Here is a 57,191-nt window from a genome sequence, read left to right as displayed (position 1 = left end):
GGCCGCCCTGCTGGCCGAGGAGAAGGTCGTCGGCCTGCTGCAGGGTCGGATGGAGTTCGGGCCGCGCGCTCTCGGCGGGCGCAGCATCCTGGGCGACCCGCGCTCTCCGAAGATGCAGTCCGTGATGAACCTGAAGATCAAGTTCCGCGAGTCGTTCCGGCCCTTCGCCCCTTCGGTCCTTCGCGAAGACGTGTCCGAGTGGTTCGAGCTCGACGGCGACTCCCCCTACATGCTCCTGACGGCCGACGTGAGGAAGGAGCTGCGGCGCGAGATGACCCCGGCCGAGCGGGCGCTCTGGGGGATCGAGAAGCTGAACGTGCCGCGCTCGGGCATCCCCGCGGTGACGCACGTCGATTACTCGGCGCGGCTCCAGACGGTGCGGCGCGAGGCGAACCCGCTCTACCACGCGATCCTCTCCGCCTTCAAGGCGAGGACGGGCTGCCCGGTCGTGGTCAACACGTCGTTCAACGTGCGCGGCGAGCCGATCGTCTGCACGCCGGAAGACGCCTGGCGCTGCTTCATGCGTACGGCGATGGACGCCCTCGTCCTGGAGAACCACGTTCTCCTCCGCGAGGAGCAGCCCGAGTTCGTCGAGACGGAGGAGTGGCGGGCCTCCTTCACGCTCGACTGAGCGAGGCCCCGGGGCCGTACCCCGGATCGCGCCGGGTTATCGTCGGAGACTGCGGAGGGACCGGATGAAGGTCGTCTACGTCGTCGAGAGCCTCGAGATGTCGGGAGGCGTCAAGGTCATCGTCGAGCACGCGGAAGAGCTCTCGCGCCGCGGGCACGACGTCTCCATCGTCACCCGTCACGCGGCCGACGACTGGATGCCCGTCGGCGTCCCGGTGAGCCTCGTTCCCTCGTTCTCGGCAGAGACGCTCCCGGAGGCGGACGTCCACGTTGCGACCTGGTTCGAAACGGTGGTCCCGACGCTCCGGGCCGGCCGCGCCCGGACCGTCGTCCACTTCAGCCAGGGCTACGAAGCGATCTACCCCTGGATCGCGCACCGGAAGGCTGAGATCGACGAGGCCTACGCGCAGCCGGTGCCGAAGCTCCTCATCTCGGCCCACCTCGTCGGGCTCTTCGAGGGGCGATTCCCCGGGCCGTTCCACGTCCTGCCGCAGGCGATCCGCGCGGCGGACTACGCCCCGGGAGACCCCGAACGCGACCGCCCGCGGCAGCCCCCGGCGATCGGCATCGTCGGCCCCTTCGAGGCGCTCAACAAGGGGATCCGGGTCGGCCTCGAGGCCGTCTCCCGGCTGCGGGATGGGGGCCGGCCCCTGCGGCTGCACCGCGCGAGCCAGATGCCGCTCACCGACGAGGAGCGGGCGCTCCTGCCCTGCGACGTCTACGCCTTCCGCGCGTCCGTCGCGGAGATGGTCGCGTGGTACCACTCCTCGGACGTCCTCGTCCACCCCTCGTTCGAGGCGGAGGGCTTCCCGCTTCCGCCTCTCGAGGCGATGGCCGCGGGCGTGCCCGTCGTCCTGACGGACATCCCGTCCTACGCGCCCATACCGGCCGACGCGGCGCCCCGCGTCCCTCCGGGCGACGCCGCTGCGATCACGCGCGAGGTGGGCCTGCTCCTTCACGAACCGGGTCTCTGGGTGGCCCGCAGGCGGCGCGGGATCGAGGTCGCCGCGACGTTCTCGCTCGCCCGCGCGATCGACGCGCTCGAGTCGGCGCTCTCGGCGATCGTGAAGGGGTGAGCGCGCCGGGTCCCCGGGGGACTCAGGGCTCGACGGTCCACCTCGACTCGACGCTCATCAGGCCGCTGCGCCACACCGGGGACTCCACGCGGAAGCGCAGGTCGCTGCGGGCGTCGTAGAGCGCGAGCGAGGTCTCGTCCCCGACGTAGGCGAAGACGACGAACTCGCCCTTGCCGAGCGGGAGCGACGGAACGGAGACGCGGACGCGCTGCCGGTCCCGGCCCGAGAACGGGCCTGCGCCGTCGAGGCGCGAGTCGGCCGTGAAGCAGACGATGTTGTCGGGCGTGGAGACGGCCACGTGGAGCTGGACGGGGCGGGCGGGGTCGTCGACGGCGAAGTCGACCTCGGCGGCCCAGGCGTCGCCCGGCGCGAACTCGTGCCGCTCGAGGCCGTCGCGGTCGAGGAGCCGCACGGAGAGGATCTTCGCGTGGGTCCCGGCGCCGTCGGGGACGGCGCTCGTGCTCTCTCGCACGCCGTCCTTGGCGGCCAGGAACCGCTCGTACTCGAGGACGACCTTCTGCGCCTCGCCCTCGGCCGCGACGAGGCCGTCGCGCAGCCAGACCGCGTGGTCGCAGAACGTGGAGATGTAGTAGAGCGCGTGGCTGCAGAAGAAGATCGTCCGGCCCGAGCTCTTCAGGTCGAAGATCCGGTCGATGCACTTCTTCTGGAACCGCGCGTCGCCCACGGCGAGGGCCTCGTCCAGGATCACGACGTCGGGGAGGACCGCCGTGGCGACGGCGAAGGCGAGGCGCATCGACATCCCCGAGGAGTAGGTCTTCACCGTCCGGTCGAAGAACTCGCCCAGCTCGGCGAACGCCTCGATCTCGGGAAGGGCGGCGTCGATCTCGGACCGCGACAGGCCCGTCAGGGCCGCCTGCAGCACCGCGTTCTGCCGTCCCGTCACCTCCGGGTGGAACGATGCGCCCAGCTCCAGGATCGACGCGATGCGGCCCGGCACGGTGAACTCCCCGGTCGTGGGGGGAGTCGTCCCGGCGAGGATCTTCAGGAGCGTGCTCTTGCCCGAGCCGTTCTCCCCGATGAGACCCATCACCTCCCCGCGCTCGAGCCGGCCCGAGACGCTGCGGAGGGCATAGACCTCCTCGTGCCGCTGCCGGCCGGTGATGGCTTCGATCAGCCGGTCGGCGGGGCGGGTGTAGACGCGGTAGACCTTCGAGATTCCCTGGAAGGCGAGTGCGGGGGTGCTCATCGTGGGCAAACCGGATCTTAGGGGACGCCTGCTCTCAGCGGGCCGGCCAGGCCATGACGTCCGCGAGGGTGAGGCACGGGAGATCGAGGCCGGGCGGGAGGAGGGACGTGAAGGCGTCGGAGGAGAAGAGCTCCTCGTCGCCCGGGTAGGTCGGGACGATCGCCGGACGGAACCGCTCGAAGATCGCGCGCGTCGGGACGGTGCGAAGGCGCTCGTTCTCCCGCCGCTTCTCCTCGAGCCGGGGGAGGTCGACGGCGATCCGGTGGAGGGCCCTGAGACTCGACAGCGCGTGCTCGCCGGCGAGGTCCGGGCCGCTCTCGGGCACGGCGACCCCCAGGAGGCGCGCGACGGCGTGGACGGCCCGGCGCCGGAGGCCCCGGGGCGCAACGGCGCGCCCGCCGGGCCCTGCCGTCCCGGTAAGGGTCGATCGTGAGGGCGCCGCCGCCGGGGGCCGTCTCGCGGAGGATCCGCTCGGTCCGGTGGAGGAACGTCAGGAGGACGGCCGGGAGGAGCGCGGTCCGCAGCTCGTCGTCGACGTTCTTGAAGAACGTCGCGAAGGCGTTCTTCTCGATCAGGAAGCCGCGGTTGAAGATGCCGAGGGCCTCGCCGGTGGCGCCCGACCGGTGGCGGACGACGGCGCGGGGCTCGTAGGCCGTCCCGAGGCCGCGGGACGCGAGGCGCAGGCCGAGGTCGACGTCCTCGAGGTAGGCGAAGAAGTCGTCGTCGAAGCCCCCGTGCGCGAGGAACGTCTCCTTCCTCATCGCCATGTTCCCGCCGCACGGGGCGAGGCGCGGCGCGCCCGGCGGGTCGTCGCGCACGTCCGCGACCGGCCGGCCGAAGTCCTTCTGGAACGCGTGACCGTCGAAGGTGAGGAGCGTGTCGCGGTAGTCGACCTTCGTGCCGTCCCAGCTGACGATCCGCCCGGTGACGGCGGCCACGTCGGCCGGGGCGCCGTCGAGCGCCGAGACGAGCGCCGAGAGCCACCCCTTCTCGACTTTCGTGTCGTTGTTGAGGAGGACGAGGGTCTCGCCGCGGCACTCCTGGGCACCGAAGCGGACACCGGGGGCGAAGCCGAGGTTGCGTCCCGCCGGCAGCAGCCGGACGGCCGGGAAGTCCGTCCTCACGAGCGCGGCGGTTCCGTCGGTCGAGCCGTTGTCGACGACGACGACCTCGACGTCGCCGGACGGCCAGCCGTCCTGGGCGAGAGAGGCGAGGCAGGTCGCGAGGTGGTCGCGCCCGTCGTGGGTCAGGACGACGATCGAGACGGCGGGGACGCTCACCGGCCGCGCCTCGTGGAGAGGGCGTCGGCGAGCCGCTCCCTCAGGCTGCGCGAGGCGCCTGCCGCGCCGGGGCGAGCGGCCGGGCGGTGCGGGTCGAACGCGGGGGCGGCGGCGAAGTCGAGGACAGGCGCGAGGGTCCGTTCCCAGCGGTACGCCGCGGCCGCGGCCCGGCCGCGCGCCGAGAGGTCGGCCCGGACCGCCGGATCGGTGAGGACCTTCACGAGGGCGGCGGCGAGACCCTCGGCGTCGTCGGTGTCGACGAGGAGCCCCGCGCCCGAATCGGCGAGGAGCTGCCCCATCGCGCCTCCCCGGTTCGAGACGATCGGGAGGCCCGCCCAGAGGAAGTCGAGGCCGCGCGTGCGCAGCGACAGGTCGGTCTCGAGCCCGGGGCGGTGCGTCAGGACCGCGGCCGTCGCCTCGAGGTAGACGGCGCCACGGGCGTCGTACGGGAACCACGGGACGAACAGGACCTGGCGGCCGTGCCAGCCGCGCGCGCGCGCCGTCTCCGCCGCCCGCGCGTAGGCGCCCTGCGGTGTCGTGTCGGGATTGGGGCTCGCCACGAAGACGAGGCGGCACGCGGGGACGCTCTCGAGCACGCGGTCGAAGACGGCGAGAAGGGCCGCGGGGTCGTACCAGTCGTAGACGCCGCCGAAGAAGAGGACGGGGTCGTCCGGGCCGATGCCGTTGCCGGCCGTCCGCAGAAGAGCCGGCCCCGGGACCGGCGGCTCGGCGGGGACACCGAAGGGCGCGACGGAAAGGAGCCGCTCGAGCGAGGGGTCGTCGGCCCAGACTCCCGGGTTCACCCGGCCGATTGCCAGGAGGAAGCCGGCGAAGAACGCGCGCTGCAGCGGCGAGGAGACGAGGAAGCGGTCGCCTCGCTCGAGCTGCAGGGAGAGCGTGGCGTGATCGTGCCGGAAGACCCCGGGGCCGAGGCGTGAGGCGTAGGCGAGGTTCTCGACGAGGAACGGGTCGTAGAGGTCGACGAGAGTCGGGAGCGGTGCTGCGACCCGGAACAGCTCGTTCGAGACGTGGCCGGAGACGACGGCGCCGTCGTGTCGCGCCGCGAGCGGGGCGAGCGTGGCGGCATCGAGCCGCTCGAGCGCGACGCCCGAGGAGCCCAGCCACTCCGGAGCTTCGGCGGGGTCGCCGGGAGCGGCGAGCGTCGTGGAGTGGCCGGCGGCCGCGAGATGCCGCGCGATCTCGCACGCCCGGATCCCCATGCCGGCCATCCGGGAGCGCGCGGGTTCCGGCGAGAGGACGAGGATCCGCGACATCAGAAGACGTCGTTGTCGCCCCAGCGTGCGTCGAAGTTCGCGGGGCTCACGTCGACCGTCACCGCGGGCGAGGTGGGGAGGATCCCGAAGGGGTTCTGGTCCTCGGTGACGGTGAAGCCGAAGAGGGTCGTCAGGTGCGGCAGGAGGGGCGAGAAGCGTGTCAGGCCGACCCGCAGCTCGGTGATCCCCCGCGGCGCCAGGTCGCGGGCGACGGCGGAGAAGAGCGCGTCGAGCCCCTCTCCCGTGCCGGGCTGCCCCGACTGCAGGTCGACGAGGACCGCGACGGGCCCCGCCGTCGAGGCGACGGCGTACGCCTTCGCCTCTCCCCCGGCGAGCACCGTGTAGACGCGGTAGTAACGCTGGGGGCGTGCGTGGTAGCGCCAGTTGAGGACGGCGCGCGACCGCTCCACGCGGAAGCCGGGGAGGGCGTGGAGCCGGCCGGCGAGCGCGTCGATCTCCTCCGGGAACGTGTCGGAGATCGCCACGTCGAAGCCGTCCGGGGCCGGACGGTGAGCGTGGGCAGGGGCGCCGAGCAGGCGGCCATCCACTCGTAGCGGTACCCGAGGAACCGGCTTCCGAAGCGAGCGGCGCCCCGGTTCGGGAACCCGCAGAAATAAGGGATGCCGGCCGCAGAAGCGAGCCCCATCGCGGCCTCGTGCAGCGGGATGAGCGGCGGGAGGCGCCCGGCCATACGTGCCGAGGGGTCGGTCATGATGTCGCAGAAGACGAGAGCGTCGCGCCGCTCGCCGGCGCCGTGGAGGCGCCACCGCCACCCGCCGTAGTACGCGACGACCTCGCCCTGCCGCTCGCCGACGACGCCGAAGTGCTCGAACGGGCTCCGCCCGTACTTCCACTCCCACTCCTCGGCCCTGAGCTCGGACCCGTAGGCGCGCTGGAAGAGCCTCTGGATGCCCGGAAGGTCTCCCGGCGCGAACGCCCTCACCTCGAGGCGGGTCAACCTGCTGCCGTCCGGGTCCGCGTGCCGGTCCGTCTCGGTCGGGCGTCCACGGGTTGCATTCGTCCGCGACGTTACCAAAGAATGCGGTCGCTGGTGCGCCTCCTCTCCGCCGTCATCGTCAACTACCGCTCCGCGGCCCTCGCCGCCGGCTGCGTCGCGAGTCTTCGACGCGAGGCGGCCGGTGCAGGCGTCCCCCTCGAGGTCGTCGTCGTCGACAACAGCGCCGAGCCGGATGAACGCGCGTTCCTGGGGACGCTCGACCAGGTCCGTTACGTGCCGCTCGCGACGAACGCCGGCTACGCCGGCGGGCTGAACGCCGGGGTCGGGGCGGCGACCGGCGACGTTCTCCTCCTCGCGAACCCGGACCTCGTCTTTCCGAGCGGCTCGCTCCCTCCGCTGATCAGGGCCCTGGAGACGCCGAACGCCGGCGCGGCCGGGCCCCGCTTCACGTGGGACGAGGAGGGACGCTGGCTCCTTCCGCCTCTCTGGCTCCCTTCCCCGGGTGAGGAGGTCGCGAAGATCCTCGCCCGCTCGCGGCTGGCATGGGGCGCTCCTCTCCGGAGAGCCTGGCACGCCGTCGCGCTGCCGCAGTGGGAGGCGTCCTCCCCGATCGCGGTCCCCGGCCTCGTCGGCGCCCTCGTCGCCGTCCCGCGCGACGTCTGGACGAGGGTCGGGCCCTTCGACGACCGGTATCCGCTCTTCTACGAGGACACCGACTGGGCCGTCCGGCTGGCTCACGAGGGGCTCTCGGCGATCCTCGTTCCCGCCTCGCGCGTCGTCCACCTCCACGGGCAGAGCACCGCGCGCTCGGCAGAGGGTTCTCTCGCCGCCTTCCTGGTGTCCGAGCAGCGCTACTTCGACCTTCACTTCTCCGGGGCGGCCCGCGCGCTCCGCGGTGCGGCGGGAGCGCTCCTGCCGGCCGCCGCCGCCCGCGACGTCCCGGTGGTCCGAACGCCGCCCCGCCTCGAGTGGAGCTTCCGGGGGCGGGTTCTCGTCGAGATCACCACGGTCCCCGAGCTGGCTCCGGCGGCGGGACGATTCGTCGAGGAGGGCTTCCTCGATCTGGCGGGGGCCGATTGGGAGCGGGTCCCCGCGGGGCCGGTCTATCTCCGGGTCACGGAGCGGGCCTCGGGAGACGTCCTCGTCTCGACGGCCTTCCGCAAGGACGAGCCGCTCAGCCCCGGCCCAGGAGGCGGGAGAGCCTGAGCGCGAGCCGGACGCTCCTTCGCGAGAGGACCGCCTGGAGCTGGCCGTGCGCCGCCCCGGTCGCGTGCCTCTCGGCGTCGAGATCCTGCACCGCATGCGCGAGCCGTTCGCCGAGGGAGGAGACCTCGGCGCGCAGCGCGACCTCGGTGTCGTAGAGACGCGTGAGCTCGACGTCCCGCGCCTCGACGGCCGACGTCGCCTGGGCCTGCAGGCGGTCGAGCCCCGCTCTCGCCGCGAGGGCCTCGTCCAGGCGGCGGGAGGCCCTCCGCTGGAGTGCCAGCAGCCGTTCCTGCGCCGCGGGGAGTGCCGGAAGGCTGCGCGCTCCGGCCTGGCACGCTGCCCGGTAGACCGCGTCCAGCCGGGAGAGGTGCTCCGGGAACGGGATCGGCGGTTCGGAAGGGCAGGCGGCGCGCAGCTGCGCGCGGAGGCCGGGTTCCTCCGCAAGGCGCCGGAGCGCGTCCGCGAGGCCTTCTGCGTCGCCGGAGCGCACGACGAGGCCGCGAGGTCCGACCCGTTCGGGAAGGGCTCCCGCGTCGGAAACGACCAGGGGCAGGCCGAGGGAGAAGGCCTCGTCGAGCGTGAACGAGTGCGACTCGTGCGCCAGCGAAGGAAACGCGGCGGCGTCGAGCGGGAAGCGTGGGAGATCGGAGGGGACGTAGGGACCGTGGAAGACGACGCGGCCCGGTGGTGCGGAGGACCGCAGCGCGCTCTCGAATGCCGCGTCCGGCGCCGTTCCGAAGAGGTGGACGACGACGCCGAGCGACTCGGGGAGGGAGGCCGCCGCCGCAACGAGGAGGTGCGTTCCCTTCGCCGGGAGGAGGTTTCCCCAGTGGCCGACGTCGAGACCTGGCGTGGCGCGCGCGGCAGCGGCCGCAGGGAAGGGAAGCTCCGGCAGGGCGACCGGAAGGACCGCGAGCGCTCCCCCGGGAAAGGCCCCGACCTCCTCGAGGAGCCTTCGCTGCGCCTCGGACGGCACGAGCACGGCCGCGAGGAGAGACCGCTCCCTTTCGAGGAAGGACGCCCTCAGCGACAGCTCGTCTTCGACCTCGGAATCCGTCTCCCACGGGTCGCGCCTCACGCAAGGGGTACAGAGCCCGGGGGACTCGGGAGCCCGGCAGAACGAAAGGTCGGCCTTCAGGCGGTGGACGCGGGGGCAGGAGAGGGCGACGTCGTGGAGCGTCGCGACCGTGGGGGTCCCTGCCGCGGCGGCCACGGCCGCGAGGTTCGGGACGAGGCGCAGCCAGGAGTGGACGTGGAGGACGTCGGGGCCCAGGCGCCCGAGGAGGCCGCGGACGATCGCTTCGCCGTCGGGGCGGTCGCGCAGGCGTTCGGTGTGCGGGCCGAGCCCTTCGAGCCGGAAGACGGGAACGCCGGCGACGAACTCTTCCGTCAAGCGGGCCGAGCTGCCGCGGCGATCGGAGCCCGAAAGGACGAAGGCGTCGTCTCCGCGGGCCTTCTGCGCCGACGCCACGGACTCCACGTACGCCTCCACGCCACCCCGGAACTCGGGCGCGAACCCGTGGACGGCGTGCAGGACGCGCATCTCGGGCATCATAGCGGTCCCGATGTCGTCCCCTCCCGTCTACGAGGAGTGCCTTCTCGTCCCCTACGGCGCCGCCGAGGTTCGGCGCGAGACGCTCCTCGTCCTGGCGCCCCATCCTGACGACGAGGTCTTCGGGTGCGGCGGGCTCTCGGCTCTCGTGGCATCCGCCGGGGGGCGCGTCGTTCCCGTTCTCCTGACCGACGGTGGTGGGGGAGACTTCTCGGGAAGCTCGGACGCCGCCGCGTACGTCGCCACCCGCCTGGCGGAATCGACGCGCGCCGCCGAGATCCTCGGCACCGAGCCGCCGCGGGCCCTCGGGTTCCAGGACCGCTCGCTCGCGGCGCGGGGCGAGGACCTCGTCGCGGCTCTCCTGGCGCTCTTCTCGGAGGTCAGGCCGGACTCCGTCCTCGTGCCGTCACCCGCCGAGACGCACCCGGACCACCGTGCCGCCGCGCGCGCGGCGCACACGGCGTTCCTGCGTGCCTGGCCCGACGCGCCGGCGAGACTCGTCTTCTACGAGGTGAGCGCACCGCTCGCCCCGAACCGGCTCGTCGCCGTCGACGCGGTCGCGGCGCGAAAGTCCGCCGCGGTGGCCGCGTTCGCGAGCCAGCTGAACGAGAGGCCCTTCGACGCGCTCGTCGCAGGGATCAGCTCCTACCGGGCGATGACCCTCCCGGCAGGGGCGACGAAGGCCGAGGCCTTCCTCGAGCTGTCGTGCGCGGAGGCCGTCGCCCTCCCGTGGCCCGCCCTCTGCCGCCGCGCCGGGCCCGAGCGGCCCGACGCCTTCGTTCCCGCCATTCGGGTTTCCGTCGTCATCCCGACGTTCGACCGTCTCGCGGAGCTGAAGCGGACCCTCGCCGCCCTCGAGTTGCAGCGCGCGCGCCTGCCGTTCGGCGTCGAGGTCGTCGTCGTCGACGACGGGTCGCGGGACGGAACGAACGCGTTCCTCAGGGAATGGGCCACGCGAACGCCCGGAGCGAAGGCGCTCTCACAGGAGAACTCGGGACCGGCGCGTGCGCGCAATCGGGGGGCCGCGGCCGCGGAGGGCGAGATCGTCCTCTTCCTCGGGGACGACACCGTTCCGGAGCCTGGTTTTCTCTCGGCGCACGAGAAGGCCCACCGTCTCGGCGGATCCGGTCCCCTCGCGGTCCTCGGCTACACGACCTGGGACGAGGAACGGATGCGCGTCACGCCGTTCCTCACGCACCTCAACGAGAACGGTACGCAGTTCGGCTACGCGATCATTCCGGACCCGGACGACGTCCCGTTCAACTTCTTCTACACGTCGAACGTGTCGCTTCCCCGCGGGACGTTCCTGGTGCTCGGGGGCTTCGACGAGGAGTTCCCGCACGCGGCGTGGGAGGACGTCGAGTTCGCCTATCGCGCCACACGGGCAGACCCCGCCCTCCGGATGGTCTACCGGCCGACCGCGCGGACACGCCACAACCACCCGACGGATATGGCTTCCTTCCGTCGCCGGCAGAAAAAGGCCGGCGAGGCGGCAGCGACGTTCGCCAGGAAGCACCCGGAGCTGGCCGGCTGGCTTGGCATGGAGGAGGCAAAGGCCCGGGCCGGAAGCCGCCCGCTTCGGCTGGCCCTTCAGGAGCTCGCCGTCCGGCTGCTGGACCCGTTCGGTATCCCGCTGCCCGGCGGGGTCTACGATCGCGTACTCCGCTGGGACTACCTGCGAGGCATCCGATCCGCCGTGAGCGCCAGCGACTGACCCGTCCCACCCCGAGGACGGCCGAACGGCGGCAGGAAAATTGCTGGATGGCAGGGTGAGTTGGCCCCCGAGTCCCTCCCAAGGGACGATACGGGGCGAGCGGAGGCTGCCATGACTGCAACGCCCGACATCCCCATCCCGGTTGGCCGAACCACACGTCAGAGGGTTTTCGTCTCGTCGGCGGCGTTTTTCGCCTCGGTCCTTCTGGTCCTGTCGTTCCCGATCGACGCGGGCGGGCCGAGGGGGGGCGGGGGCGCCTCATCGCGGGGCGGCTCGGGATCTTCTTATTCGGGCGGCGGCAGAAGCTCGTCGGGAGGCAGCCGGTCGAGCTCGGCCGCGCCACGGAGCTCGTCGGGCGGAAGCCGGTCGTACTCGGCTCCGTCGCGCGGTTCCTCGGGCGGAAGCCGGTCGTACTCGGCCCCGTCGCGCGGCTCGTCGGGCGGAAGCCGGTCGTACTCGGCCCCGTCGCGCGGCTCGTCGGGCGGAAGCCGGTCGTACTCGGCCCCGTCGCGCAGCTCGTCGGGCGGCGGCCGGACGTATTCGACCGCTCCGCGCTCCACGTCGACCGGCGCGCGAAACAGGACCGCATTGTCGAACCCTGGTTCTTATCCGTCCCGAAGCGTCTACGGCGATCGTTCCTCCTCCTCGCCGGGTGCCCTGTCCGGTTCCGGATCCCGCACCGTTTCCGCCACGGGAACGCGAGGTGCCATGGGGGGCCCTCCCACCGGCGGCAATCCCGGAGGCGGTGGCCACCCCGGCGCCGGTCCCGGTGAAGGCGGCTCCGGCGGCGGGCATCCGGGCGGCGGGCACCATGGCGGCGGGCACCGGGGCTGGTATTGCCCGCCCACCTACTACGCCGGATCGTCGTGGCTGTGGGGCGGTCCGTGGGACTGGTGGTGGGGCTGGGGAACCGGCTGGGGCCCCGGCTGGGGCTGGGGCGGAGGCTGGGGCTGGGGCGGCGGGGTCTACGTCATCAACGAGAGCACGCCCGCCGGAAACCAGTACGCGCGCATCGACACCGACGTCAGCCCCGAGGCGGCCGAGGTCTACCTGGACGGAACCCTCATCGGACAGGCCGACGACTTCGACGGCTTTCCCGACTACCTCTATCTCGAAACCGGAAAGTACCGCCTCGAGTTCCGTCACCCTTCCTACGAGACAGTCGTGAAGGAGATCGACGTCCAGGCCGGACAGGCGATCGCGGTGAACGACGAGATGAAGCTCCTTCCCGGCGTGAAGAAGCTGCAGGTCGTCGACCCGGAGGACAAGGGGACCCCGCTCGGCCGCGTCTTCGGCAAGCCCGAAGCGAACGTCGACGGGAACGGCGCGAGCCGCACCGGGCGGTTCGAGGTGCAGGGCGGACCCGATACCGGGATCGACGGGGTGCCCGTCGAGATCGATCTGGACGATCCGGACGAGGACGCCCGTCCGCCCCTGACCCCCATGCCGCCCGCGCCGCCGGCGGACGCCGAGACGTGGCGCGCCCCCGGGGCGACGGGAGGAGACGTCGCTCCGTCCTCGCAGGGACGTCTCCGATTCGAGATCGAGCCGGACGATGCGGCGGTCTACGTCGACGACCGCTACGTCGGCACCGCCGAGGAGCTGTCCGGGCTGAGCCGAGGGCTCCGCGTGAACCCCGGCAAGCACGTGGTGACGGTGGTGCGACCGGGCTACGGAACGAAGACGGTGGACGTCGAGTCGAAGCCCGGGGCGGCCGTCGACGTCGTCGTCGAGCTGGAAAAGTAACCTCCCGCCAGAACTGGCGCCGGGCGGGTCGCGTCTCTCTCCACGCGACCCGCCCCTTTTTCGTCCTGCGGTTTCAGAGGGCGAGGAGCGAGAGGGCGTAGGACTCCGCTGCGAGGCGGGGATTCCGGCGCGAATCGGGCAGGTCGGCGGCTTCGAGGAGAGCCCGGCTCGCGGCCTCGAGGAGAACGCCGGTGCCGGCTTCCGAGAGCCGCACGAGGTCCCGGTACCGCTCGGCGTGGAGGACCGTCCGTCCGGCGGGGTCCGTTCCCGCCGCCACCGCGTCCCGGAGGATCCGCGCGAGGAGGCCGAAGCGATCGGCGGTGGAGGCCGCGTCATCGGCGGCGAGCCGCCCGGCCAGGACCAGCGCCCAGCCGGTCGAGCCCGACAGGAGTAGGCCCGAGACCGCCTCCAGGAGCGCATCCCGGCTGGCGCGTTCGCCGGCGAGATCGAGATCGACGGCCTCCTCTTCGCCGGTGGGGCGGAAGGCGGCCCGGGCGGCCGCCTCCTCGCTGGAGAGCCCTCGCGCGACGAGGGCGGCCACGAGCGTGTCGTGCGAAGGGGATGGGAGTCGCCGAAGGACGAGGCGGGAGAGGATCGTCGGCGGGAGGAGACGGGGGCGTGCCGCGGTGAGGACGAACCGGGCGCGGGACGGGGGTTCCTCGAGGACTTTCAGGAGTGCGCTGAAGGCCGCCGCCTCCGTCCTGTCGACGTCGAGGAGGACGAGGACCCGCCGGTCGGCTTCGTAGGGGAGCCGGAAGGCGTCCGAGGCGAGGGCCCTCACGAGCGCCGTGGGGATCGTGGTCTCCTTGGAGGTCGACGACTCGTCGAAGGCCGGGGTGTTCGCGCGCCGGCTCGCCTCGGGGGCTGCGACGAGCAGGTCGGGGTGCTCGCGCCGCGCGACCCGGCGGCAATCATTGCAGGCCCCGGTCCGGTCGCCGCTGCGACAGAGCAGCCCGGCCGCGACGTCGAGCGCTTCGGCCTCGAGACGCCGGGACCCGCGGCCGGTCAGGAGCAGGACGGGAACGTCGGTCATCGGGAAAGCAGGAACGCGTCGAAGTCGGCGGCCAGGAGCGCGGCCAGCTCTTCCGGCTTTTTCGTCCCATCGAAGACGCGGAAACGCGCCGGCTCGCGGGAGGCCCGATCGAGATACGCCTTCCGGACCCGACGGTGGAACGCGAGCGCCTCGCGCTCGATGCGGTCCTTCCCGCTTCGAGAGGCCGTCACCCGGGCCAGGCCCGTCTCGGGGGGGCAGTCGAAAAGGTAAGTGCGGTCGGGCTCGCGCCCGCAGAAGCGCTCGTGAAGGAGGTCGACGAGCTCCTCGCCGATCCGGCGCCCCGCTCCCTGGTAGGCGCGGGACGCGTCCGTGTACCGGTCGCAGAGAACGACCATTCCGGCGGAAAGCGCGGGCTCGATCGTCTCCGTCAGGTGCTGCCTCCGGTCGGCGAACATCAGGAGGAGCTCGGTGCGCGGGTCGAGCTCCCCGGCGTGGAGGAGGAGGCGCCGGAGCCGCACGCCCGTCGGTGTGCCGCCGGGCTGACGGGTCACGAGGAGGGGGACGCCGCGGCGGCGCAGCCGCCTCGCGAGGTGCCTGAGCTGGGTCGTCTTGCCGGAGCCCTCGATCCCCTCGAAGGTGACGAAGGGGCCTTTGAGCCTGCGGATCTTCACGAGGCGCGATTCTCGCATGCAGGGCGGCGGGCCGGCCGAACCGGCCGGCCGGGCCTCCGTATACTCTTGCAGCTTCCGCCACCGCCGCAGAACGAGAGAAACAGGACGTGACCTCCGCACCGCCCGTAGCCCGCCGGAGGGCCATCGTCCTTTTCGGCGTTCTCGGTGCGCTCATCGCGCTCATGTCGGTGGCCGACATGTTCCTGCCGAAGGCGTGGGACGGGGTCGTGCCCGATCCTTATGCCGCCGGAGGCATCCACGTGCGCGCCGTCGTTCCCGGGGGGCCTGCCGCGGTGGCCGGGATCCGGCCCGGCGACGTCGTCCTCGGCATCGGGCGGCGGATGCTGAACACGCCCGCCGAGGCGGCCTCGGAGCTCGGGCGGCACGCAGCGACCGACGCCGTCTCCTACCTCGTCAAACGGGGAGAGCAGGTCCTGGAGCTGCAGGTGGTCCTCTCGCCCTACCGGCTCGGCTCGGCGGCGTACGTCTACTACGCGCTTCTCGGCGGCCTGTTCTTCGGGCTCGGTCTTTTCGTCTACTCCCGGAGCGCGGGGGACGCCGCGGCGGAGGTCTTCTTCCTCCTCTGCGTCCTCTTCATGCTCTTTTTCGTCTGCCGGCTGCGGCCTTCGAGCTACTACTGGATCGACTACTTCGTCCAGGTGGCCGGCACGCTCGCGCTCTTCCTCCTCGGGGCGGTCTTCCTCCACTTCTTTCTCCTCTTCCCGCACAGGAAGGTCTTCCGCTTCGCGGACCCGCGTCCCGGCGAGGAAGCCCCCGCGCCGCCGCTCGTCTTCATCCAGCGCTTCCTCAACGGGTCTCCCGCTCTCTTCGTCCTTCTCTACACGCTCCCGCCGGCTTTCTACGCGCTGCAGATGGCGGCCCTGCAGCGGACCGGGGACCGCTCCGGGCTCGTTTACGGGGCCCCCCGGGCGAACTGGATCCTCCTCGCCGACTACCTCGTCCTGGGTCTCCTCGCGCTCGCGCACTCCTGGTGGACGGCACGCGAGAAGACGACGCGCCGTCCGATCCTGGTCCTGCTGCTCGGCGTGCTCGGCGGCATCGTCCCGTTCGTCCTCTTCGCGGTCTACTTCCCGTCGCTCTTCCGCGACGAGCGGTACCTGGCGTGGGGCGTCGTCCCGATGGCGCTCGTACCGCTCACGTTCGCCTACGCGATCGTGCGGTTCCGGCTCTTCGACGTGCAGCTCATCGTCGGCAAGTCGATCGTCTACGCGATCCTGACGGCCATCGTCACCGGCCTCTACGCGCTGGCCGTCGTCACCGGGAACGCCCTCGTCTCCTCGCAGGCGCTCTTCTCGTCGCCGCTGTTCGCCTTCGCGTTCGGCCTCGCGGTCGTCCTCCTCTTCGACCCGCTCCGGAGGCGGATGCAGGCGATCGTCGACCGGGTCTTCTTCCGCGACAGGGCCGACTTCCAGACCGCGTTCCTGGACATGAGCCGGCAGGTCGTCGCCCAGCTCGACCGCGGCAAGATGCAGCAGCTCCTGACGGAGCGAACCGCGGACCTCCTCCGCCTGACCCGCCTCGACCTCCTGACGCCGCGGCCCGAGGACGGCGCGCTGTCCGACCCGCGCCGGGGCGACGAGGCCCTCCCGGTAGGGGCGGCGCTCGGCCGGATGCTCGCCGAGCGGGACTCTCCGATCGTCCTTCGGGACCTCGAGCCGGCGAGCCTCGACCCGGTGTCGAGGAGCTTTCTGAAGACGCAGCTCGGCAGGGGCGTGCGGCTCCTCGTGCCGGTCGCCACCCGTGGCCGGCTTCTGGGGGTCCTCGCGGCAGGGGCGAAGAAGTCGGAGGAGGAGTTCCACCGGGAGGACCTCGACCACCTCGCGACGATCGCCAACCAGGGCGCCCTCGGCCTCGAGGTGGCGGCGCTCCACGAGCAGCTGACGCGCCGGGCGGAGGTCGAGCGCGACCTCGAGATCGCCCGCGACATCCAGATGAGCCTCTTTCCCCGCGAGCTGCCGAAGATCGCGGGAATCGAGCTCTACGGCGTCAGCATCCCGGCGAAGGTGGTCGGCGGCGACTTCTACGACTTCCTGCCGGTCGACGGCGGGTTCGACGGGCGCGTCGCCCTCGTCGTCGGCGACGTCTCGGGCAAGTCGATCCCGGCGTCGCTCCTGATGGTCGCCGCCAAGGAGATCGTCTACGCCCGGGCCATGCAGGACCCCGAGCCGTCGACGGTCTTCCGCGAGTCGAACCGGCGGATCTACGAGATCAAGCGGAGGATGTTCGTCTCGCTCGGTTACTTCCTCTTCGACCCGGTGCAGCTGACGCTCCACTATTCCGTCGGCGGGCAGCCGTCGCCCCTGGTCGTCCGCGGCGGGGAGGTGACCGAGCTGCCTCACCCCGTCAGCCGCCTGCCTCTCGGCGCGCTCAAGGACACGACCTACGACGCGAAGACGTTCTGGCTCAGGAGGGGCGACCTCCTCCTCTTCTACACCGACGGCCTGAACGAGGCGATGTCGGTCGAAAGCGCCTTTTTCGGGGACGAAAGGCTCAAGGCCTCGCTCGTGCGCCATTCCGCCGCGCCCCTCTCCGAGATGGCCGAGGAGATCCTCGAGGACATCCGGCAGTTCACGTTCGGAGCAGAGCAGTCGGACGACGCGACGTTCGTCCTGATGCGGGTCACGGGGGCGAAACCCGCCGTGACCGGAGTCGTATAGTTTTCTGGGCCCCTTAGGCCCGGGAAGGCGCTTGTCCGTGACGAAGCCACGCCTGAAGAAGACCGTCCTGACCGCCGTCGCCCTCGTGGTGGTGGGTGCAGGTGCCGCCGCGACCGTTCTCGCCCGGAGCGGACGCGACGTGACGACGACCTCGGCGGAGGCCTACGAGTTCTACCGGAAAGGGCTCGAGGACGAGCGGCGCATGTACCACAAGGACGCCCTCGCCTCTTACGCGAAGGCGCTCGAGCTCGACCCCCACTTCTCGATGGCCACGCTCCGCCTCGCCGGCAATCTCGCCGGCCGGGACTGGGAGCGGGCCCGGTCGCTCGTCCAGACCGTGTCCCGCAACCCCGGCAATCTCAACGAGAGGGAGAGGCTCTTTCTCGCCGTCTTCGAGGCCGAGCTCGTCGGAAAGGACCCGAAGAAGGCGGGAGAGCTGATCCGCGAGTACGTCCGTCGCTTCCCGGACGATCCGGAAGGCTACTTCCGTCTGGCGGGCGTCCTCGTGCGCGAAGGAAAGACCGAGGAGGCTCTCGCGACCTACGAGCGTCTCCTCTCCCTGGATCCGAACCAGGCGACGGCCTACAACGCGCTGGGCTATCACTTCATCGGCCGCCGCGACTTCGTGAAGGGGGAGGACTACCTCAAGAGGTATCGGTTCCTCGCCCCCGACCAGGCGAATCCTTACGACTCCCTCGGCGAGCTCTACGCCAACACGGGCCGCTACGCAGAGGCCGAGGAGCACCTGAAGCGGGCGCTCGAGATCCGGCCCGACTTCATTCCGGCCGTCGGGCACCTCGGCACCCTGGAGGTCGGCAGGGGGAACCCGGAAGCCGCCGTCAGCCACTTCCGACGGGCGGCGGAGATGTCGGAGGGGTGGAAGGACCGGCAGATGTTCGTCGGCGCCGCGGCGACGGCCCTCCTCGACGCGGGGCGTCCCGACGACGCGCTCGCGCTGCTCGACGACGTCGCGGCCACGCCGCCGGCCCTGTCGCCGAAGGAGGATTTCTTCTTCCGGTATCACGTCGTCCGTTCGCGGGCGGTCGTCCTGGCCCTCGCAGGCAGGGTCGCGGAGGCCGAAAGCGAGATCGCGCGCCTCCCGGCCGCGCCGGAGGACCTGGACGCGAAGGAGAAGGAGGCCCTCGAGAAGGGGCTCCTCGGGCCACGGGCTGCCCTCGCCGGCGCAAGAGGCGACATCGAGGAGGCTGTTCGATCGCTCCGGGCCGTCTTGACCGAGGAGAAGGGGAGCAAAGCCGGGGATTTCGCGTTCTACCCGAACGCGTTTCGGCTCCGCGTCCGCCTTGCCGACGCGCTCGTCAATCTCGGCCGGGCCGACGAGGCCCGGGAAGAGCTGCGGCCCGTCCTCGCCGTGAACCCCCGTTTCGCGCCGGCGCTCGCCGTCGTCGCCCGGATCGAGGGTGCCGAGGGTCGGGCCGGCGATGCCAAGGGGTCGGCCGGGCGCTGACATGGCGGTCCGGGACGCCCGTGCGAGCGAGTCGTTCGATCTTCGGAAGAAGGTCCTTCGTCTCGAGACCCTCTACGACGTCTCGAGGGCGCTCAACGTCCTGCGCGAGGAGCAGTCGCTCGTCGACGAGATCGTGGCGCGGACCGTCTCGCTGCTGGACGCCGAGCGGGGCTTCGGAGTCGTCTTCGAGGATCACGGCAGCCCCGCGGTCGTCGCCACCGTCGGCTACCCGTCCTTCCCGGGCGCCCTCGCCGCCGCGTCCGATCCGTTCGTCCTCGACCTCTGCCGCGCGCGAGGCCCGCTGTCGCGGACGGACGAGACCGTCCTCGGAACCGTGGCCGGAACGGTCGCAGGGGCGGCGCTCGTCGTACGGGACCGGGTCCTCGGCGTCGTCGTCGCGCTCGACCGGGAAGCCCGGGGAGGACCGGGCACCGCTTTCGACGAAGGAGACCGGCGCTTCCTCGAGTCGGTTGCGGCACTGGCGGCGCCGGCTCTCGACGCGCTCCGCCAGCTTCGCGCTCTCGAGGCCGACGTGGACCGCCTGCGCGAGGAGAACCGGGCGCTGAAGGGCTCTCTCGGCATCGACGATCTGCTCGTGGGAGAGTCGGCGGGGATGCGGCGCGTCAAGGAGCTCGTCCTCAGGGCCGCTGCCTCGCGGGTCGGCGTCCTGGTGCGGGGCGAGAGCGGAACCGGAAAGGAGCTCGTCGCGCGGCTCCTCCACTCCGCGTCCCCTCGCCGCGATGCCCCGTTCCTGGCCCTCAACTGCGCCGCCGTTCCCGAGACGCTTCTCGAGGCGGAGCTCTTCGGCATCGAAAGGGGCGTGGCGACGGGTGTCGAGGCACGGCTCGGGAAGTTCGAGCTGGCGAGCGGCGGGACGATCTTCCTCGACGAGATCGCCGATGCACCCCTGGCCATCCAGGCCAAGCTCCTGCGGGTTCTCCAGGAACGCGAGATCGAACGGATTGGCGGACGGCGGCGGATCCCCGTCGACGTCCGGGTCGTGGCCGCGACGAACATCGATCTCGAGAAGGCGATTCGCGAGCGGCGATTCCGGGAAGACCTCTACTACCGGATCCGCGTCGTCGAGATCCCGCTTCCGCCCCTGCGGGATCGCCGCGAGGACGTGCCCCGCCTCATAGGACACTTCCTGTCCCGGATCGCTGCGCGCGAGGGACGGCGCGCGAAGGCGCTGACCCGCGAAGCGGTGGCCCGGCTCCTCGACTACCCCTTCCCCGGAAACGTCCGAGAGCTGGAGAACCTCCTCGAGGGGTCGGCGGCTCTCGTCCCGGGCGACACGATCGAAGCGGAAGATCTCCAGCTCGGAGCCTCCCGGACCCCCGAGGGGCCGAACGGCTCACTCGACCTCGCCACACTCGAGATCCAGCACATCCGGCGGGTCCTGGATTCGGTCAGCGGCAACAAGAGCGAGGCGGCCCGCATTCTCGGGATCAACCGCCGCACGCTCTACCGAAAAAACGTGACAATGTGACGCAATGGGTCTATTTGCCTCTTAAGTCGCAAACTGTTACGACAGAGAGTTTTGAATGGACATCTCGTCCCGAGCTCGTCGTGGCGTGGCAAATTGACTCAACTCCGATGACGACAGCCTCGCAATTCCTTCTTCTCAAGTTATTGATTCCAAGTGTTTTATCCGTTCCGCCGGAACCTCTGGCCGATATGGCGCAGGTGTTGCGTCATTCCGCCGCGGGAGGAGCCGATGGAACGCAGCGTGGATCGGTTCGATCGTCGGGTGGCGATCTCGCGTGCGGAGCGTCCGCAGGGAGCCGCCGGGTGGTCGGAGACGACCGGTGACGAGGAGCGCCTGCCCGTTGGCCTGCTCGTCCTCCTCGCCGGAGAGATCGGGGTTTTCGCGGCGCTGGCTGCGTCGGGTAACATGCCCTCGATCGTTTCCGTGCTTTACCGAGCGCTCCTGACGCTCTGACGAGTTACCTCCTTGTCGATGTCGACGGCCGAGCCCAGAGAAATCCACCTCACCATCCCGGTGGCGCCGGAGATGGAGATTGCCGCCACGGCCCAGGTTGCGGCCCTCGGCGAGTGGATGGAGCTCGGGCGCGACAAGATCGACGAGGTCAAGATGGCCGTCGTCGAGGCCTGTATCAACGCTTTCGAGCACAGCGGGACCCTCGATCACAAGGTGGAGCTGAAATTCCGGGTCGCGACGGAGGCCGACGCGGGCGGCGGGCGGTGGAAGGACGTTCCTGGAGGTCGACGTCCTGGACAACGGCCACGGGTTCGACCCTTCGCGGGTGTCGGCCCCCCAGATCGGCGAGAAGCTCCGCGCCCCCCACAAGCGGGGGTGGGGCCTCCGGATCATCCGGAGCCTCATGGACGACGTCAGAATCGTGAGCGGCGAGCGCGGGACGATGATCGTGATGCGGAAGTACCGCTGAAGGGCGACGATGAGCGAGACGCTGAAGGTGACCCTGGAGAAGCCCGATGGGGCGGTCGCAATCCTGCGGACGGACGGTTACATCAACAACACCGGCGGAGAAGAGATCGCCCGCCAGGCCTACACCCTCCTCGGGGAAGGAACGGTGAGGCTCCTGCTCGACCTCGAGAAGACGAAGATCGTCAACTCGATCGGCATCTCGATCCTGATCGAGGTGCTGGAGAAGGTCCTCGATCAGGGTGGGCGCCTCGCCTTCTGCCACCTCACGCCGACGATCGAGAAGACGTTCCAGATCATGGGCCTGGCGCAGTACGCGCGGATCTTCCCCTCGCCCGAGCCGGCACTGGCGTGGCTGCGCGGTGAGGCGGAGTAGCGCCCCGCGATGGGAGCCGACGTCCCGGGGGCCCACGCGCTCCTCGCGACGATCGAACCGGCCTCGGTCGGCCCGGCGCTTCTCGAGCCGGTTCTCGACGCCCTCCTGAAGGGCGCCGGCGGGAGCCGGGGCCTCGCTCTCGACGCCGCCTCCCGCTTCCACCACGCCTCGCGCGGCGTTCGGGCCGATCCTGCGGACCTGGCAGAACTCGCCGCGGGTCTCGCCCGTGGCAGCGCGCACGTGGCCAGCTACGACGCGGCTCTCCTCGCGAGAATGTTCGGGGAGAACCCTCCCGAGGGGGAGCCCCCCTTCGACCCGCGCGTCGTTCCCCTGACGGCGGGAGACGACACGCTCGCGTGGATCGCCCTGGAACGCTCCCCCGCCGACCCGGTCGGTTTCGCCTCGGTCGCGGCGCACGCTGCCTCGCTCCTGGCCTGGGTGAGGATGTCGGAGAAAGTCCGGGAGGCCGACTTCGAGCTGAAATACCGGGTCTGGGAGCTGGAGAGCCTCTACGACGTCGGACTCTCGATCGCCGGCACCCTCGACCTCGAATCGCTCGCCGACGAGATCCTGATGAAGTCCGTATCGCTCCTGAACGCGCGGAGCGGGACGCTCGTGGTGCGGCCCGGGGCGTCTCCCGACGGCGAGCCGCAGGTCTTCATCCGGAGCATCGGCACGCCACTCGTCGACGACGGCACCGTCCCGGATCCGGTCGGGAGCGTCCTCGTCTGCAACCGGAGGGAGGATCGCCCCCCCGCGCTCGCGGCGGCTCCCGCCGAGAAGCTCCTCGCCGTGCCGATCTCGTCGGACGGCCGCCCTCTCGGCCTCCTCGTCGTCGCCGACAAGGAGAACCGCGCCGGGGGCATCGACGACTTCGGTCCGGCGGACGTCCGGATCCTCTCGCTCTTCGGCAATCAGGCGGCCATCGCGCTCGAGAACGCCCGCCTTCACCGCGACGCGGTGGAGAAGGAGAAGATGGAGCGCGAGATCGAGATCGCCGCGTCGATCCAGCGGGCGATCCTCCCGACGACGCTCCCGGCCGTGAACGGGATTCTCATCGCCGCCGGGAACCGCCCGACGAAGCAGGTCGGAGGAGACTTCTTCGACGTCTATCCGCTTCTCGACGGGCGCGTCGCCTTCTGCGTGGCCGACGTCTCGGGGAAGGGGATTCCGGCCGCGCTCCTCGTCTCGACCGTCCACGCCTGTATCCACCTTCTCGTGGAGGCCGGCGCGTCGGACCTGACGGGGCTCGTCGCCCGCATCAACCACCACCTGGCCCGCTTCTCCGCGACGCGGAAGTTCGTGACCCTCTTCGTGGCCGTTTTCGATCCGGCCGACCGCAGCCTGACCTACGTGAACGCCGGGCACAACCCGGGCATCTGGATCTCGGACGCGGGCGTCACGCTCCTGCCGAGCGGCGGTGTCCCGATCGGGATGTTCGAGACCGCCAAGCAGATCGAGACCCGCGTCGTCCTCGCGCCGGGCGACCTCGTCGTCCTCTATTCCGACGGCATCACGGAAGCCGGCGACGCCAAGGACGAGGAGTTCGGGATGGAGCGGTTGACGGACCTGCTCGAGGCGGGACGGGCGCTGCCGCCGAACGTCCTGAAGGACCGGATCTTCGCCGCCGTGGAGTCGTTCACGCGCGGCGTCGCGCAGTACGACGACCAGACCGTCCTCGTGGCCCGTCCAACGTGATGCCGCTGAAGCTCGAAATGCCCGTCGACTGCCATCGCGGCGGGCAGGCCGAGGAGGCGATAGGATGCCCTTCCCCGTTTTGAGACGCCTGCGGCGGCACGCCGCTCGCTAGAATGCCCGGTCGTGACAGGTACGCTCAGGCACGGGACCGGGAGAAAGGGGCTGGTGCTCCTGGTGGCACTTCTCGGAGGGCTCATCGGAACGGGGTGCCCCGGCCCGAAGGACGATCCCGACCCGACGGCCCGAGCGAGGGCAGGGATGGTGGAGCGTCAGATCGCGGCCCGCGGCGTCAAGGACGAACGCGTTCTGCAGGTGATGCGAGAGGTTCCACGCCACCTCTTCGTCCCGCCCGACCAGGCCGCTCAGGCGTATGCCGACCACCCGCTTCCGATCGGGAGCGGGCAGACGATTTCCCAGCCCTACGTCGTGGCGTTCATGACCGAGCAGCTCGCTCTCGAGGGCACGGAGCGGGTCCTGGAGATCGGCACGGGCTCGGGCTATCAGACCGCCGTCCTGTCGCGCCTCGCCGGGAAGGTCTTCTCCATCGAGATCCGGCCCGAGCTGACGGCCGAGGCGACGGAGCGCCTGAATGCGGTCGGCGCAGCGAACGTCGAGATCCGCACGGCCGACGGCTTCTACGGATGGCCCGAGGAGGCGCCGTTCGACGGCATTCTCGTCACCGCAGCGCCGGAGACGGTCCCTGAGCCGCTCCTGGCACAGCTGGCGCCGGGAGGCCGGATGGTCATCCCGGTCGGCGGCTTCTACCAGGAGCTGAAGGTCATCGAACGGACTCCTGACGGGTTCCGCGAGCGCAGCGTCCTTCCCGTCCGCTTCGTCCCCTTCGTCGGGGAGGCCGAGCGCCACCGCGGCGACCCGGCGCCCAGGTGAGCGCGGGCACGCCGCAGGACGGCGTCGCGCGGTAAGCTCGTCCCGGATGCGCGCCCTCGTCGCGGCAGCTGTCGCCATCGTCGCCGGGATGGCGGTTCACGTGTCCGCGGACGTCGATCCGCGCGTCCTCGCCCGTCCGTCCGTCAGGCCCTACACCGAGCGGGACGGCCTTCCCCAGGGAACGATCCACGCGATCGCCTTCGATGCGCAGGGCTTCCTGTGGGTGGGCACCCAGGACGGCGCTGCCCGGTTCAACGGGCGGGCATGGACGCGGGTCGACATGCCGGACCGTACGGTCTCGAACTTCGTCCGGGCCGTTCTCCCCGCGCGCGACGGAAGCCTCTGGTTCGGGCGGGAAGAGGGCGGCGTCGTGCGGATGCGGGAGGGTGAGGCCACGGTGTTCGACCGGGCCGAAGGCCTTCCGGCGAGCCGGGTGAATCACCTCCTCGAAGCGGCCGACGGCGGGATCTGGGCCGCGACGCACGGAGGGGGCGTCGCCCGGTTCACCGGGGCGGGCTTCGAACCGGTGGACGAAGGGCTCCCCGACCTGCGCGTCTGGCAGCTCCTCGAGGGGAAGGGCTCCGGAGGGGATCGCCGGCTCCTGGCCGCGTGCGAAGGGGGTGTCGCCGAGCTGGTCGACGGGGACCGCTGGACGAGCCTCGACCTCGGAACGTCCCTGGCGGGAGTCAGCGTGAACTCTCTCCTCGAGACGGGCGAGGGAGAGGAGCGGGCTCTCTGGGCCGGGACGTTCGGCGCCGGGCTGTACCGCTTGAAGATGGGGCGCGTGACACGGTTCGGGCCGGAAGGCGGCCTCTCGAGCCGGTTCGTGACGAGCCTTGCCGCCATTCCCGGAGCCGGAGGTTCGCCGGTCGTATGGGCCGGCACCCGCGACGCGGGTGTCTTCCGTTCGCGGGGCGAGGCGTTCGAACCCGTCGTCCTCGGGACGCCGACGAGGGAGATCTACTCGCTCGCCGGCGGTGTCGGCGTCGATGCCGAGACGCTCTGGATCGGGACGCGCGTCTCCGGACTCCTGAGGGTCCAGGAAGCGCCCTGGGCGGCCCTGGACGTCGCGTCCGGCCTTCCCGGAGACCAGGTCTACTGTTTCCTCGAGGAAAGCCGCCCCGGAGGACGCGCAGCGATCTGGATCGGGACGAATTCCGGCGCGGCGGCCCTCGAGGACGGACGTGTAGAGGCGCACGGTCCCGAAACTGGGCTCCCCGCCGCGCAGGTCCGGTCGCTGGCCTCCTATCGAGAAGGGAGTGGCGGCCGGGCCGTCTGGGCCAGCGTCGTCGGTTCCGGGCTCCACCGCTTCGATGGCCGGCGCTGGAGCGCCGTCGACGCCGGCCCGGCCTTCCGTTCCGAAGACGCGTCGGTCCTCCTCGCCGTAGACGGCGGAAAGGAATCGGCAGAGCTCTGGGTCGGGACGGAGAAGTCGGGCCTGGGCCGGCTCTCCAAGGGACGCTGGACCGCTCTCGGCGTCGCCCAGGGGCTCCCGAGCGAATCCGTCCTCTCCCTCCTTTCGACCCGAGGCGAAGCCGGGCGTACGGTGTGGGTCGGCACCCGGGGCGGCGGGCTCGCTCAGATCGTCGGCGATCGTGTCGTAGCGGTCTACGACCGGGGCTCGGGGCTCCCGAACAACAACATCCTCTCCCTCGCCGAAGTGCATCGACCGAACGGCCGGCGTGAGCTCTGGGTCGGCACGCGAGGCGGTGTCGCGCGGAGGACGCTCGACGACCCGCGTGCGTCCTGGTCGATCCTGTCGGTCGAGACCAGCCCCGCGCTGCCGAACGACAACGTCTTTCTCGTCGCCCCGGGCCGCGACGGACGCGTCTACCTCGGCACGAACCGCGGAGTCGCGCGCCTCTCACCGTCCGCCGGCGGTGCGGATCCCATGGAAGCCGTGACGTTCGGGACGAACGAAGGCCTCCCGAGCGCCGCGTGCAACCAGGGCAGCCTCGTCGACGCGGTCGGCCGGGTCTGGGTCGCCACGAACGCGGGGGCCGCCGTCCTCGATCCGGGTCGGACCCAGGGCCGTTCCGAGGGCCCACACCCGCTCGTCGTCGAGCGTGTCGAGGTGGCCGGCGCGGCGCGGCGGGCCGCGGGCGAGCTGCGCCTGTCGCCGAAGGAACGGGACGTGGCGTTCGAGTTCGCCCTGCTCGCGTTCCAGGGGGAGTCCCTCGTCCGCTACCGGAGCCAGCTCGTCGGCTGGGAGGCGGTCGCGTCGGAGTGGGTCCCTTCGTACCGAAGGGAGTTCACGAACCTCCCGCCGGGGCACTACACGTTTCGCGTGTGGGGGCGCGACGCCGACGCGCACGTCAGCGGACCGGTCGACGTGCGATTCGAGGTGACGCAGAGCTGGTGGCGGCAGCCGGCAGCGCTCGTCCTCTGGGCCCTCCTCGCCATCGCCCTCGGCTTCCTCGCGATCCGCGTGCGGGAGACCACGCTGCGCCGCCGGGCGGAAGAGCTGGAGGCGCTCGTCCGCCTGCGGACGGCGGAGCTCTCGGAGGCGCGCGACGCGGCGGAGGCCGCGACGGAGAGCAAGAGCCGCTTCCTCGCCCACATGGCACACGAGGTCAGGACGCCCCTGAACGCGATCCTCGGCTACTCGGACCTCCTGGCGGACGAGCTCAGGGACCGGGGCGCAAGCGACCTGCTCGCCGACCTGGAGAAGATCCGGCGAGCCGCCGGGCACCAGCTCGCTCTCGTCACCGAGGCCCTCGATCTCGGGAAGATCGAGGCGGGGAAGGCCGAGCTGCACCTGACCCAGTTCGACGCGGCGCGCCTCGTCCGCGAGGCGGCGGAGATCGCCTGGCCTCTCGTGAAGAAGGGGCACAACCGCCTGGAGTCGGACGGCGTCGACGCGCTCGGGACCGTCTTCTCCGACGAGGGAAAGATCCGGCAGGTGCTCCTGAACCTCCTGAGCAACGCCGCCCGCTTCACGGAGAGGGGGACGATACGGATCGAGGCGGCCCACGCCGACGACATGCTGACGATTCGCGTGCGCGACACGGGTGTCGGGATGTCCCCGGAGCAGCTCGAGAGGGTCTTCACCCCCTACGCCCAGGCGAGCGCGGGGACCTCGGCGGTCTACGGCGGGACCGGTCTCGGCCTCGTCATCTCCCGCGGCTACTGCGAGCTGCTGCGCGGCTCGCTCGAGGTGGAGAGCGAGCCCGGGAAGGGTTCGACGTTCACCGTCACGCTCCCGGTGCGGCTCGAGCGGCGCGGCGGCGGCCGCTGACGGTTCAGCGACCTTCCTCGCCCCACTCCTTCAGCTTGCGGTAGAGCGTCGCGACGCCGATGCCGAGCCTCTTTGCGGCCTTCTCGCGGTGGCCATTCTCCTCGCCGAGGATCGCGAGGACGTGCGCCCTCTCGACGTCGGCGAGCGTGTCGCCCGAGGCGCCCGAGCCGCGGGCAGGACGGGCGATCTCGTCGGGGAGGTCCTGCGCGTCGACCCGGGCGCCGTCGGCGAGGACGGCCGCGCGCTCGACCGCGTTCGCCAGCTCGCGGACGTTGCCGGGCCAGGGATGGCGCAGGAGGAGGCGCGCCGCCTCCGGGGTGAAGCCGTTCACCTTCGCGCCGGTCCGCCGGGCGGCGTCGACGAGGAGCGCCTTCGCGAGGGGCAGGACGTCCTCCGGCCGCTCCCTGAGCGGCGGGATCGGGATCTCGATGACGCGGAGGCGGAAGTAGAGGTCCTTGCGGAAATGGCCCGTCTCCACGTCCCTGGCGAGGTCGCGGTTCGTCGCGGCGACGACGCGGACGTCGATCTTCCTGTTGCGGTTCTCGCCGACCCTTCGCACCTCGCGCTCCTGGAGCGCGCGCAGGAGCTTGGCCTGGAGGCCCAGCGGCACCTCGCCGATCTCGTCGAGGAGGAGCGTCCCTCCGTTGGCCGCCTCGAAGAGGCCGGGCCGGTCGGAGGCGGCACCGGAGAAAGCGCCGCGCGCGTGGCCGAAGAGCTCGCTTTCGAGAAGGTTCTCCGGGAGGGCGGCGCCGTTGATGGCGACGAAGGGGCCGCCGGAGCGCCCGGAGCGTTCGTGAATCACGCGGGCCAGGACTTCCTTGCCGACGCCGCTCTCGCCCGTGAGGAGGACGGTGGAGTCGACGCGCGCGACGCGGCAGGCGAGGTCGAAAGCGCGGCGCATCCCGGGGCTCTGCGCGATGACACCCGGGTGCTCCTCCTCGATCTGCAGCCGCGTCAGCTCGCTCCGGCGCACCTTCAGCTTCGCCTCGGTCGCCCGGAGGGCCTCGCGGACGCGGGCGAGCTCGCCCTCGAGGCAGCGTTCCGAAAGGCCCGCGAGGGAGCGCCGTGTCGCCTCGTCCCAAGCCTCCTCCGGCTCGCCCGCCATCCGGCAGACCGCGTCCCCCCTTCCGACGCACGTCTCCTCGATGACGCGGATCGAGCGGCCGTGCACGGCGGTGAGGTAGCCGCTCGCGAAGCCGGTCAGCGTCCAGCAGACCGGCTCGTCCGCGAGGCCGAAGTGGAGGAGGTGCTGCTCGGCCTCGTACGACTCCTCCCAGATCGCCTGCGAGAAGTGCCGGGGTAGCGCTCCCGCCTCGCGCGGGACCGGGCGGAACGTGACGAGACCCTTCAGGCGGTGCAGCCGCCCGCCCGCCTTGATCCACTCCTGGGGGCTCTCCCAGTCGAACGCCCCCTTCATCGCCTCGGCGGTCCGGAAGCCGTGAGCCCAGCCGAAGCGGTAGAGGACCCCTCGGGCGACGGAGAGGGAGAGCGTGTCGATCAGCTCCTTGCGGAGAAGGCCGAGAGCGGCCGTGTCGAGCAGGACGGCCCGCTCGCCGGCGAAACGGTAGACGCCCCCCTTCGGGTCGGCGTCGAAGAGGGTGTCGAGTGTCAGATCGTCGGCACGCATGCCCGTATCATCTCAAATCGAGAGGTATTCTCCTCTCGATTCGGTGCACCAGGGTGGGCTCGCCAGCGGATGGAGAATCGCAAAGAGTTGCCCTGGAATGGTTTGAGTATCTGATGTCGCGAGCGCACGTGTGCCCTTTCCTGGTCCGCGGAATGCAGAGGAGGTGTCGAGGGCGGCCGCATCCGGACGCCCCGGGGAGGCCCTGATGATCACGATCCGAAAGAGCGACGAACGCGGGCACTTCGACCATGGCTGGCTCGACACGCGCCATACCTTCTCCTTCGCCGACTACTGGGACCCCGCGCACGTGAACTTCCGGGCGCTGAGGGTCCTGAACGAGGACCGCGTCGTCCCGGCTGCCGGCTTCGGCACTCACGGCCACAGCGACATGGAGATCGTCTCCTACGTCCTTTCAGGCCGGCTGGCGCACAAGGACAGTCTCGGGACGGGCTCCACGATCGTCCCGGGCGACGTCCAGTACATGAGCGCCGGGACGGGCGTGAAGCACAGCGAGTTCAACGACTCGACGTCCGACCCGGTCCACTTCGTCCAGATCTGGATCGTCCCCGACCGCAGGGGGTACGCGCCGCGCTACGCGCAGAAGCCGTTCGCCGACTCGGAGAAGCGGGGGAAGCTGAGGCTCGTCGCGTCGGGCACCGGGGACGACGGGTCGATCACGATCCGGCAGGACGTGAACCTCTACGCGACGATCCTCGGCGATGAGAGCCGGGTTTCCCTCGAGATCGCCCCGGGCCGGCACCTCTGGGTCCAGGCGCTGCGCGGCGAGGCCGAGGTGAACGGGCAGCGGCTCTCGGCCGGCGACGGCCTCGCGGCGTCGGACGAGACCTCGTTCACGCTGCGCGGCGCGGGGGCCGAGGCCGAGCTTCTCGTCTTCGACCTCGCCTGATCCACCTCGCGGACCCGTCTCTCCCGCGCGCGGGAGAGAATCGCGATCGTGCCAATACTGAGGATCGACTCTCCGCGCCTCTCTCTCGTGGCCGCAACGCTGGGCCACATAGAGGCGGAGCTGGCGGGGCCCCTCTCTCTCGCGGCGCTCCTCGGCGCCGACGTCCCCGCCTCGTGGCCTCCGGGTGAGTACGACCGAAACGCCCAGGAGTACTTCCAGGGACGGCTCGCGGCCGCTTCCCCGGCCGACGCCGGCTGGTTCGGCTGGTATGCGATCGCGGCAGGGCCGCCCTTCGCGTCTCCGACACTCGTCGCGGCCGCGGGCTTCCTGGGGCCGCCCGACGCGGACGGCACCGTGGAGATCGGCTATTCCGTCATCCCCGAGGCGACCGGACGCGGCTTCGCGACGGAAGCGGTGCGGGCTCTCGGGCAGTGGGCGATCGGCAACGGCGCGGCGCGCGTCATCGCCCACACCACGCGGGCCAACGAGGCTTCGATCGCCGTCCTGACGCGCTGCGGCTTCGTCGAGGACGGGCCGGGCACCGAGCCCGGGACGATCCGGTTCGTGGCCGGACCGTGGGCTCTCTGACCTGGCCCGCCCCCCCCCTGGTTCAGGAGCGCCCGTCGGCGGTCAGGAGCGCTCCATAGAGCTCGGGCCGCCGGTCGCGGAAGAATCCCCACGACGCCCGCTCCCGCCGGATCAGGGCGAGGTCGAGCGTCACGACGCGGATGCCCGTCTCGTCGCGTCCCATTTCCGCGAGGAAGGCGCCGTCGGTCCCGGCGACGAAGGACGAGCCGTAGAAGAGCTGGCCGTCCTCCTCGCCGATCCGGTTCGCGGCGGCGACGGGGATGACGTTGGACACCGCGTGTCCGACCATCGCGCGCCGCCACCGGTCGCGCGTGTCGAGGGAGGGGTTCGCGGGCTCCGAGCCGATCGCCGTCGGGTAGACGAGGACGTCGGCGCCGCCGAGGGCGAGGGCGCGCGCGCACTCGGGGAACCACTGGTCCCAGCAGACGGCGCCGCCGACGGCGCCGGCCTTCGTCGCGAAGACGCGGAAGCCGGTGTCGCCGGGCCGGAAGTAGAACTTCTCCTCGTAGCCCGGGCCGTCGGGGATGTGGCTCTTGCGATAGGTGCCGAGGAGCGCGCCGTCGGCGTCGATCATCGCCAGGGTGTTGAAGTACGCATTCCCGGCCCGTTCGAAGAACGAGAAGGGGAGGACGACGCCGAGCTCCTTCGCCAGGATCCGGAATCGCTCGAGCGTGACGTTTCCCTCGACGGGGCGGGCCCATTCGAAGAACGCGTCCTTCTCCTCGCGGCAGAAGTAGGGGCCCTCGAGGAGCTCGGGCGTGACGACGAGCCGGGCGCCTTGCCCGGCCGCCTCGCGCACGAGCCCCTCGACCCGGGCCACGTTCTCGTCGCGGCTCCCGCCGAGGGCGCACTGGACGATACCGAGGGTCAGGACGTCGTCCGTCATCCGCGTGTCCCTCCGGCCGGCTGCTGCTGGCTGATGCAGTGGAAGGCCCCTCCGCCGAGGAGGAGCGCGCGCGCCGGGACGTCGAAGACGCGCCGGCCGGGAAAGAGCCGTTCGATTCGTTTGAGCGCCGGGGCGTCGTTCGGGGTTCCGTAGACCGGCACCGTGACGGTGGTGTTCGCGACGTAGAAGTTCACGTAGCTCGCCGCCATCAGCTCGCCCTCGGGATCGGTGACGACCCCGGGAGAGGGAACCGTGAACACTTCGAGCCGGCGGCCTCGCGCGTCCCGCATGGCCGAGAGGTCCCGGACGATCTCCTTCAGAGCGGTCGCATTCGGGTCGCCGCCGCCGGAGGGCTCCATGCAAACCACGACGCCGGGAGCCACGAAGCGGGCGACCGTGTCGACGTGACCGTCGGTGTGGTCGTTGATCAGTCCGTCGCCGAGCCAGAGGACCTTCTCCGCGCCGAGGCCCTCGCCGAGGCGCCGCTCGAGGGCGGCCTGCGGGAGACCCGGGTTGCGGTTCGGGTTCAGGAGGCACTGGCGCGTCGTCAGGAGGGTTCCCTCGCCGTCGGGTTCGACCGAGCCTCCCTCGAGGACGAGCTCGTCACGGAACGTCCGGAGGCCCGCCGCCGCGGCGACGCGCATCGAGACCTCGGCGTCGCCCGGCAGGTCGTACTTGCCGCCCCACCCGTTGAAGGCGAACGAGGCGGCCGCGACCTCACCCGCCGCGGACGTCACGAAGATCGGCGCGATGTCGCGCATCCAGATGTCGCCGAACGGGATCTCGTGGACGCGGGCCCCGAGACCGGCGAGGCGCTCGCGCGCCTCCTCCGCCCGCGCCGCCGTCGGCGCCAGGACCTCGAGCTTCTCGCCCCGGGGCGCTCCGTCCGGCCCGGGGTCGGCGATGGCGCGCGCGAAGGCGACGAAGGCCTCCTGCACGGGCCCGAGCGCCTCTTCCCAGAGCTCTTCGTGGCTCGGCCACGCGAGCCAGCACGCCGCGTGCGGCGCCCATTCGCCGGGCTGCGAGAACCCGGCCTCGCGAGGCGATTCACCGGAGGTCTTCATCGCGGGCACGCTCTCGCTCAGGGGGTCCAGGGGGATCGAGAAACCCCTGGGAACATCATCGTCACGGCAGTTCGGGACGAGTCAGGTTGCGGACACCTGTCGCCCCGACGACGACGTCGTCCTCGACACGGATGCCGCCAAAGGGTGTGAGTCGGTCGACGAGGGCCCAGTCGAAGTCGGCGGCGTTCGGGCCGCTGCGGTGGTCCTCGAGGAGCATCGGAATGAAATAGAGCCCCGGCTCGATCGTGAAGACCATCCCCTCTTCGATCGTCCGCGTCGTCCGGAGAGCCGGGTATTCGGCGGGCGGCGGCGCGAGGGTCCCTTCGCGGTCCGCGAAGCGGCCCGCCACGTCGTGCACCTGGATGCCGAGGAAGTGCCCGAGGCCGTGGGGGAAGAACGGGCGCGTCAGCCCCTTCTCCACGGCGACGTCGCCCGCCACCTTCAGGATGCCCGCGCGGTGGAGGAGGTCGCCGACGAGGAGGTGGGCCCGAACGTGAAGGTCGAGGTACTTCATCCCGGGCCTCGGGGCGGCGGCGAGCTCCTTCTGAAGCGCCTCCATCCCGGTGATGAGATCCCGGAAGAGCGGGTCGCACCCGTCTCCGGAATAGGTCCGTGTGATGTCCGAACCGTAGCCGCGGACGGCCACACCCGCGTCGACGAGCATGACCTTCCCGGGTGCTGCCCAGGTCCCCCGCTTGCCGTGGTAGTGGAGGGTCGCCGAGCGCTCGTCGAAGCCGATGATCGTCGGGTAGGGGAGCTGCAGCTCCATGACGCCGGCGGCGGCGAGGAAGGCGTGGTGCACCTCCATCTCGGTCGCGCCCTCGCGGAAAGCATCCTCGGCCGCCCGGAAGCCGCGCGCGGCGGGAATGGTCGCCTCTGCGAGCGTCTCCACCTCGTAGGCGCTCTTGTACGAGCGCTCCCAGTCGAGGCGCGACACGAGCGTCTTCGGGTTGACCGCCTCCGCGGGAATCCCGCGTGCGGCGGCCTCCTCGACCGCGCCACCGAGGAACGCGGTCTTCACGCCGCCCATCCCGACGGCGGCCCAGACGGCGTCGGGCGTCGCGACGTCGAGGACGTCGAATGCGGCGGCGACGAAATCGGGCGCCGGGTGCGGCGGCTCGTACCAGAAGTCGCGCGGGACGAACCTCACGAGCCGTGGCTTCTTCCCGGGCCGGAACTCCACGACGTGGCCGGGGCCGTCCACCGGCGCCCAGTGCGTGAAGTGGGGCGTCGGGACGAACGGGGCGTCCTGGTCGTCGGCGAAGTAGGTGTGCGGCGTTCCGGAGTGGAGGAGGAGCCGGTCGAACCCGGTCTCGGCGAGGGCGAGCTCCGTGGTCCGGCAGCGCTCGGCGACGTGCGCTCGGTAGAGGTCCGCGAGGGCGCTCTTCATGGGGTGGATGTTAGCGAACCGGGGCGTCGAAGGGCTTTCTGCCGCGAAACGGACCGACGCGTCCCTCCGGGCTGGACGGATCAGGCCGGCGAGGGGATCCCGTCGCCCATTCCCGACGCCTCGACGAGCCGCTCGAGCGCCTCGACGAGGCTCCTGCGGGTTCTCTCGATCTCGAGGCGGAGCTCCTCGACGCGGATCTCGGCGAGCGCCTTCGCGCGCTGGCCGCGCAGGCGCGTGCCCGCGGCGGCAGCGGAGAGGGCTGCGGCGTAGTCGGCCTTCAGCTTCTCGAGCTGCACGGCGGCGCGTAGCCGGGAGGTCTCGAGCTCGGCGAGCCGGCTCGAGGCCGAGGCGAGCGCCGCCTCGCGACCCTCCGCCCACCGGTCCGAGAGCTGCTCGGCGCGGGCGTCCCAGGCCGCCTGTGCCGTGTCGAACGCATCCCGCGCCCTCTCGAACGTCCGGGACGAGAAGTGCCAGACGGCCCGCTCCCGGGCGAGGCCGGCGATCTTGTCGGGTACGGGGCGAACGTCTCTTGCGATCCCGAGCAGCCGGCCGAAGCGGATGAGGTAGAGGCTCGGGTCGACCTGCCACCAGAGGAACCCCTGCGCGGCGGAGGCCTGGAAGTGGTGGTGGTTGTTGTGCCACCCCTCGCCCATCGTGACGAGTGCCAGGATGAAGCTGTTCCGGCTCGTGTCGCGCGTCTCGAAGACCCGTTTGCCGAAGACGTGCGTCACGCTGTTGATGGCGAACGTCCCGTGCCAGAGGAGCACCGTCGAGAGGAAGAAGCCCCAGAAGAGGCCAGTCCAGGAGAACGCGAGCCAGAGGCCCAGGCCGTAGAGCATTGGCGCGAGGAACTGGTTCCGGTCGAGCCAGACGAGCTCGGGGAACTTCGTGAAGTCGCGGATCGCGTCGTACTGCGTCTCCTCGTACTCGTCCGCGAGGATCCACCCCATGTGGCTCCACCAGAAGCCCTTCTGGACCGGCGAGTGGATGTCCTCGGGCTGGTCGGAGAAGCGGTGGTGGTGGCGGTGGTGCGCGGCCCACCAGAGGACCCCCTTCTGGGCCGCCGTCTGGCCGACGAAGGCCATGACGAACTGCCAGAAGCGGTTCATCCGGTACGTCCGGTGTGCGAAGTACCGATGGAAGCCCGCAGTGATCGCGAACATCCGGAGGTAGTACGACCCGAGGCAGAGGGCGACCCCTTCCCAGGAGAAATCGAGGGCCAGGATGCCCAGGGCGGCGGCGTGGACGAGGCCGAAGCCGAAGGCGGCAGCGAAGCGAATGCGGGGACGGGGCGTCGCGTTCATGCGCGGGTGTCCTGTTTCTGGCGCCTCGGCCCTTCGGGACCGGCCGCCGGAACCATCATCTCACGCCGTCTCCGCCGCGAGGCGGTCCTGCTCTTCCTGCATCCGGGCGTGCACCGTCGCGATGAGCGTCTCGAGGTCTTCCTCCCCGAGCCCCTCGGTCGGAATCGGAGGGAGGACCCGGAGCCGGATCCGTCCGGGGAAGACGAGGAGGCGGTGCCCGTCGAGGAGGTCGTGGAGGGGCGTGCAGACGATCGGGACGATCGGGACCTGCGCCGCGATCGCGAGGTGGAACGATCCCTTCTTGAACGGCAGGAGTGTCGGGCCCCCGTTTCGGTGTCCCTCCGGGAAGACCCACACCGAGATCCGTTCCGCCCTCACGCGCGCGGCGGCGGCGGCGATGGAGGCGATGGCGCTCGCCAGGTCCCTGCGGTCGAGGAGGATGTTCCCGGCCGCCCGGAAGAACCAGCCGAAGACCGGGATCTTCTCGATCTCCTTCTTCCCGATGACGACGGCCCGCCTCGGGAAGAGCCCCCCGTAGACGACGATGTCGAGATTCGACTTGTGGGTCGCCATCAGTACGGCCGGTGCCGATTCGGCGAGGCGGCCGCGATTCTCCACCGTCACCCGCCAGCCGAGGAGTGTCACCATGATCCAGTGGAAGCTCCGGGAGAGCTGAAACGACGCGTTCCCGCGTGGGCGCAGGGCGACGTAGAGAAGGCCGCCCAGGGACACGGCGACGAAGGAGACCGCGCCGAGGAGACAGGCGAGGAGGAAGTGAACCCGCGCGAAGGCCCTGCGAACCGGGCCCCTCACGCGCGGGCCCTTTCTATGGATGCGCCGTGTAGCGACGGGAGTATCGGTTCGCCCGCGCCGGGTGCGAGCTCGCGCTGCGCATTCGCCAGCTCCGAGCGGACCCGCGCCATCAGCTCGTCGAGGTCCCCGGGCCCGAGGCCCTCGGTCGGTACGGGCGGGAGGACGCGAAGGCGGATCGTCCCGGGGCGGAGGATCCAGCGGCGCGCGTCGAGGACGGCCGAGAGCGGACTGACGGCGAGCGGGAGGATCGGGAACTGTGCGCCGAGGGCCAGGTGGAAGACCCCCTTCTTGAACGGCAGCATCTCGGCACCCATGTTCCGGTGCCCCTCGGGCGCGACCCAGACGGAGACTCCCACCGCTTTCGCAGACTCGGCCGCACGACGAATCGCCTCCATCGCGACCGCCGTGTGCCGGCGGTCGATCAGGATGTTCCCCGTCGCCCTCCAGAGCCAGCCGAAGAGCGGAATCCACTCCAGCTGCTTCTTGCCGATGGCGATGGCGCCGGGCGGGAAGACCTCTCCCACCACGATGACGTCGAGGTTCGACTGGTGGCGGACCATGACGACCGACGGGCTGACCTGGGCGAGTCGCTCGACCCCCTCGGCCTCGATCTTCCAGCCGAGGACCCTCTGCATGACCCGCGAGTAGGTCCGGGCGGCGAAGACGGCGGCGTGCCCCTTCGGTCCGCGGACGAGGGCGATCGCGAGCGCGGCCGCGGAGACGACGGGAAGAAGAAGGCCTCCCACGATCGACGCGGCGACGAAGTGGAGCGTGTAAACGCAGCGGCGAACGAGATTTGTCATGCGACCCGGTTCCGGGAGGCTGCATTATCTCCGCGATGGAGGCGGGGATCGTGATCGTCGGCGGCGGGGCCGCGGGGCTTCTCGCCGCCGCGTCGGCTGCGGCCCGCCTGCGCGAAGCGGCGAGCGCCGCGCCGGTCGTCGTTCTCGAGGCGGCGCGCGAGCCGGGGAGGAAGATCCTGGTCTCCGGCGGCGGCCACTGCAACGTCCTCCCCCTGCGCGAGGCGCGAGCGCGTTTCGTCTCCTCCTCGCCGCGCCGGCTCGTCGACCGCTGCCTCGATCGCTTCCCGCTCGCCGGGCAGCGCGCCTTCTTCGAGGAGATCCTCGGAGGGCCCCTCCGGGAGGAGGCGGAGTCGGCGAAGCTCTACCCGCCGTCGAACCGCGCCAGGGACGTGCGCGACGCCCTCGTGGCGCACGCGCGGGCTGCCGGAGCCGAGGTGCGGACTTCGATGCCCGTGCGGGAGGTTTCGCGCGGGGGGGGCGGCGGCTTCGACGTCCGCCTCGACGGGGACGCGCTCGCCGCCTCTCGCCTCGTTCTCGCCACCGGGGGCCGCTCGGTGCTCGCCGGCGGGGCGGACGCGGCCGGGTTCGATTGGGCCGCTTCCTTCGGTCACACGATTCGGCCTCTCTGTCCCGCCCTCGTTCCGCTCACGGGCTCATCGCCCGCCCACGCGGCGCTCTCCGGGGTCTCTCTCGAGGTCGCCGTCACTGCCACGAGCAGCGGCGAGTCGGTCACGACCCGCGGCGGGTTCCTCTTCACGCACAAGGGCTGGAGCGGCCCGGCCGTCCTCGACGTGTCGCACGTCGCCTCGCGGGCGCTCGCCGAAGGGCGGCCCTTCGCCGTGACGGTGTCGTTCGGCTGGAACGCCGAGGAGTGGGAGGCGGCTCTTCGAGCCCACCCCGGCTCCGGCTCCGTCCTGGGCGTCCTCCGGCGATCGCTGCCGGATCGCGTCGCCGCCCTCGTCCTCGGCGAGGCGGGCGTTGCGGGCGACGTGCCGCTCCACCGCCTCACGCGCGAGGCGCGGCGCGAGGTCGTCCGCGCGCTCACCGCGCTCCCGCTGCCGGTCGAGGGGACCGAGGGCTATCGGACCGCGGAGGTGACGGCCGGCGGCGTGGCGCTCGAAGAAGTCGACCCCGGCAGCGGCGCGAGCCGGCTCGTTCCCGGTCTCTTCCTCGCCGGGGAGATCCTCGACGCCACCGGCCCCATCGGCGGCTTCAACTTCCAGTGGGCCTGGGCGACGGGGAGAACGGCGGGCGACGGCGCGGCGAAGTCGTTTCTCGCCGGCGCGGCCGTCAGCCCTTGACCACGAAACCGCGTGCCGCCAGAAGCGGGCGGACCCTGTCCCTCACGTCCCCGCAAGCTCGATGGCCCCGGGCTTCACCGTGCCGCCCACCGCGCACGACTTCCTCCGCGCCTTTGCGCGCCCCTCGCGGAAGGGCCCGTTGTCCGGGAGCGCGTCGACGCCCGTCACGCTCTTCCCGCCGCGCCCCTTCTTCTCGATCCGCAGCTTCGCCGTCACCTTCGCAGGCACCGGCTCGTCGAGCTTCCTCGAGCAGCGGCAGTCGTTCGCCGGCCAGCCGCACGTCGGGCAGACCCGCCCCTTGTCGCTCGAGTAGACGACGCGTCCGCTCACGCGCGGATCATCGCAGAGGGGCCGCTCTCAAGGCTCGTCGTCGCCTCCGGCGTCGGCGACGAGGAGGTCGAAGCCGTCCGCCCGGGAGAGGAGGCGGTCGACGATTCCGGGGAAGAGGCGCGCGAAGAGGCCGCGACGCGACGGGGGGCCGACGATCAGGACGGCGACGTTCTCCTCGCGGACGAAGCGGACGATCTCGGCGGCCACGTCTTCCGCCTCCCTCACGACGACGGTCGCACCGAGCGTCATTGCGAGCTCGACGTTCTCGGTGAGCGCCCTGTGCTGGCGCGCCGAGAGACGCTCGGGGCGCTCGCGCGAACGCCGCACGTGGAGGGCGAACCACCGCGTGTTCATCCGGCCCGCCGTCCGGGAGGCGCGGAGGATCAACTTTCTCGCGATTTCCGGGGCGAGGGGATCGCGACGGCGACGCGGGCCTGGGGCGCCGGCGCCTCGAGCGTGCCGCTGTCGTGGGCGTCGGCCTCGATGTGGTCCGCCGTCTGGAAGAGCGTCAGCTCCCTGAGGCGCGTGAGCTTCTCTTCGGTGAAGAAGCTCGAGAGGGCCTGCTCCGCCTTCTCGGCCGTATAGACCTTGCCGACGCGAATCCGCTCCCTCAGCTCCTCGACGGGAAGGTCGACGACGACGAGGGCGTCGGCGTCCCTGACGATGCGGTCTGGAAGGCGCTCCCGAACCTCGATCCCGGTGACGGAGCCGACGACGTCCTGGACCCCCTCGAGGTGCTGGACGTTCACGGCAGCCATCACCGAGATGCCCGCTGCGAGGATCTCCTCCACGTCCTTCCAGCGCTTCTCGTTCCGGCTGCCCGGGGCGTTCGTGTGGGCCAGCTCGTCGACGACGACGGCGTCCGGACGTCGCCTCAGGATGGCGTCGACGTCCATCTCCTGGGGAGAACGACCCCCTGGTAGCTGACCTGCTTGCGCGGGACGACCTCCAGGTCACCGATCCGGGCTTCGGTCTCCGACCTTCCATGCGTCTCGACGTATCCGATGACGACGTCGGTCCCGTGGCGCCTCAGGCCGTGGGCGTCGTCGAGCATCTTGTAGGTCTTGCCGACGCCGGCCGCCATCCCGAGGTAGACCTTGAGCTTCCCGAGGCGGGCGTCCCGCGACGCTTTTCGGAGAAAAGCCTCGGGGTCGGGGCGTCGGTCGTCGGTGGCTCTCGGCACGATCTCGATTATCGGGGCGTCACGGTCGCGGAATGGTCTTGGAGCTCTCCCTCACTTCGAGGTTCAGAAGCAGGACGTTCACCCGCGGCTCGCCGAAGAGCCCGAGGAAGCGGCCTTCGGTGCGGCGCGCGACCATGGCCTCGAGGTCGGCCGCGGGGATCCCGGTCTCTTTCGCGACGCGCGGCACCTGCCAGAGCGCGAACTCGGGAGAGACGTGCGGGTCGAGACCCGAGCCTGACGCCGTGACGGCGTCGGCCGGGACCGGTCCCTTCGTAGCGGGGTTCTCCGCGCGCGCCTTCGCGACCTCCGCGGTTACCCGGTCGGCGAGAGCCTTCGAAGTCGGGCCGAGATTCGAGCCCGACGAAACGGCGGCGTCGTAGCCGCTGCCGGCCGCGGACGGGCGCGTCCGGAAGAGCCCCGGGGAGGTCACGGCCTGGCCGATAAGCGAGGAGCCGACGACCTTCCCGTCGCGTGCGACGAACGATCCGCCCGCGGCGCCCGGGAACGCAAGGCGGCCGACGGCCCAGACGGTGGCGGGGTAGCCGAAGCCGAGGAGAAGCGTGAAGACGACGAGGAGGCGGACGGAGACGAAGACGTGATCTTTCACGGCAGATACATCAGGCGAGCTTCAGGGCGACGAGGAGGAGGTCGATCAGCTTGATCCCGACGAAGGGGGCGGCGAGGCCACCCAGGCCGTAGATCAGGAGGTTGCGGCGGAGGATTCGTCCCGCGCCGAGGGGCCGGTACGAGACCCCCCGGAGCGCGAGCGGGATCAGGGCGACGATGATGAGCGCGTTGAAGATGACGGCCGAGAGGATCGCGCTCTCGGGCGTCGCGAGCTTCATCACGTTGAGAGCCTGGAGCTGGGGAAAGGTCGCGACGAAGAGAGCGGGGAGGATCGCGAAGTACTTCGCCACGTCGTTCGAGATGGAGAAGGTCGTCAGCGCGCCCCGCGTCATCAGGAGCTGCTTGCCGATCTCGACGACCTCGATGAGCTTCGTCGGGTTCGAGTCGAGGTCCACCATGTTCCCGGCTTCCTTCGCCGCCTGGGTCCCGGTGTTCATCGCCATCCCGACGTCGGCCTGGGCGAGCGCGGGCGCGTCGTTCGTCCCGTCGCCGGTCATCGCCACGAGGTTCCCGTTCGCCTGCTCCTTGCGGATCAGGGCGAGCTTGTCCTCGGGCGTCGCCTCGGCGAGGAAGTCGTCGACGCCGGCCTCGCGCGCGATGCTCGCGGCAGTGAGAGGGTTGTCGCCCGTGATCATCACGGTCCGGATCCCCATCGCCCGGAGGCGGTCGAACCGTTCCTTCATCCCGCCCTTGACGACGTCCTTGAGATAGATCGTCCCGGCGACCTTCCCGCCGTCGGTGACGACGAGGGGCGTCCCCCCTCGCCGGCGATCCGGGCGACGTCGCGGCGGACCTCCTCGGGGAAGCTCCCGCCCGCGGCTCTCACGAACGCGTCGACCGTGTCGGCCGCTCCCTTCCGCACCTTCCGCCCCCCTTCGAAGTCGAGGCCCGACATCCGCGTCCGGGCGGTGAACGGGACGAAGTGGGCGTGCAGGTCGCGCAGCTCGCGGCCCCGGATTCCGTGTCTCTCCTTGGCGAGGATGACGATCGAGCGCCCCTCGGGCGTCTCGTCGGCGAGCGAGGCGAGCTGGGCCAGCTCGGCCAGCTCGCGGGCGTCGACGCCTGGGGCCGGGAGGAAACCGGCCGCCTGGCGGTTGCCGAGCGTGATCGTCCCGGTCTTGTCGAGGAGGAGGACGTTCACGTCGCCCGAGGCCTCGACGGCCCGGCCCGACATCGCGAGGACGTTGTGCCGGAGGACGCGGTCCATCCCCGCGATGCCGATGGCCGAGAGGAGGCCGCCGATCGTCGTCGGGATGAGGCAGACGAGGAGCGCCACGAGGACGGTCGGCGAAAGGTCGCTCCCCGAGTAGAGGGCGAAGGGGCGCAGGGTGATCGTCGCGAAGAGGAAGACGATCGTCAGGCCCGCGAGGAGGATGTCGAGGGCGATCTCGTTCGGCGTCTTCTGCCGCTCGGCGCCCTCGACGAGCTTGATCATCCGGTCGAGGAAGGTCGAGCCGGGCTCGGAGGTGATCTCGACGACGATCCGGTCGGAGAGGACCTTCGTCCCGCCGGTGACCGCCGAACGGTCGCCTCCCGCCTCCCGGATCACCGGAGCCGATTCGCCGGTGATGGCGGATTCGTCGACCGACGCGATCCCCTCGACGACGGTCCCGTCGCCCGGGATCAGCTGGTTCACCTCGACGACGACGAGGTCGCCCTTGCGGAGCGTGGAGGAGGGGATGCTCTCTTCGCGCCGTTCGGGGCCGACGAGGCGCCGCGCGACGGAGTCCGTCTTCGTCCGGCGGAGCGAATCGGCCTGGGCTTTTCCGCGCCCCTCGGCGACCGCCTCGGCGAAGTTCGCGAAGAGGACCGTCGCCCAGAGCCAGAGGACGACCTGGAGCTGGAAGGAGAGGGACCCGCGCGTCCCGACCCCGAGGAGGGCGAGCGTCGCGAGGACGGCGCCAGCCTCGACGACGAACATGACGGGGTTTCTCGCCGTGTGGCGCGGGTGGAGCTTGCGGAAGGAGTCGGCCGCGGCCCGGGTGAGGAGGGCGCGGTCGAGCAGCTTGATCTCGGAGGGCTTGGTCATCGGTTCCGCCTCAGAACGTCCGGCCCGCGGCCATCAGCAGGTGCTCGACGACCGGACCGAGGGAGAGGACGGGGAAGAAGGTGAGAGCCCCGACGACGAGGATCACGCCGGCGAGGAGGAGGGTGAAGAGAGGGCCGTCGACGGGAAAGGTCCCGGCCGACTCCGCCTGCCTCTTCTTCGCCGCGAGCGACCCGGCCATCCCGAGGATCGGGACGATCATCAGGAACCGCCCGAAGAACATCGCGAGGCCGAGAAGGACGTTGTAGAAGTCCGTGTTCGCGTTGAGCCCCGCGAAGGCGCTGCCGTTGTTGCCGGCCGCGCTCGTGAAGGCGTAGAGGGCCTCCGAGAGGCCGTGGGGGCCGGCGTTCGCGAGGCTGGAAAGGCCGGCCTTCGTCGTGACGGCGGCCGCCGTCCCGACCAGGATGCAGAACGTCAGGACGAGGACGGCGAGCATCGCGAGCTTCACCTCCGCCCCTTCGATCTTCTTGCCGAGGTACTCGGGCGTCCGGCCCACCATCAGGCCGGCAATGAAGACCGAGAGGACGACGAAGACGAAGACGCCGTAGAGGCCCGCGCCGACGCCGCCGAAGATCACCTCGCCGAGCTGGATGTTGACGAGCGGGACGAGGCCGCCCAGGGGCGTGAAGGAATCGTGCATCCCGTTCACGGCGCCGCACGACGCGGCCGTCGTGATCGTGGCGAAGAGGGCGGTGTCGCCCGCCCCGAAGCGGACCTCCTTGCCCTTCCATGTTCCCGGCTGCGGCGTCGATCCCGGCGGCCTGATGGATCGGGTTGCCCCGGGTCTCGGCCCAGGTCGTGACTCCGCCGTTCGTCCCGAGCTCCTTGATCGCCTCCTGGGAGGCGACCGGGCCGAGCGGGATCGTCTGCGTCGCGCCGTCGAGCGTCGTGACCTTCGCCGAAGCCGAGAAGCTCTGGACGACGCCCTGGGACATCAGGACGACCGCGGCGACGAGCGAGATGGGAAGAAGGACCCAGAGGGTCGAGCGGGTCAGGTCGACCCAGAAGTTGCCAATGGTCTTCGACTCGGCGCGGGCGATCCCCCGGATCACCGCGACCGCGATGGCGATGCCGGCCGCTGCCGAGAGGAAGTTGTGGAGGGCGAGCGCCGCCATCTGGGTCAGGTGCGACATCGTCGCCTCGCCCACGTACGCCTGCCAGTTCGTGTTCGTGACGAAGGAGATCGCCGTGTTCCAGGCGAGGGCGGGCGGCACGGCGGGGAGGCGGTCGGGGTTCAGCGGCAGGAGGCCCTGGAGCCGCTCGACGGCGTAGACGCCGAGGACGCCGAGGACGGAGAAGACGAGCAGGGAGGAGGCGTACGCCTTCCAGTCCTGCTCCTTCCTCGCCTCGACGCCGCCCAGGCGGTACACGAGGCGCTCGAGGGGCCCGAGGACGGGGTCGAGGAACGTCTTTTCCCCCGAGAAGACCCGGCGCATGTAGAGGCCGAGGGGCTTCGTCACGGCGAGGACGAGGACGAAGTAGGCCGCGATCTTGAGGAATGCGAGGGTGGTCACTTCAGAGCCTCTCCGGTTTCAGGAGCGCGTAGAGGAGATAGGCGAGCGCCAGTGCCGACACGGCGAGACCGAGGGCGGACTCAGCGCTCATCGCGGTTCTCCGGGAGAAGGGCAGCGCAGCCGCGGACGTAGAGAAGCGCAAGCCCCCCGAGCAGGAGCGTCGCGAGGACGAGAAGGGCGTCCGTCATCTGCCATGGGGCCGGTCTCAAAGCGGGTCGCCCGGCTTGGTCCCGGAAGATTCGACGACGAAACAGGACCGCTAGACGGCGAGGAGGACGAGGAGGGTGCATGGGGACTCCTTCCGATGGGGAAGGTGCCCTGCGCGCGTCAAGAAGTCCGGAAGGGGGCGAAAGAAAGCCGAAAGAGAGGGCCGCGGCCCGAGGAGCCCGCGCGAGGCGACGAGGCTCCGAGCAGACCTAAAGAAAGGCTAAAGATCGACCCGTCGGCGGCCACCGGAGGGTCCGGAGCCCTTCCGTGAGGCCTCACCCGGCCGATAGAGTGGACGGCTGGACATGTCGATCCTCCAGGCCGCCCGGCGACTCGTCATCGGAAAGAGCCGCGACCCCCTCGACCCAAGGGTCTTCCACCACCTCTCCCTCGCAGCCTTCCTCGCCTGGGTCGGTCTCGGGGCGGACGGACTCTCCTCGTCCTGCTACGGCCCGGAAGAGGCGTTCATCACCCTGGGGGAGCACAGCCACCTCGCGGTGTTCCTCGCGATCGCCATGACGGTGACGATCGCCGTCATCTCCGCGTCGTACGCCCAGATCATTTCTCTCTTCCCCTCCGGCGGCGGCGGCTACCTCGTCGCGACGAGCCTCCTCGGGAAGGGGGCGGGCGTCGTGTCGGGCTCGGCCCTCGTCGTCGACTACGCGATGACGATCGCGATGCAGGTGGCGGCTTCGGTCGCAGCCCTCTGCTCCCTCGCGCCGAGGGTCGTGACGCAGAAGGAGCAGCTCGTCCTCGCGCTGATCCTCGTGACCTTCCTCATCATCCTGAACCTTCGAGGGGTGAAGGAATCCGTCCTCGTCCTGGTTCCCATCTTTCTCCTCTTCCTGGTGACGCACGTCCTCCTCATCGCCTTCGGAATCGGCGGCCACGCCTCGGCGATGCCCGAGGTCGTTGCGGCGACGGCCCGGGAGACCCGCGAGACGTGGACCGCGCTCGGGGCTTTCGGAACGCTGGCCCTCCTCCTCCGAGCCTTCTCGATGGGCGGCGGGACCTACACGGGAATCGAGGCGATCTCGAACGGGCTCCAGATCCTGAAGGAGCCGCGCGTCCAGACGGGCCGCCGGACGATGCTCTACATGGCGGTCTCCCTCTCCCTCACGGCGGGAGGCCTGATCCTCTGCTACCTCCTCGCCGGAGTGCACCGCGTTCCGGGCCGGACGCTCAACGCGGTCCTGACGGAGAAGCTGGCGACCGAAGCGCTCGGGCCGGGCTCGCTCGCGGGCGGATTCCTCCTCCTGACGCTCGTTGCCGAGGGAGCGCTCCTCTTCGTCGGGGCCCAGGCCGGCTTCCTCGACGGGCCCCGGGTCCTGTCGAACATGGCGATCGACTCGTGGGTCCCGCACCGGTTCAGCCTGCTCTCGGACCGGCTCGTGACGCAGAACGGGATCCTCGTCATGGGGGGAGCCGCCATCGGGATCCTTCTCTACACGGGCGGGTCGATCGACGTGATCGTCGTCATGTACTCGATCAACGTCTTCCTCACCTTCAGCCTCTCGCAGCTCGGCATGTGCGTCCACTGGTGGAAGGTGAGGCGCGAGGACCCGGCGTGGAAGCGCCACCTCGCGATCAACGGCCTCGGCCTTTCGCTCACGGCCACTCTCCTGGCGGCCACCGTGCTCATGAAGTTCCGCGCGGGAGGCTGGGTGACGGTCCTGATCACGGGTTCCGTCGTGGGGCTCTGCGTCCTCGTGCGGCGGCACTACCGCTCGCTCCGGCTGCTGCTGAAGCGGACGGACGACGTCCTGACGACCCTCAAGCCGCCGAAGCCGCGCGACTCCGGCTCGTTCCCGAGGATCGAGCCGCCGAAACGCGGAACGCCGACGGCCGTCTTTCTCGTCTCCGGTTTCAACGGCCTCGGGATGCACTCCTTCCTGAACGTCCAGCGCTACTTCCCGGGCTACTTCAAGCACTGCATCTTCCTGTCGGTCGGCGTCGTCGACTCGGCCAGCTTCAAGGGGACGCGCGAGCTCGAGAACCTCCGGAAGGAGACCGAGCGGGACCTCGTCCGCTACGTCGACTTCGCGCGCGGGAACGGCCTGGCTGCGGAACACCACCTCTCCGTCGGCACGGACCTCCTCGACGAGCTCGTCGACCTCTGCCTGAAGGTCAAGGGCGACTGGGACCGGCCGATCTTCTTCATGTCGAAGCTCGTCTTCCCCCAGGAGAACGCCCTGAACCGCCTCCTCCACAACCAGACGCCGTTCGCCCTGCAGCGACGCCTCCAGATGGAGGGAATGCACTCGGTGATCATGCCCATCCAGTCGGAGGTCTGAGGGAGACCGTCAGTCCGGGAGCGGCTCGGCGACGAACCTGTAGCCGACCCACGGTTCGGTGACGACGTAGCGCGGCGTGGCCGGGTCGGGCTCGACCTTCTTCCGCATCGAGCCGACGTGGACGCGCACGACGTCGACCGTCGTTCCCGGTGCCCCCCTCCAGACGCGCGAGATGATCCGGGCTGTCGTCACGGGCTTGCCGGCGTTCGTCGCGAGGAGCTCGAGAATGGCGAACTCGGTCGGCGTGAGCTTCACCTCGCGTGCCCCCTGGACGACGCGCCGCCGCTCGAGGTCGATCGAGAGGCCGTCGAACTCGAGGACGGTCCGGGGCGGGAGCGACGCCGCTCCTCCGAAGCTGGGCGCGGAGGCGGGCGAGGAGCTCCGGGACGGAGAAGGGCTTGGTGACGAAGTCGTCGGCGCCCAAATCGAGGGCGCGGATCTTGTCGACGTCCGCGCCGCGGACGGAGAGGACGACGATGGGCGTCGCTCCCATCCTGCGGATCCCGCGAATCAGCTCGAATCCGTCGGCGACGGGCATGGCGAGGTCGGTGAGGACGAGGTCCGGCGCCCCCTGTTCGAAGAGCGCGAGGCCCTGGCGGCCCTCCGGCGCCTCGAGGACCTCGTAGCCCGCTTCGGTCAGCTCGGCGGCGAGACCCCTGCGGATCGTGGGATCGTCCTCGACGACGAGGATGCAGGCGCTCGTCCGGATCACGTCTCCACTCCTTCAACCGGCATTGCGGCCGGCAGGTCTACCCGGGCGATCGTCCCGCCGCCGGTGCGCGGATGCAGCGACAGGTCGCCGCCGTTCGCGACGGCGGGGCCGCGCGCGATCTCGAGGCCCAGGCCCCTTCGGCCGCCGTCGGCGATGTCCCCTTCCGCTCCGGAAAGGGCCTCCGGGGCGAAACCGGGGCCCCGGTCGGCGACCTCGAGACGGACGAGGCGGGGCTCGACCGGGTGCCGGGCCGCCGTCAGCTCGATGGCCGTCCCGTCGGGTGCGGCTCGGGCCGCGTTCTCGACGAGGTTGACGAGGACCTCGACGACCAGCGACGGGTCGGCGAAGGCGTCGGGGCAGTCGGCCGCGATCGACACGTGCACGGGGTGCGCGACGAGGACGAGAGAGAGACCTTCTCTCGCTGCCCGGAAGAGGTCCGCCGGGGGGGTCGGCTCGGCGTGTGGAACGCTCCGGCCCGCTTCCAGGCGGGCGAGGGCGAGGAGGTTGTCGATCCGGCGGGCGAGCCGGCCGCTCTCTCGCGCGAGGTCGTCGAGCGCCGTCCGCGCATCGGCCTGCCCTGCGAGCCGCCGGCGGAGGCTCTCGATCGAGAGGCCGATCGCCGTGAGGGGGCTCCGCAGGTCGTGCGAGACGGCGCGCAGGAGGGAGGTCTTCAGGCTCTCGCTCTGGCGGAGGGCCTCGAGGTGGGCGTTCTCCACGAGAAAACGTTCCCGCTCGATGGCGAGGGCGACGAGCCGGGCGACCGGGTCGAGCACGGTCCGGCCTGCCTGCGTCTCGAGCACGACGAGGACGCCGCTCGCCTTCCCGCCGACGAGGAGCGGAAAGTAGACGTCGCGTGCGCCGCCTGGCGCCGGCACCTCCGCGACCTCTCCCCGGTCGAGGACGACCTGGACGAGGCGTTCGTGCTCGGGTGCCAGGTCGCGTCCGGACCAGGAGACGACCGTGGGCCGATTGCTCCCCTCGGCGTTCTCGAGAAGGCCGCCGCCTCCCGCGCCAACGGAACGCAGGGCCCTCGCGGCGGCCTCGCCGAGGACGCCGACGCGATTCGTGGTGGTGAAGAGGTCGACTGAGAGGTCGTAGAGGACCTCGATCTCCCGGCGCCGCCGCAGGGCGTCAGCGGCCTGCTCGCGCGCCTGGAGGACGAGCCGGCTCACGACGACCGCCACGATCAGGAAGCAGAAGAGCGCGACCCAGTTCGCGGGCTCGGCGATCGTGAAAGTGTGAAGGGGGCGGCAGGAAGAAGAAGTTGAAGGCGAGCGTCGCGGCGAAGGCGCCGATCACCGCGGCGCGCAGCCCTCGTGCGAGTGCGATGCCGAGGACGACCACGAGGAGGACCAGGCCGGCCGTGGTCGAGTTCAGGCCGATGAGCCGAACGAGGGCCGTGGCTCCTCCCACGGCGAGGAGCGCCACGGCAAGATCCGCGAGGGCGGCCGGAAGCCATCCGGTGCCCCGTCTCGATTCCGCGGCCATTCTCTCCACTCGGTGTCTCCGGCCGATATCTTACGGCCCGTCTCCGCGCCCGATTCCTGCTCCGCCTGTGTCACGATCACCTTCGACCATGCCCGACCCCATCGACGCCGCCGCCCTCGAGGCGCGGGGCGTCCGTTCCGGCGGTCCCGGCGGCCAGAACGTCAACAAGGTCGCCTCGAAAGCCGAGCTGCTCGTCGACCTCGCGCTCGTCGAGGGGCTCGACGAAGGGGCGCGGCTCCGCCTCGCCGCTCTGGCCGAAGGACGCCGCGACGCGGAAGGGCGCCTGCGCGTGACGGCGGGGAGAGCCGGGACTTTCACCGGAACCTCGAGACGGCGCGGGAGAAGGTGCGTGCCCTCGTCGTGAAGGCGCTCGTCGTCCCGAAGCGGCGCCGCCCCACGCGGCCTTCGGCCGGGTCGAAGGAACGGCGGATCGAGACGAAGAAGCGCGACGCGAAGGTGAAGAGGACCAGGGGCACGCCCCGCCGGGACGAGTAGGCCCTACGCTCCCGCCATCTCCCGCCGCGTGATCGGCGTCGGCCGGCGCTCCTCGTCGACGTTCACGTAGACGACCTCGGCTTCCGTCACCTTTACCGCGGCGCCTGGGTTCCGTGCGCGCTGCGCCTCGACGGTGACCTTGATCGTGACCGACGTCCTGCCGATGCGCGTCACCTCGCAGTAGAACGAGACGAGGTCGCCGACGAAGACCGGCTCGTGAAAGACGACCTCGGTCATCTTCACGGTCACCATGTAGTCGCAGTGGGCACGGGCGGCAACGGCGCCGGCGAGGTCGATGTACGAGAGCAGGACGCCTCCGAAGATCGTGCCGTGGGCGTTCGTGTCCTTCGGCATGAGGGTGACCCGGATGGCGGGGCTGCGTCCGTCGTTCATGGCGCGATTATGTCCGCGAGGCCGGTAGACTCCTTCTCCGGCACCGATTCCACGCGGGAGGTCCCACCTTGGCCAACGAGCTGTTCCTCGGACGATCCGTCACGAAGGCACCCGCGCCCCTCGCGCTCGACCCGGACGACCTGATGACCCACGGCCTCATCGTCGGGATGACCGGCAGCGGCAAGACCGCCCTGGGGATCCTCCTGATCGAGGAGCTGCTCAAGCAGGGGATTCCCGTCCTGGCGATCGACCCGAAGGGGGACCTCGGGAACCTCGCGCTCGCCTTCCGCGCGGCTCGCCTGGACGAGTTCGCGCCCTGGGTCCCCGCCGGGGGAGAGGCGACGCCCGAGGGCGAGGCGAAGAAGTGGAGCGAGGGGCTCGCGAGCTGGGGGATCACCGCGGCCGACGTCGCCGCGTACGCCGCCTCGCGGCAGGTGACGATCTTCACGCCCGGCTCGAAGAGCGGAGTCCAGGTCGACCTTCTCGGCGCGCTCGCCCCGCCGCCCGACGGCCCGGAGAGCGAGGAGGGGCGCGACCTGATGACGGCCTTCCTGGGGGGGCTCCTCGGCCTCCTCGGGCGCGACGCCGACCCGGTCTCCTCGCGCGAGTTCATCCTCCTCGCCCGGTGCGTCGAGGAGATCTGGGCGAAGGGGGAGACGGCCACGCTCGAGTCGCTCGTCGGCGCGGCCGCGCAGCCGCCGTTCGGGGCGATCGGCGCGCTGCCGCTCGAGACGTTCTTCCCGAAGAAGGAGCGCGACGGCCTGGTCCTCGCCCTCAACGGCCTCCTCGCATCGCCCGCGACGTCCGCCTTCCGTGGCGGCGTCCCGCTCGACATCGACGCCCTCCTCGGCGGGGGCCCGGGGCCGGCGAAGCTCTCCATCTTCTCGATCGCGCACCTCTCCGACCCCGAGCGGCTCTTCGTCGTCGCCACGCTCCTCTCGCGCGTCCGCTCCTGGCTCCGATCGCAGCCAGGCTCCACGTCCCTGCGCGCGCTCATCTATATAGACGAGATCTTCGGCTTCTTCCCGCCGTCGGGCGAGCCGCCGACGAAGAAGCCTCTCCTCTCGCTCCTCAAGCAGGCCCGCGCGTTCGGCGTCGGCACCGTCCTCGCCACGCAGAACCCGGTCGACCTCGACTACAAGGGGCTCTCGAACTGCGGCTGCTGGTGGGTCGGGACGCTCCAGACCGAGCGCGACCGGCGCCGCCTCGCAGACGGCCTCACCGACGCCGCCGGGCTCACGGACGTCGACGCCCTCCTGAACCAGACGAAGAAGAGGACCTTCCTTCTCCACGACGTCCACCGGAAGGGGCCGGAGATCTTCGAGACGCGCTGGGCGATGAGCTACCTGCGCGGCCCGATGACGCGCGACGAGCTGACGAAGCTGAAGAAGGCGGCGCCGTCGCCTCCTCGAGCGCTGCTGCCGTCGCGGGATCCGTCGTCGCGACGGCGGTTGCCGCCGCCGCGCCCGCACCGCCGAGGCCCGCCGCCCCAGCGGGCCCGCCCATGCTCCCGTCCGAGTGGCCCGCCCGCTGGCTCGACCGCGTCGCGGCGGCGACCGGGCGACGCCTACCTCTGGGTGAAGGCGGCGGTCCGCTACAAGAGCGGCAAGGGACCTCGGACGAGGTCACGACGACGAAGCTCTTCCCGCTCGACGCGGCGACGCCGCGCGAGGTCGTCCAGGGCGACATCCTCGATCTCGAGGGAAGGAGCTCCTCGAGGCGGCGCCCCGGACGCTCTCTAGTACGTCGACCTCCCTCCTGGCTGGGACCCAAGGGGGTGAGGAAGCAGGAGGCGCTGAAGGAGCGCCTCCGGACCTTCTCGCCACGACCCTGATCCGGGACCCGCTGTCGGGCCTCCTCTCGAACCCGGGCGAGGGCGAGGACGACTTTGCGGCCCGCGTCGGCGAGAAGGCCAGGCCCTCGGCCGCTCTCGTCGAGAAGATCGAGAAGAAGCGTCGTGACCTCGCGACCGCCGGAGCAGGCCGAGAAGGCCCGCTCGATGGAGACGATGGCCTCGATGGCCGGCGCGGCGATGGACGTCCTCGGCGGCCTCTCTCGCAAGAGGAAGTCGCCTCAAGGTCGGCAAGGTCGGCTCGGTTCTCAGCAAACGCCGGATGGAGGGCGCCGCCGAGACGAAGATCGAGACCCCAAGGCCGAAGCTCGAGGAGCTGGAAGCGAAGGTCGCCGCGCCCGACCCCGCCCGCTTCGAGAAGGTCGAGGTCGTCCCGACGAAGACCGGAGTCGACATCCTCGGCGTCGGGGTCGCCTGGGTGAGCTGACCGGGATACCGAAGACCCGGAGGGAGCTTCACCGCCCCGTCGATTCCGCGAGGGCCGCGCTCGGGTCGGGGCATCCCGCTCGCCTCGGCCGCGCGCGGCCGACCCGCTTCCGCCTTCGCTGCGGCCGGGCGGGGCGCCCGCGCAGCTCGCGTCGCCGGGGCTGATACGCGCCCCCCGACCCCCACCTCCAATCTGCACTCATCCGCAGCGAGAAGGTCGTTCTCGAATCGGTGCGCGGGCTTTCCCCCCGCCCGGTCCTCGCGAAGTCGAGCGGGTCCCCGTCCGTGCTCGAGTCGGCTCGCGAGGGGAGGTTCCGTGATCATCGAGGCAGACGACTGGGTCAACGTGCTACGCCCTCCACCGACGACGACCGGATGCTCCTGGTCGCCAGTTCCTTTCGGCATCGACTTCACCTCAGATCCCGGGCGGCGTGATCCCGAAGACCGGCGAGATCCGGTGGCCGCGGGCGTGCGCGGAGCTGCGTGAAGAGACCCATGCGCCGGACGTTCCGCGCCGCCTGCTGGCGCAGTGCGCCCACCAGACCCCCGCGAACCAGGCCAATGTCTGCCACATCGTGCTCGTCGGGGGCTGCGTGGCGTGGGCGAACGCGGATTCGACCCGAACAGGAGATCGAGCTAGGGCCTCCTGCCGATCGACGCAGGAAATCGTCGCCAAGGGCGGGCGTGGCGAGATCAAGCACTCGCCGTGGTGGTCGATGCGCTGTTCTACCTGCGCGCGTGGCGCGAGGGTCGGATGAAGTGAGCGCCTGATCGGGAGCGGATCCTGTGGCGGCCGGGAGAACGACCATGTCAACCAATAGGTGACATGATCCGCCGGCGGATCGTTTCCCGGCTCAGGCCGCCGGATCGTGGCGGCGAAGAAACAATGGACGCACGGCGGTGTCCCTCCGGCGGGTTCGTTCTGGGCGCGCTGTTGCCCGGTGGTGGCCGTCTTCGCGGGGGTGCGCCGGTCCCGGTCGCGCCGGCTGGTTTGACATGGCGGGGGCGGACCCTTTGTTGGGCGCCTCTACCATGAGTGCCGCCCTCACGCCCGCATTCCGCCGAATCCGTCGCCAGTCCCTCGGCACCGCCGTCAACAGTTTTTCACCGGACGCGCTCGAGGTGAGATCCGCGCGATCTACGGGCGCGGCCCGCTGTATCCGCAGCGCCATGTGCTGGCGGCGACCGGCTGCACTGGGCGGCTATTCTGAAGATTCCGTTGCTGACCAAACGCGAGATCGTGGGCGCGGTCACTGCGCGTTCTTCGCCGACTGCGCGGAGGTCTGACGCCAGGTGCAGCGCAAAGTGGGAGTACGAAGTCGACCTCCGGCACGGGCAGCTGCGGGGCGAGTGACCGTGATCATGGGCGGGCTGGTGGCAGCCGGCGCAGACGGCGCGGGCCTACGCCCCGCGCATCCGCTATCGCCCGTACCTGAGCGCATGGGGCGGCGGGCGATCCTCGCAGGTGGGCTGCTCCAGCAAACCTCTGCCCGTACGAGGATTTTGGAATTCCCGCAGCGTTTCATCGAGAACACCGTCTACACCAACCTGCACAGCGACCGTTCGTGTTCCTCGAGGCAGGTGGGACCGCATCGTGCTCGAGGCTGCGGGCGACGCAGACCGGAAGTCATCGAGGGCGAGCCGATCTACCTCTCGCTGCTCGCCCGCGCCGTGCTCAAGCGCCGGGTGCGCGTGCCGAGCGTGAAGGTCGTGATCCTCACCTACGGCAAGGCCAGCCGCGAGCATGGCCGGCGCATCGCCGAGGCCTTCCGGCGCCCCGCGGAATCGCGACCTCTAACGGGCTCGACACCGCAGGCCAGCTATCCCAATTCGGGTGGGCGACGCCTTCGCGGACAACTCGCGGCCGATCGACGCCAATGTGTTCATCGAGCTCGTGTCGTTTCGCGACCTCCGCGAGGCGTTCAGAAGGTTGGTCGACGACCCCGCGGCCGCCGGGCGGGCGATGCCGCTGCTGCGTACCTCACCGGCGATGTCGTGCAGCGCTTCCGAGCGGCTTCCCATAACTCTCTTCGCGGGGCGGGAAGGCACGAGGCACCACGGCTGCATTTCCGGCGGGACGGGTCGCTCGTGTCGCCCGCCGACATCGACCGGGCGCTGCCCGATGATTTTGCCTGCTGGCACTATTGCCTGATCCAGACGGGAGAGACCGCATGGAAGTTCGACTATGTGGCCGAACACAGCGCCGGACCCCGGACGTAGGCGACGGCATCGCGCAGATGCTCGCGCGACGGCGCGCAGGGTAGACATTGTCGCGCAAGGGAGAAGCTCATCCGCCGCCCGCCTCGAGCGGGAAGGTTCAGCGGCACTCAAGCTGCTCAGGGGTGGGTGCTCGAAGGCCTGAGCGAGGGCAGCGGCCGGGGAGGGGCGCGCCAGCGGGGAGCCGCATGAAAAGTGCTCACGCCCGGGCGGTTTTTAGCACCGGCAGCGGCTGGGCGGCGGACCGCGATGGTTTGCTAATAGGTGCCCGGCCAGGTGAGGGGCCTAGCGTCGGCGCTTCCGTTCCCGCTCACCCGCTTTTGCCAAAACGCACACCCGCAATGAGCCTCGTTCGAAATATCTTCTGCTCCTCCCTGGGGAAGAAATACATCATGGCACTGACCGGCCTGGCCCTCCTCGGCTTCGCAGGCGGTCACCTCGTCGGCAACCCTCCAGATCTTCTCCCACCCGGACAAGATCAACGGCTACGCCCACTTCCTGCAGGGCCTCGGGCCCATGCTCTGGGTGGTGCGCCTGAGCCTGCTCGGCATCGTCTGTCTCCACCTGTGGGCCGCGATCCAGCTCACGCTCGAGAATCGGGCGGCCCGCCCGCAGAAGTACGACGTCAACCACACGATCCAAGCGTCCTGGCTTCTCGTTACATGATCGGCTCGGGCCTGGTGATCGCCCGCGTTCATCGTCACCTCACATCACTCCATTTCACGGTGAATGACGGACGGAACCTTCAAGACCAGCGCGCGGTGACCGGAAAACGCGTGATGGACCACCAGGACTTCCACCTCTTCGGCCTGACGATCGTCGGCAAGGGCGCGGCGGTGCACGACGTCCACACGATGATGGTCCTCGGCTTCCAGAAGAAGCTCGTCGCGATCTTCTACATGATCGCCCCCGTCACCACTCCTCCAGCTTCCACCTCTGTGCGGCTTCGAGAGCGCCTTCAGTCGCTCGTGCCACACGCACCAGCCGCTGGGGCAGCTTCCTGAAGGGCGTCACCCGCGTCTTCGTGGTCCTCTATCTGCTCGGCAGCCTGGCCATCCCGGGCTCGGTGCTCGCCGGCGTGGTCAAGAAGGGCGGCTGCACCAGCTGCTGCCCGGCCACCGCTGCGGACGCTGCAAGCAAATAACCGCTTTCGTCGCCCATGGCTGACTCGACGCCAAGATCCCCGCCGGTCCGCTCGCGCAGAAGTGGGACCGCCACATTGCCGAGAGCAAGCTCGTCGCCCCCAACAACCGTCGCCGCTACACCGTCATCGTCGTCGGTGCCGGTCTCGCCGGTTCCTCCGCCGCGGCCACGCTCGGCGAGCTCGGCTACCGGGTCGACTGCTTCACCTTCCACGACAGCCCGCGCCGCGCGCACAGCATCGCGGCCCAGGGCGGGATCAACGCCGCGAAGAACTACCAGAACGACGGCGACAGCGTCTACCGGCTGTTCTACGACACGGTGAAGGGCGGCGACTTCCGCGCCCGCGAGTCGAACGTCTACCGGCTGGCCGAGGTCAGCTCGGCGATCATCGACCAGTGCGTCGCGCAGGGCGTGCCGTTCTCGCGCGAGTACGGCGGCACGCTCAGCAACCGCTCCTTCGGCGGCGCGCAGGTCTCGCGCACCTTCTACTGCCGCGGCCAGACCGGGCAGCAGCTCCTGCTCGGGGCCTACGCCGGGCTCAACCGCCAGATCGCGGCCGGCAACGTGCGCATGTTCACGCGCCGCGAGATGCTCGACCTGGTCCTCGACAAGGGCGTGGCCCGCGGGGTCGTCGTCCGCGACCTGGCCACGGGGAAGGTCGAGGCCCACGCGGCCCACGCCGTCGTCCTGGCCACGGGCGGCTACAGCAACGTGTTCTTCCTGTCCACGAACGCCGGCGGCTGCAACGCCACCGCGATCTGGCGGGCCCACCGGCGCGGGGCGGCCTTCGCCAACCCCTGCTACACGCAGATCCACCCCACCTGCATCCCGCAGTCGGGCGACCACCAGAGCAAGCTCACGCCTGATGAGCGAGTCGCTCCGGAACGACGGGCGGGTGTGGGTCCCTAAGGACCCGGCCGACAAGCGCGGCGCGGCCGCGGTCCCGGAGGCCGAGCGGGACTACTACCTCGAGCGGAGGTACCCGAGCTTTCGGCAACCTCGCCCCGCGCGACATCGCCTCGCGCGCGGCCAAGGAGGCCTGCGACGAGGGGAAGGGCGTCGGGCCCGGCGGGCGCGGCGTGTACCTGGACTTCGCCGACGCCAGGAAGCGGCTGGGCAAGGACGGGATCGCCACCCGCTACGGGAACCTGTTCGACATGTACTCGCGCATCACGGGGGAGAACGCCTACGAGGCGCCCATGCGCATCTACCCGGCCCCGCACTACACGATGGGCGGGCTGTGGGTGGACTACGACCTGCAGGCCACGATCCCGGGGCTGTTCGTCCTCGGCGAGGCGAACTTCTCCGACCACGGCGCGAACCGGCTGGGCGCGAGCGCGCTCATGCAGGGGCTGGCCGACGGCTACTTCGTGATCCCGGCCACGATCGGCGGCTACCTGGGCGCGCGAAGCCGGCGGGCTGCCGAGATGATTGGCGCCAGCGCCGTTCGCGGACGCCATCGGCGACGTCCAGGCGCGGCCAAGAAGCCTCCTCCCCCTGAAGGGCAAGACGCCCGGTCGACTCCTTCCACCGCGAGCTGGGGAAGATCATGTGGGACAAGTGCGGCATGGCCCGCAGCAAGGAGAGCCTCACCGCCGCCCTGGGCGAGGTCGTCCCGAAGAGCCTCGCGAGGAGTTCTGGAACGTCCGGCCGTCACGGGCGACGCGGACCCCCTCGCCGAGTCCCTCGAGCAGGCCGGCCGCGTGGCCGACTACTTGGAGCTCGCGGAGCTCCTGGGCCGTGACGCGCTGACCCGCGAGGAGTCGTGCGGCGGCCACTTCCGCACGGAGAACCAGGAGGCGGGCAACGAGGCGCAGCGCAACGACGGCAGTTCGCGTACGTCGCCGCCTGGGAGTGGAAGGGTGAGGGGCAGGAGCCCGCGCTCCACGAGGAGCAGCCCGAGTTCGAGACCGTCAAGCCGTCGCCAGAGGAGCCACGACCAGCGCGCGGCAGCACGACGATCACGGTCTAGTCTGGATCTGGCGCCCGAAGCGCCGCCGCGCCCAGCGAGTTCGAGGACTACCACGCCACTCGGACGTCGGCCCGGGCGACATGTCGTTCCTGGAGATGCTCGACCAGCTCAACGAGCGGCTCGCCGCCGAGGGCAAGGACGTCATCGCCTTCGAGAGCGACTGCCGCGAGGGGATCTGCGGCTCGTTAATCCGTCAGTCGACGGCGAGCCCCCCAGCCCCCGAAGGGCACCACCGCCTGCCACAGGTACATGCGCGTTCCTTAGGATGGCGACGGATCGCCCTCGAGCCGTGGCGCGCGTTCCCGCTCGTGAAGGACCTCGTCGTCGACCGCTGGGCCTTCGACTGGATCTTTCCGCCACGCGTCCGGCGCGGTTCGTCTCCGTCGAACACCGGTGCTCCGCGTTGGACGCCAACGCGCTCCCGTCGCCCGAGGAGTCGCGTCGAGCACGCCCTTGGACGCCGCGTCGTGCATCGGTTGCGGCGCCTGCGTCGCGGCCCGCAAGAACGCCGCCGCCATGCTCTTCACCGACCGCGAAGGTCGCGGCACCT

At 70.9% G+C, this 57,191-nt stretch carries 51 protein-coding genes and 4 pseudogenes (1 of these 55 running past the window's edge); 27 read left to right on the top strand and 28 right to left on the bottom strand.

Translation table 11 applies throughout. The features are described 5' to 3' along the window. Together IPN03_15925 and IPN03_15920 are read left to right on the top strand one after the other, a co-directional pair. Positions 1-631, top strand: partial view of a carbamoyltransferase gene (locus IPN03_15925; GenBank protein MBK9375160.1) — the final stretch only. The gene continues 1,241 nt to the left of window position 1, outside the view; only the last 631 of its 1,872 coding nucleotides appear in the window; the start codon falls outside the window, past its left edge; it ends in the stop codon at positions 629-631. Between the two features lie 64 nt (positions 632-695). Continuing rightward, a complete protein-coding gene (locus IPN03_15920) occupies positions 696-1,706 on the top strand; it encodes a glycosyltransferase family 4 protein (protein MBK9375159.1) in 1,011 nt (336 codons plus the stop codon). Positions 1,707-1,728: 22 nt separating this feature from the next. Here IPN03_15920 and IPN03_15915 read toward each other — a convergent pair whose 3' ends face one another. The 4 genes from IPN03_15915 to IPN03_15900 all read right to left on the bottom strand — a co-directional run bounded on the left by IPN03_15915 (position 1,729) and on the right by IPN03_15900 (position 6,425). Beyond that, positions 1,729-2,913 (bottom strand): ABC transporter ATP-binding protein, encoded by a 1,185-nt coding sequence (locus IPN03_15915; protein MBK9375158.1) that lies wholly within the window; start codon positions 2,911-2,913, stop codon positions 1,729-1,731. Positions 2,914-2,930: 17 nt separating this feature from the next. Beyond that, positions 2,931-4,193: a glycosyltransferase family 2 protein gene (locus IPN03_15910; GenBank protein ID MBK9375157.1), complete on the bottom strand. Its 1,263-nt coding sequence runs from the start codon at positions 4,191-4,193 to the stop codon at positions 2,931-2,933. Then, complete coding sequence (locus IPN03_15905; protein ID MBK9375156.1) at positions 4,190-5,467, bottom strand: glycosyltransferase family 4 protein; 1,278 nt, start codon at positions 5,465-5,467, stop codon at positions 4,190-4,192. The genes IPN03_15910 and IPN03_15905 overlap by 4 nt, the downstream gene beginning before the upstream one ends. A gap of 160 nt (positions 5,468-5,627) precedes the next feature. Continuing rightward, on the bottom strand, positions 5,628-6,425 hold the full coding sequence (locus IPN03_15900; GenBank protein MBK9375155.1) for a GNAT family N-acetyltransferase: 798 nt from the start codon (positions 6,423-6,425) through the stop codon (positions 5,628-5,630). 93 nt (positions 6,426-6,518) lie between these two features. Here IPN03_15900 and IPN03_15895 point away from each other — a divergent pair, with 93 nt between their 5' ends. Next, positions 6,519-7,631: a glycosyltransferase family 2 protein gene (locus IPN03_15895; GenBank protein MBK9375154.1), complete on the top strand. Its 1,113-nt coding sequence runs from the start codon at positions 6,519-6,521 to the stop codon at positions 7,629-7,631. Here IPN03_15895 and IPN03_15890 read toward each other — a convergent pair. Continuing rightward, positions 7,600-9,174: a glycosyltransferase gene (locus IPN03_15890; protein ID MBK9375153.1), complete on the bottom strand. Its 1,575-nt coding sequence runs from the start codon at positions 9,172-9,174 to the stop codon at positions 7,600-7,602. The genes IPN03_15895 and IPN03_15890 overlap by 32 nt on opposite strands. 22 nt (positions 9,175-9,196) lie before the next feature. Between IPN03_15890 and IPN03_15885 the strand changes: the two genes are divergently transcribed. Then, positions 9,197-10,897: a PIG-L family deacetylase gene (locus tag IPN03_15885; protein MBK9375152.1), complete on the top strand. Its 1,701-nt coding sequence runs from the start codon at positions 9,197-9,199 to the stop codon at positions 10,895-10,897. A gap of 284 nt (positions 10,898-11,181) precedes the next feature. On the opposite strand, the gene IPN03_15880 is transcribed toward IPN03_15885, so the two are convergent. Then, positions 11,182-11,457 carry a hypothetical protein gene (locus IPN03_15880; protein ID MBK9375151.1) on the bottom strand — a complete coding sequence of 92 codons (276 nt, stop codon included), beginning with the start codon at positions 11,455-11,457 and terminating at the stop codon, positions 11,182-11,184. 148 nt (positions 11,458-11,605) lie between these two features. Between IPN03_15880 and IPN03_15875 the strand changes: the two genes are divergently transcribed. Then, positions 11,606-12,643 carry a PEGA domain-containing protein gene (locus IPN03_15875; GenBank protein MBK9375150.1) on the top strand — a complete coding sequence of 346 codons (1,038 nt, stop codon included), beginning with the start codon at positions 11,606-11,608 and terminating at the stop codon, positions 12,641-12,643. Positions 12,644-12,716: 73 nt separating this feature from the next. Here IPN03_15875 and IPN03_15870 read toward each other — a convergent pair whose 3' ends face one another. After that, positions 12,717-13,676 (bottom strand): hypothetical protein, encoded by a 960-nt coding sequence (locus IPN03_15870; GenBank protein ID MBK9375149.1) that lies wholly within the window; start codon positions 13,674-13,676, stop codon positions 12,717-12,719. Beyond that, positions 13,673-14,326: a dTMP kinase gene (locus IPN03_15865; GenBank protein MBK9375148.1), complete on the bottom strand. Its 654-nt coding sequence runs from the start codon at positions 14,324-14,326 to the stop codon at positions 13,673-13,675. The genes IPN03_15870 and IPN03_15865 overlap by 4 nt, the downstream gene beginning before the upstream one ends. Before the next feature lie 89 nt (positions 14,327-14,415). Here IPN03_15865 and IPN03_15860 point away from each other — a divergent pair, with 89 nt between their 5' ends. The 9 genes from IPN03_15860 (at position 14,416) to IPN03_15820 (ending at position 27,058) form a co-directional block, all read left to right on the top strand. Further along, positions 14,416-16,986, top strand: coding sequence for a SpoIIE family protein phosphatase (locus IPN03_15860; GenBank protein MBK9375147.1), 2,571 nt, complete (start codon positions 14,416-14,418; stop codon positions 16,984-16,986). 37 nt (positions 16,987-17,023) lie between these two features. After that, positions 17,024-18,451, top strand: a complete 1,428-nt coding sequence (locus tag IPN03_15855) for a tetratricopeptide repeat protein (GenBank protein MBK9375146.1) — start codon at positions 17,024-17,026, stop codon at positions 18,449-18,451. A gap of 1 nt (position 18,452) precedes the next feature. Beyond that, the gene (locus IPN03_15850) at positions 18,453-19,940 is read left to right on the top strand and encodes a sigma 54-interacting transcriptional regulator (GenBank protein MBK9375145.1); all 1,488 of its coding nucleotides are present in this window, start codon (positions 18,453-18,455) and stop codon (positions 19,938-19,940) included. A gap of 228 nt (positions 19,941-20,168) precedes the next feature. Continuing rightward, positions 20,169-20,393, top strand: a complete 225-nt coding sequence (locus IPN03_15845) for a hypothetical protein (protein MBK9375144.1) — start codon at positions 20,169-20,171, stop codon at positions 20,391-20,393. A 277-nt stretch (positions 20,394-20,670) separates the two neighbouring features. After that, positions 20,671-20,862, top strand: a complete 192-nt coding sequence (locus IPN03_15840) for an ATP-binding protein (GenBank protein MBK9375143.1) — start codon at positions 20,671-20,673, stop codon at positions 20,860-20,862. 9 nt (positions 20,863-20,871) lie between these two features. Next, positions 20,872-21,234 (top strand): STAS domain-containing protein, encoded by a 363-nt coding sequence (locus IPN03_15835; GenBank protein ID MBK9375142.1) that lies wholly within the window; start codon positions 20,872-20,874, stop codon positions 21,232-21,234. Positions 21,235-21,243: 9 nt separating this feature from the next. Beyond that, positions 21,244-22,932 (top strand): SpoIIE family protein phosphatase, encoded by a 1,689-nt coding sequence (locus IPN03_15830; GenBank protein MBK9375141.1) that lies wholly within the window; start codon positions 21,244-21,246, stop codon positions 22,930-22,932. Between the two features lie 258 nt (positions 22,933-23,190). Then, positions 23,191-23,820 carry a protein-L-isoaspartate(D-aspartate) O-methyltransferase gene (locus IPN03_15825; GenBank protein ID MBK9375140.1) on the top strand — a complete coding sequence of 210 codons (630 nt, stop codon included), beginning with the start codon at positions 23,191-23,193 and terminating at the stop codon, positions 23,818-23,820. Between the two features lie 46 nt (positions 23,821-23,866). Further along, complete coding sequence (locus IPN03_15820) at positions 23,867-27,058, top strand: hypothetical protein (protein ID MBK9375139.1); 3,192 nt, start codon at positions 23,867-23,869, stop codon at positions 27,056-27,058. 4 nt (positions 27,059-27,062) lie between these two features. Here the strand turns inward: IPN03_15820 and IPN03_15815 are convergent, their stop codons facing one another. After that, entirely contained in the window at positions 27,063-28,685 is a 1,623-nt protein-coding gene (locus tag IPN03_15815; GenBank protein MBK9375138.1) for a sigma 54-interacting transcriptional regulator, read from the bottom strand. Positions 28,686-28,890: 205 nt separating this feature from the next. Here IPN03_15815 and IPN03_15810 point away from each other — a divergent pair, with 205 nt between their 5' ends. Together IPN03_15810 and IPN03_15805 are read left to right on the top strand one after the other, a co-directional pair. Then, on the top strand, positions 28,891-29,592 hold the full coding sequence (locus IPN03_15810) for a pirin family protein (GenBank protein MBK9375137.1): 702 nt from the start codon (positions 28,891-28,893) through the stop codon (positions 29,590-29,592). Between the two features lie 48 nt (positions 29,593-29,640). Then, positions 29,641-30,180 (top strand): GNAT family N-acetyltransferase, encoded by a 540-nt coding sequence (locus IPN03_15805; GenBank protein MBK9375136.1) that lies wholly within the window; start codon positions 29,641-29,643, stop codon positions 30,178-30,180. Between the two features lie 22 nt (positions 30,181-30,202). On the opposite strand, the gene aguB is transcribed toward IPN03_15805, so the two are convergent. The 6 genes from aguB to IPN03_15775 all read right to left on the bottom strand — a co-directional run bounded on the left by aguB (position 30,203) and on the right by IPN03_15775 (position 36,440). Next, on the bottom strand, positions 30,203-31,066 hold the full coding sequence (gene aguB / locus IPN03_15800) for an N-carbamoylputrescine amidase (GenBank protein MBK9375135.1): 864 nt from the start codon (positions 31,064-31,066) through the stop codon (positions 30,203-30,205). Further along, positions 31,063-32,130, bottom strand: a complete 1,068-nt coding sequence (locus tag IPN03_15795) for an agmatine deiminase family protein (protein ID MBK9375134.1) — start codon at positions 32,128-32,130, stop codon at positions 31,063-31,065. The genes aguB and IPN03_15795 overlap by 4 nt, the downstream gene beginning before the upstream one ends. A gap of 61 nt (positions 32,131-32,191) precedes the next feature. Next, positions 32,192-33,520 carry a Xaa-Pro dipeptidase gene (gene pepQ / locus IPN03_15790; GenBank protein ID MBK9375133.1) on the bottom strand — a complete coding sequence of 443 codons (1,329 nt, stop codon included), beginning with the start codon at positions 33,518-33,520 and terminating at the stop codon, positions 32,192-32,194. 80 nt (positions 33,521-33,600) lie between these two features. Next, positions 33,601-34,824, bottom strand: coding sequence for a fatty acid desaturase (locus IPN03_15785; protein MBK9375132.1), 1,224 nt, complete (start codon positions 34,822-34,824; stop codon positions 33,601-33,603). 60 nt (positions 34,825-34,884) lie between these two features. Continuing rightward, positions 34,885-35,637 (bottom strand): 1-acyl-sn-glycerol-3-phosphate acyltransferase, encoded by a 753-nt coding sequence (locus tag IPN03_15780; GenBank protein ID MBK9375131.1) that lies wholly within the window; start codon positions 35,635-35,637, stop codon positions 34,885-34,887. Further along, positions 35,634-36,440, bottom strand: coding sequence for a 1-acyl-sn-glycerol-3-phosphate acyltransferase (locus tag IPN03_15775; GenBank protein MBK9375130.1), 807 nt, complete (start codon positions 36,438-36,440; stop codon positions 35,634-35,636). The genes IPN03_15780 and IPN03_15775 overlap by 4 nt, the downstream gene beginning before the upstream one ends. A gap of 35 nt (positions 36,441-36,475) precedes the next feature. On the opposite strand from IPN03_15775, the gene IPN03_15770 reads away from it, so the two are divergent. After that, positions 36,476-37,741: an aminoacetone oxidase family FAD-binding enzyme gene (locus tag IPN03_15770; GenBank protein MBK9375129.1), complete on the top strand. Its 1,266-nt coding sequence runs from the start codon at positions 36,476-36,478 to the stop codon at positions 37,739-37,741. Between the two features lie 42 nt (positions 37,742-37,783). On the opposite strand, the gene IPN03_15765 is transcribed toward IPN03_15770, so the two are convergent. From IPN03_15765 to IPN03_15730, 8 genes and pseudogenes are all read right to left on the bottom strand, one after another. After that, entirely contained in the window at positions 37,784-38,071 is a 288-nt protein-coding gene (locus tag IPN03_15765; GenBank protein MBK9375128.1) for a stress response translation initiation inhibitor YciH, read from the bottom strand. Between the two features lie 27 nt (positions 38,072-38,098). Beyond that, entirely contained in the window at positions 38,099-38,458 is a 360-nt protein-coding gene (locus IPN03_15760; protein MBK9375127.1) for a universal stress protein, read from the bottom strand. Further along, positions 38,455-38,967 carry a hypothetical protein gene (locus IPN03_15755; protein MBK9375126.1) on the bottom strand — a complete coding sequence of 171 codons (513 nt, stop codon included), beginning with the start codon at positions 38,965-38,967 and terminating at the stop codon, positions 38,455-38,457. Before IPN03_15755 ends, IPN03_15760 begins: the two co-directional genes overlap by 4 nt. Continuing rightward, entirely contained in the window at positions 38,946-39,254 is a 309-nt protein-coding gene (locus tag IPN03_15750; GenBank protein ID MBK9375125.1) for a hypothetical protein, read from the bottom strand. The genes IPN03_15755 and IPN03_15750 overlap by 22 nt, the downstream gene beginning before the upstream one ends. A 19-nt stretch (positions 39,255-39,273) precedes the next feature. Then, positions 39,274-39,861, bottom strand: a complete 588-nt coding sequence (kdpC, locus tag IPN03_15745) for a potassium-transporting ATPase subunit KdpC (protein ID MBK9375124.1) — start codon at positions 39,859-39,861, stop codon at positions 39,274-39,276. 10 nt (positions 39,862-39,871) lie between these two features. After that, positions 39,872-41,910, bottom strand: a pseudogene (gene kdpB, locus IPN03_15740) (potassium-transporting ATPase subunit KdpB). A 10-nt stretch (positions 41,911-41,920) separates the two neighbouring features. Beyond that, a pseudogene (locus IPN03_15735) lies at positions 41,921-43,442 on the bottom strand (potassium-transporting ATPase subunit KdpA). A gap of 1 nt (position 43,443) precedes the next feature. Then, positions 43,444-43,533 carry a potassium-transporting ATPase subunit F gene (locus IPN03_15730; protein MBK9375123.1) on the bottom strand — a complete coding sequence of 30 codons (90 nt, stop codon included), beginning with the start codon at positions 43,531-43,533 and terminating at the stop codon, positions 43,444-43,446. Positions 43,534-43,954: 421 nt separating this feature from the next. Between IPN03_15730 and IPN03_15725 the strand changes: the two genes are divergently transcribed. After that, entirely contained in the window at positions 43,955-45,943 is a 1,989-nt protein-coding gene (locus IPN03_15725; GenBank protein ID MBK9375122.1) for an APC family permease, read from the top strand. A 9-nt stretch (positions 45,944-45,952) separates the two neighbouring features. Here the strand turns inward: IPN03_15725 and IPN03_15720 are convergent, their stop codons facing one another. From IPN03_15720 to IPN03_15705, 4 genes and pseudogenes are all read right to left on the bottom strand, one after another. Further along, a complete protein-coding gene (locus tag IPN03_15720; protein MBK9375121.1) occupies positions 45,953-46,198 on the bottom strand; it encodes a winged helix-turn-helix domain-containing protein in 246 nt (81 codons plus the stop codon). Between the two features lie 109 nt (positions 46,199-46,307). Further along, positions 46,308-46,655 (bottom strand): annotated as a pseudogene (locus IPN03_15715) (response regulator). Then, positions 46,652-47,827 (bottom strand): hypothetical protein, encoded by a 1,176-nt coding sequence (locus tag IPN03_15710; protein ID MBK9375120.1) that lies wholly within the window; start codon positions 47,825-47,827, stop codon positions 46,652-46,654. The pseudogene IPN03_15715 and the gene IPN03_15710 overlap by 4 nt, the downstream one beginning before the upstream one ends. Then, positions 47,787-48,083, bottom strand: a complete 297-nt coding sequence (locus IPN03_15705) for a DUF4118 domain-containing protein (GenBank protein ID MBK9375119.1) — start codon at positions 48,081-48,083, stop codon at positions 47,787-47,789. Before IPN03_15705 ends, IPN03_15710 begins: the two co-directional genes overlap by 41 nt. A 148-nt stretch (positions 48,084-48,231) precedes the next feature. Here IPN03_15705 and IPN03_15700 point away from each other — a divergent pair, with 148 nt between their 5' ends. Further along, positions 48,232-48,507 (top strand): hypothetical protein, encoded by a 276-nt coding sequence (locus tag IPN03_15700; GenBank protein MBK9375118.1) that lies wholly within the window; start codon positions 48,232-48,234, stop codon positions 48,505-48,507. Continuing rightward, positions 48,489-48,638 (top strand): hypothetical protein, encoded by a 150-nt coding sequence (locus tag IPN03_15695; protein ID MBK9375117.1) that lies wholly within the window; start codon positions 48,489-48,491, stop codon positions 48,636-48,638. The genes IPN03_15700 and IPN03_15695 overlap by 19 nt, the downstream gene beginning before the upstream one ends. 3 nt (positions 48,639-48,641) lie before the next feature. Here the strand turns inward: IPN03_15695 and IPN03_15690 are convergent, their stop codons facing one another. After that, a complete protein-coding gene (locus tag IPN03_15690) occupies positions 48,642-49,031 on the bottom strand; it encodes an acyl-CoA thioesterase (GenBank protein MBK9375116.1) in 390 nt (129 codons plus the stop codon). Between the two features lie 68 nt (positions 49,032-49,099). Between IPN03_15690 and IPN03_15685 the strand changes: the two genes are divergently transcribed. The 7 genes and pseudogenes from IPN03_15685 to IPN03_15655 form a co-directional block, all read left to right on the top strand. Beyond that, positions 49,100-50,773 carry a DUF853 family protein gene (locus IPN03_15685; protein ID MBK9375115.1) on the top strand — a complete coding sequence of 558 codons (1,674 nt, stop codon included), beginning with the start codon at positions 49,100-49,102 and terminating at the stop codon, positions 50,771-50,773. 372 nt (positions 50,774-51,145) lie between these two features. After that, positions 51,146-51,310, top strand: coding sequence for a hypothetical protein (locus IPN03_15680; protein MBK9375114.1), 165 nt, complete (start codon positions 51,146-51,148; stop codon positions 51,308-51,310). A gap of 1,349 nt (positions 51,311-52,659) precedes the next feature. Next, positions 52,660-53,529, top strand: coding sequence for a hypothetical protein (locus tag IPN03_15675; GenBank protein ID MBK9375113.1), 870 nt, complete (start codon positions 52,660-52,662; stop codon positions 53,527-53,529). Between the two features lie 525 nt (positions 53,530-54,054). Then, complete coding sequence (locus IPN03_15670) at positions 54,055-54,192, top strand: hypothetical protein (protein MBK9375112.1); 138 nt, start codon at positions 54,055-54,057, stop codon at positions 54,190-54,192. A gap of 95 nt (positions 54,193-54,287) precedes the next feature. Further along, a complete protein-coding gene (locus IPN03_15665) occupies positions 54,288-54,530 on the top strand; it encodes a hypothetical protein (protein MBK9375111.1) in 243 nt (80 codons plus the stop codon). Positions 54,531-54,705: 175 nt separating this feature from the next. Continuing rightward, positions 54,706-56,641: pseudogene (locus tag IPN03_15660) on the top strand (fumarate reductase/succinate dehydrogenase flavoprotein subunit). 80 nt (positions 56,642-56,721) lie between these two features. Next, a partial coding sequence (locus IPN03_15655; GenBank protein MBK9375110.1) for a hypothetical protein occupies positions 56,722-57,191 on the top strand: 470 nt, incomplete at its 3' end.

This window comes from Holophagales bacterium (assembly GCA_016719485.1).
GTDB lineage: Bacteria > Acidobacteriota > Thermoanaerobaculia > UBA5066 > UBA5066 > UBA5066.
This window is presented reverse-complemented; position numbering and strand designations above follow the sequence as displayed.

What these genes read in the sequence shown, in the direction of transcription:
- IPN03_15870 (MBK9375149.1), bottom strand. Translation starts at nt 13,676, where the DNA reads ATGACCGACGTTCCCGTCCTGCTCCTGACCGGCCGCGGGTCCCGGCGT.
- IPN03_15755 (MBK9375126.1), bottom strand. Translation starts at nt 38,967, where the DNA reads ATGGACGTCGACGCCATCCTGAGGCGACGTCCGGACGCCGTCGTCGTC.
- IPN03_15830 (MBK9375141.1), top strand. Translation starts at nt 21,244, where the DNA reads ATGGGAGCCGACGTCCCGGGGGCCCACGCGCTCCTCGCGACGATCGAA.
- IPN03_15885 (MBK9375152.1), top strand. Translation starts at nt 9,197, where the DNA reads ATGTCGTCCCCTCCCGTCTACGAGGAGTGCCTTCTCGTCCCCTACGGC.
- IPN03_15875 (MBK9375150.1), top strand. Translation starts at nt 11,606, where the DNA reads ATGGGGGGCCCTCCCACCGGCGGCAATCCCGGAGGCGGTGGCCACCCC.
- IPN03_15785 (MBK9375132.1), bottom strand. Translation starts at nt 34,824, where the DNA reads ATGAACGCGACGCCCCGTCCCCGCATTCGCTTCGCTGCCGCCTTCGGC.
- IPN03_15810 (MBK9375137.1), top strand. Translation starts at nt 28,891, where the DNA reads ATGATCACGATCCGAAAGAGCGACGAACGCGGGCACTTCGACCATGGC.
- IPN03_15920 (MBK9375159.1), top strand. Translation starts at nt 696, where the DNA reads ATGAAGGTCGTCTACGTCGTCGAGAGCCTCGAGATGTCGGGAGGCGTC.
- IPN03_15730 (MBK9375123.1), bottom strand. Translation starts at nt 43,533, where the DNA reads ATGAGCGCTGAGTCCGCCCTCGGTCTCGCCGTGTCGGCACTGGCGCTC.
- IPN03_15865 (MBK9375148.1), bottom strand. Translation starts at nt 14,326, where the DNA reads ATGCGAGAATCGCGCCTCGTGAAGATCCGCAGGCTCAAAGGCCCCTTC.
- IPN03_15700 (MBK9375118.1), top strand. Translation starts at nt 48,232, where the DNA reads ATGCCCGACCCCATCGACGCCGCCGCCCTCGAGGCGCGGGGCGTCCGT.
- IPN03_15815 (MBK9375138.1), bottom strand. Translation starts at nt 28,685, where the DNA reads ATGCGTGCCGACGATCTGACACTCGACACCCTCTTCGACGCCGACCCG.
- IPN03_15820 (MBK9375139.1), top strand. Translation starts at nt 23,867, where the DNA reads ATGCGCGCCCTCGTCGCGGCAGCTGTCGCCATCGTCGCCGGGATGGCG.
- IPN03_15680 (MBK9375114.1), top strand. Translation starts at nt 51,146, where the DNA reads ATGGAGGGCGCCGCCGAGACGAAGATCGAGACCCCAAGGCCGAAGCTC.
- IPN03_15770 (MBK9375129.1), top strand. Translation starts at nt 36,476, where the DNA reads ATGGAGGCGGGGATCGTGATCGTCGGCGGCGGGGCCGCGGGGCTTCTC.
- aguB (MBK9375135.1), bottom strand. Translation starts at nt 31,066, where the DNA reads ATGACGGACGACGTCCTGACCCTCGGTATCGTCCAGTGCGCCCTCGGC.
- IPN03_15915 (MBK9375158.1), bottom strand. Translation starts at nt 2,913, where the DNA reads ATGAGCACCCCCGCACTCGCCTTCCAGGGAATCTCGAAGGTCTACCGC.
- pepQ (MBK9375133.1), bottom strand. Translation starts at nt 33,520, where the DNA reads ATGAAGAGCGCCCTCGCGGACCTCTACCGAGCGCACGTCGCCGAGCGC.
- IPN03_15690 (MBK9375116.1), bottom strand. Translation starts at nt 49,031, where the DNA reads ATGAACGACGGACGCAGCCCCGCCATCCGGGTCACCCTCATGCCGAAG.
- IPN03_15725 (MBK9375122.1), top strand. Translation starts at nt 43,955, where the DNA reads ATGTCGATCCTCCAGGCCGCCCGGCGACTCGTCATCGGAAAGAGCCGC.
- IPN03_15890 (MBK9375153.1), bottom strand. Translation starts at nt 9,174, where the DNA reads ATGCGCGTCCTGCACGCCGTCCACGGGTTCGCGCCCGAGTTCCGGGGT.
- IPN03_15825 (MBK9375140.1), top strand. Translation starts at nt 23,191, where the DNA reads ATGGTGGAGCGTCAGATCGCGGCCCGCGGCGTCAAGGACGAACGCGTT.
- IPN03_15845 (MBK9375144.1), top strand. Translation starts at nt 20,169, where the DNA reads ATGGAACGCAGCGTGGATCGGTTCGATCGTCGGGTGGCGATCTCGCGT.
- IPN03_15775 (MBK9375130.1), bottom strand. Translation starts at nt 36,440, where the DNA reads ATGACAAATCTCGTTCGCCGCTGCGTTTACACGCTCCACTTCGTCGCC.
- IPN03_15850 (MBK9375145.1), top strand. Translation starts at nt 18,453, where the DNA reads ATGGCGGTCCGGGACGCCCGTGCGAGCGAGTCGTTCGATCTTCGGAAG.
- IPN03_15835 (MBK9375142.1), top strand. Translation starts at nt 20,872, where the DNA reads ATGAGCGAGACGCTGAAGGTGACCCTGGAGAAGCCCGATGGGGCGGTC.
- IPN03_15905 (MBK9375156.1), bottom strand. Translation starts at nt 5,467, where the DNA reads ATGTCGCGGATCCTCGTCCTCTCGCCGGAACCCGCGCGCTCCCGGATG.
- IPN03_15795 (MBK9375134.1), bottom strand. Translation starts at nt 32,130, where the DNA reads ATGAAGACCTCCGGTGAATCGCCTCGCGAGGCCGGGTTCTCGCAGCCC.